This window comes from Allobrachymonas denitrificans DSM 15123, assembly GCF_900110225.1.
In the GTDB taxonomy this organism is placed as follows: Bacteria; Pseudomonadota; Gammaproteobacteria; order Burkholderiales; family Burkholderiaceae_C; genus Brachymonas; species Brachymonas denitrificans.
Map to the genome: position 1 here is coordinate 846,602 of NZ_FOCW01000001.1, position 57,497 is coordinate 904,098.

Annotated in this window: 45 protein-coding genes and 1 pseudogene (1 of these 46 cut by a window edge); 25 read left to right on the forward strand and 21 right to left on the reverse strand. The window is 64.0% G+C overall.

The features are described 5' to 3' along the window. On the reverse strand, positions 1–407 hold the 5' portion of the coding sequence (locus BMW28_RS03865) for a 5'-nucleotidase (RefSeq protein ID WP_091814070.1). 523 nt of this gene lie to the left of the window's left edge; only the first 407 of its 930 coding nucleotides appear in the window; the start codon lies at positions 405–407; its stop codon lies beyond the left edge, outside the window. 207 nt (positions 408–614) lie between these two features. Here BMW28_RS03865 and BMW28_RS03870 point away from each other — a divergent pair, with 207 nt between their 5' ends. After that, positions 615–1,247 (forward strand): hypothetical protein, encoded by a 633-nt coding sequence (locus tag BMW28_RS03870; protein WP_143280540.1) that lies wholly within the window; start codon positions 615–617, stop codon positions 1,245–1,247. Between the two features lie 130 nt (positions 1,248–1,377). Continuing rightward, entirely contained in the window at positions 1,378–1,878 is a 501-nt protein-coding gene (locus BMW28_RS03875; RefSeq protein WP_143280541.1) for a hypothetical protein, read from the forward strand. Here BMW28_RS03875 and BMW28_RS03880 read toward each other — a convergent pair. Further along, positions 1,875–2,516, reverse strand: coding sequence for a histidine phosphatase family protein (locus BMW28_RS03880; protein ID WP_091814078.1), 642 nt, complete (start codon positions 2,514–2,516; stop codon positions 1,875–1,877). The two genes, BMW28_RS03875 and BMW28_RS03880, sit on opposite strands and share 4 nt — an antisense overlap. Beyond that, entirely contained in the window at positions 2,513–3,364 is an 852-nt protein-coding gene (locus BMW28_RS03885; protein ID WP_091815460.1) for an adenosylcobinamide-GDP ribazoletransferase, read from the reverse strand. Before BMW28_RS03885 ends, BMW28_RS03880 begins: the two co-directional genes overlap by 4 nt. A gap of 189 nt (positions 3,365–3,553) precedes the next feature. Here BMW28_RS03885 and BMW28_RS03890 point away from each other — a divergent pair, with 189 nt between their 5' ends. Together BMW28_RS03890 and BMW28_RS03895 are read left to right on the forward strand one after the other, a co-directional pair. Beyond that, positions 3,554–3,808 carry a hypothetical protein gene (locus tag BMW28_RS03890; protein ID WP_091814081.1) on the forward strand — a complete coding sequence of 85 codons (255 nt, stop codon included), beginning with the start codon at positions 3,554–3,556 and terminating at the stop codon, positions 3,806–3,808. Positions 3,809–3,849: 41 nt separating this feature from the next. Next, a complete protein-coding gene (locus tag BMW28_RS03895) occupies positions 3,850–4,167 on the forward strand; it encodes an NGK_0946 family protein (RefSeq protein WP_091814084.1) in 318 nt (105 codons plus the stop codon). Positions 4,168–4,290: 123 nt separating this feature from the next. On the opposite strand, the gene ilvA is transcribed toward BMW28_RS03895, so the two are convergent. From ilvA to BMW28_RS03915, 4 genes are all read right to left on the reverse strand, one after another. Next, positions 4,291–5,868 (reverse strand): threonine ammonia-lyase, biosynthetic, encoded by a 1,578-nt coding sequence (ilvA, locus tag BMW28_RS03900; protein ID WP_091814087.1) that lies wholly within the window; start codon positions 5,866–5,868, stop codon positions 4,291–4,293. Positions 5,869–5,959: 91 nt separating this feature from the next. Further along, positions 5,960–8,974 (reverse strand): valine--tRNA ligase, encoded by a 3,015-nt coding sequence (locus BMW28_RS03905; protein WP_091814090.1) that lies wholly within the window; start codon positions 8,972–8,974, stop codon positions 5,960–5,962. Between the two features lie 293 nt (positions 8,975–9,267). Next, the gene (locus BMW28_RS03910) at positions 9,268–10,152 is read right to left on the reverse strand and encodes an MBL fold metallo-hydrolase (protein WP_091814092.1); all 885 of its coding nucleotides are present in this window, start codon (positions 10,150–10,152) and stop codon (positions 9,268–9,270) included. A gap of 23 nt (positions 10,153–10,175) precedes the next feature. Then, the gene (locus BMW28_RS03915) at positions 10,176–10,994 is read right to left on the reverse strand and encodes a sulfite exporter TauE/SafE family protein (RefSeq protein WP_091814095.1); all 819 of its coding nucleotides are present in this window, start codon (positions 10,992–10,994) and stop codon (positions 10,176–10,178) included. Positions 10,995–11,392: 398 nt separating this feature from the next. Between BMW28_RS03915 and BMW28_RS03920 the strand changes: the two genes are divergently transcribed. The 6 genes from BMW28_RS03920 (at position 11,393) to BMW28_RS03945 (ending at position 16,522) form a co-directional block, all read left to right on the forward strand. Next, positions 11,393–11,638 (forward strand): hypothetical protein, encoded by a 246-nt coding sequence (locus BMW28_RS03920; RefSeq protein WP_091814098.1) that lies wholly within the window; start codon positions 11,393–11,395, stop codon positions 11,636–11,638. Positions 11,639–11,696: 58 nt separating this feature from the next. Beyond that, positions 11,697–12,476, forward strand: coding sequence for a peroxide stress protein YaaA (gene yaaA / locus BMW28_RS03925; RefSeq protein ID WP_091814100.1), 780 nt, complete (start codon positions 11,697–11,699; stop codon positions 12,474–12,476). 124 nt (positions 12,477–12,600) lie between these two features. After that, positions 12,601–13,449, forward strand: coding sequence for an NADPH-dependent 7-cyano-7-deazaguanine reductase QueF (gene queF, locus BMW28_RS03930; protein WP_091814103.1), 849 nt, complete (start codon positions 12,601–12,603; stop codon positions 13,447–13,449). Between the two features lie 198 nt (positions 13,450–13,647). Next, complete coding sequence (locus tag BMW28_RS03935; protein WP_091814105.1) at positions 13,648–14,778, forward strand: Re/Si-specific NAD(P)(+) transhydrogenase subunit alpha; 1,131 nt, start codon at positions 13,648–13,650, stop codon at positions 14,776–14,778. A 2-nt stretch (positions 14,779–14,780) separates the two neighbouring features. Beyond that, a complete protein-coding gene (locus BMW28_RS03940) occupies positions 14,781–15,104 on the forward strand; it encodes an NAD(P) transhydrogenase subunit alpha part 2 (RefSeq protein WP_091814108.1) in 324 nt (107 codons plus the stop codon). After that, positions 15,101–16,522: an NAD(P)(+) transhydrogenase (Re/Si-specific) subunit beta gene (locus BMW28_RS03945; protein ID WP_091814110.1), complete on the forward strand. Its 1,422-nt coding sequence runs from the start codon at positions 15,101–15,103 to the stop codon at positions 16,520–16,522. Before BMW28_RS03940 ends, BMW28_RS03945 begins: the two co-directional genes overlap by 4 nt. A 168-nt stretch (positions 16,523–16,690) precedes the next feature. Here the strand turns inward: BMW28_RS03945 and BMW28_RS03950 are convergent, their stop codons facing one another. Then, the gene (locus BMW28_RS03950) at positions 16,691–18,451 is read right to left on the reverse strand and encodes an alpha/beta fold hydrolase (RefSeq protein WP_091814113.1); all 1,761 of its coding nucleotides are present in this window, start codon (positions 18,449–18,451) and stop codon (positions 16,691–16,693) included. Between the two features lie 283 nt (positions 18,452–18,734). On the opposite strand from BMW28_RS03950, the gene BMW28_RS03955 reads away from it, so the two are divergent. From BMW28_RS03955 to BMW28_RS03980, 6 genes are all read left to right on the forward strand, one after another. After that, positions 18,735–19,277, forward strand: a complete 543-nt coding sequence (locus BMW28_RS03955; protein WP_091814115.1) for a carboxymuconolactone decarboxylase family protein — start codon at positions 18,735–18,737, stop codon at positions 19,275–19,277. A gap of 172 nt (positions 19,278–19,449) precedes the next feature. After that, positions 19,450–20,670 carry an acyl-CoA dehydrogenase family protein gene (locus BMW28_RS03960; protein ID WP_091815462.1) on the forward strand — a complete coding sequence of 407 codons (1,221 nt, stop codon included), beginning with the start codon at positions 19,450–19,452 and terminating at the stop codon, positions 20,668–20,670. Positions 20,671–20,681: 11 nt separating this feature from the next. Beyond that, the gene (locus BMW28_RS03965; RefSeq protein ID WP_091814117.1) at positions 20,682–20,846 is read left to right on the forward strand and encodes a rubredoxin; all 165 of its coding nucleotides are present in this window, start codon (positions 20,682–20,684) and stop codon (positions 20,844–20,846) included. Positions 20,847–20,865: 19 nt separating this feature from the next. Further along, a complete protein-coding gene (locus tag BMW28_RS03970; RefSeq protein WP_091814120.1) occupies positions 20,866–21,678 on the forward strand; it encodes an ABC transporter ATP-binding protein in 813 nt (270 codons plus the stop codon). Between the two features lie 11 nt (positions 21,679–21,689). Continuing rightward, entirely contained in the window at positions 21,690–22,859 is a 1,170-nt protein-coding gene (locus tag BMW28_RS03975; RefSeq protein WP_091814123.1) for an ABC transporter substrate-binding protein, read from the forward strand. A gap of 248 nt (positions 22,860–23,107) precedes the next feature. Then, positions 23,108–23,827 (forward strand): ABC transporter permease, encoded by a 720-nt coding sequence (locus BMW28_RS03980; protein ID WP_407640927.1) that lies wholly within the window; start codon positions 23,108–23,110, stop codon positions 23,825–23,827. A gap of 81 nt (positions 23,828–23,908) precedes the next feature. Here BMW28_RS03980 and BMW28_RS03985 read toward each other — a convergent pair whose 3' ends face one another. Then, entirely contained in the window at positions 23,909–24,961 is a 1,053-nt protein-coding gene (locus BMW28_RS03985) for an ABC transporter ATP-binding protein (RefSeq protein ID WP_091814129.1), read from the reverse strand. 146 nt (positions 24,962–25,107) lie between these two features. Between BMW28_RS03985 and BMW28_RS03990 the strand changes: the two genes are divergently transcribed. Further along, the gene (locus BMW28_RS03990) at positions 25,108–26,754 is read left to right on the forward strand and encodes an ABC transporter permease (protein WP_091814131.1); all 1,647 of its coding nucleotides are present in this window, start codon (positions 25,108–25,110) and stop codon (positions 26,752–26,754) included. 212 nt (positions 26,755–26,966) lie between these two features. Here BMW28_RS03990 and BMW28_RS03995 read toward each other — a convergent pair whose 3' ends face one another. Beyond that, complete coding sequence (locus BMW28_RS03995) at positions 26,967–28,007, reverse strand: FAD:protein FMN transferase (RefSeq protein WP_159430708.1); 1,041 nt, start codon at positions 28,005–28,007, stop codon at positions 26,967–26,969. A gap of 313 nt (positions 28,008–28,320) precedes the next feature. On the opposite strand from BMW28_RS03995, the gene nosZ reads away from it, so the two are divergent. From nosZ to BMW28_RS04035, 8 genes are all read left to right on the forward strand, one after another. Continuing rightward, a complete protein-coding gene (gene nosZ / locus BMW28_RS04000; RefSeq protein ID WP_091814133.1) occupies positions 28,321–30,285 on the forward strand; it encodes a TAT-dependent nitrous-oxide reductase in 1,965 nt (654 codons plus the stop codon). Between the two features lie 81 nt (positions 30,286–30,366). Beyond that, on the forward strand, positions 30,367–33,027 hold the full coding sequence (locus tag BMW28_RS04005) for a NosR/NirI family protein (RefSeq protein ID WP_091814134.1): 2,661 nt from the start codon (positions 30,367–30,369) through the stop codon (positions 33,025–33,027). Positions 33,028–33,029: 2 nt separating this feature from the next. After that, positions 33,030–34,349, forward strand: coding sequence for a nitrous oxide reductase family maturation protein NosD (locus tag BMW28_RS04010; RefSeq protein ID WP_091814136.1), 1,320 nt, complete (start codon positions 33,030–33,032; stop codon positions 34,347–34,349). Continuing rightward, positions 34,333–35,331, forward strand: a complete 999-nt coding sequence (locus BMW28_RS04015) for an ABC transporter ATP-binding protein (RefSeq protein ID WP_091814138.1) — start codon at positions 34,333–34,335, stop codon at positions 35,329–35,331. The genes BMW28_RS04010 and BMW28_RS04015 overlap by 17 nt, the downstream gene beginning before the upstream one ends. Further along, the gene (locus BMW28_RS04020; protein ID WP_091815466.1) at positions 35,331–36,146 is read left to right on the forward strand and encodes an ABC transporter permease; all 816 of its coding nucleotides are present in this window, start codon (positions 35,331–35,333) and stop codon (positions 36,144–36,146) included. The genes BMW28_RS04015 and BMW28_RS04020 overlap by 1 nt, the downstream gene beginning before the upstream one ends. Continuing rightward, complete coding sequence (locus tag BMW28_RS04025) at positions 36,143–36,739, forward strand: nitrous oxide reductase accessory protein NosL (protein ID WP_091814139.1); 597 nt, start codon at positions 36,143–36,145, stop codon at positions 36,737–36,739. Before BMW28_RS04020 ends, BMW28_RS04025 begins: the two co-directional genes overlap by 4 nt. 36 nt (positions 36,740–36,775) lie before the next feature. Next, a complete protein-coding gene (locus BMW28_RS04030) occupies positions 36,776–37,438 on the forward strand; it encodes a nitrous oxide reductase accessory protein NosL (RefSeq protein WP_091814140.1) in 663 nt (220 codons plus the stop codon). Between the two features lie 19 nt (positions 37,439–37,457). Further along, positions 37,458–38,303, forward strand: coding sequence for a pirin family protein (locus tag BMW28_RS04035; protein WP_091814141.1), 846 nt, complete (start codon positions 37,458–37,460; stop codon positions 38,301–38,303). 105 nt (positions 38,304–38,408) lie between these two features. Here BMW28_RS04035 and BMW28_RS04040 read toward each other — a convergent pair whose 3' ends face one another. The 11 genes and pseudogenes from BMW28_RS04040 to BMW28_RS04095 all read right to left on the reverse strand — a co-directional run bounded on the left by BMW28_RS04040 (position 38,409) and on the right by BMW28_RS04095 (position 57,201). Continuing rightward, positions 38,409–39,485, reverse strand: a complete 1,077-nt coding sequence (locus tag BMW28_RS04040; protein ID WP_091815467.1) for an extracellular solute-binding protein — start codon at positions 39,483–39,485, stop codon at positions 38,409–38,411. Between the two features lie 506 nt (positions 39,486–39,991). Beyond that, positions 39,992–41,206 carry a DNA polymerase IV gene (gene dinB, locus BMW28_RS04045; RefSeq protein WP_091814143.1) on the reverse strand — a complete coding sequence of 405 codons (1,215 nt, stop codon included), beginning with the start codon at positions 41,204–41,206 and terminating at the stop codon, positions 39,992–39,994. A 67-nt stretch (positions 41,207–41,273) separates the two neighbouring features. Next, positions 41,274–41,723, reverse strand: a complete 450-nt coding sequence (locus tag BMW28_RS04050) for an SPOR domain-containing protein (protein WP_091814145.1) — start codon at positions 41,721–41,723, stop codon at positions 41,274–41,276. A gap of 394 nt (positions 41,724–42,117) precedes the next feature. After that, a complete protein-coding gene (locus BMW28_RS04055; RefSeq protein WP_091814147.1) occupies positions 42,118–43,275 on the reverse strand; it encodes an alpha-hydroxy acid oxidase in 1,158 nt (385 codons plus the stop codon). Positions 43,276–43,738: 463 nt separating this feature from the next. Further along, positions 43,739–45,931: a penicillin-binding protein 1C gene (gene pbpC / locus BMW28_RS04065; RefSeq protein WP_091815470.1), complete on the reverse strand. Its 2,193-nt coding sequence runs from the start codon at positions 45,929–45,931 to the stop codon at positions 43,739–43,741. 136 nt (positions 45,932–46,067) lie between these two features. Then, positions 46,068–52,115 carry an alpha-2-macroglobulin family protein gene (locus BMW28_RS04070; protein ID WP_091814151.1) on the reverse strand — a complete coding sequence of 2,016 codons (6,048 nt, stop codon included), beginning with the start codon at positions 52,113–52,115 and terminating at the stop codon, positions 46,068–46,070. A gap of 213 nt (positions 52,116–52,328) precedes the next feature. Then, positions 52,329–53,321: a branched-chain amino acid ABC transporter permease gene (locus BMW28_RS04075; protein ID WP_091814153.1), complete on the reverse strand. Its 993-nt coding sequence runs from the start codon at positions 53,319–53,321 to the stop codon at positions 52,329–52,331. A 22-nt stretch (positions 53,322–53,343) separates the two neighbouring features. Further along, positions 53,344–54,228 (reverse strand): branched-chain amino acid ABC transporter permease, encoded by an 885-nt coding sequence (locus tag BMW28_RS04080; RefSeq protein ID WP_091814156.1) that lies wholly within the window; start codon positions 54,226–54,228, stop codon positions 53,344–53,346. Positions 54,229–54,321: 93 nt separating this feature from the next. Beyond that, positions 54,322–55,560: pseudogene (locus BMW28_RS04085) on the reverse strand (ABC transporter substrate-binding protein). A gap of 112 nt (positions 55,561–55,672) precedes the next feature. Further along, the gene (locus BMW28_RS04090; protein ID WP_091814158.1) at positions 55,673–56,431 is read right to left on the reverse strand and encodes an ABC transporter ATP-binding protein; all 759 of its coding nucleotides are present in this window, start codon (positions 56,429–56,431) and stop codon (positions 55,673–55,675) included. Beyond that, the gene (locus tag BMW28_RS04095; RefSeq protein ID WP_091814161.1) at positions 56,431–57,201 is read right to left on the reverse strand and encodes an ABC transporter ATP-binding protein; all 771 of its coding nucleotides are present in this window, start codon (positions 57,199–57,201) and stop codon (positions 56,431–56,433) included. Before BMW28_RS04095 ends, BMW28_RS04090 begins: the two co-directional genes overlap by 1 nt. Between the last annotated feature and the right edge of the window lie 296 nt (positions 57,202–57,497).

Consider the following 57,497-nt stretch of genomic DNA (forward strand, 5'->3'; position numbering starts at 1 on the left):
AGCGCCAGTGCCTGACGCACATCGGCCTCGTTGGCAGACAGGAACAGATGTGCGCCGAGCGGGCGCAGGTAGCGGAAGGGGTCGCTACCCTGGGTGAATACGCCGCGCTCGATCAGGTTCAGCCCATGCGCGGCGGCGGAGCGGAATACGCGCATGCCGCTGACCGGATCGTTGCGCGACAGCACCACCACTTCCACCCGGCGCTGGCCGTCGCCGTTGAAGGCCAGCAGCTTCTTGACCAGCGAAAACGCCACGCCGGGGGCGGCCGGCTGATCCAGCTTGTGCAGTTGCGCCTGCATGTAGCCATGGGTGTCACCGCTTTCGAACAGGCGGTTCTCTTCCTCGAAGTCGAACAGCGCGCGGGAAGAGATGGCAACGACGAGTTGGCCTTCGAGGGTAGCAGGCATGGCGGAACGGGTCAGGAATGGGTGCTGCGGCACGGAAGTTGTTAGCCTGGGATGATAGCGCGATTGCGTCTGTCGGAGGCGAGCAGCACGGCATGCCGCGTGCGGCTGGCGCGGCGGTGCGATCCAGTCTGACAGCAAGCCCTGCCGCATCCTTGTATGCTCGGGTCATGGCCGGCCGGAAAGCGGGTTGGCGCGAGGAGATCCACCATGAACACACCATTACACTCTGCGTCGCAATGGCAGTCTTTGCCAGACACGGGGGCTGATGCACCAGACGAGGTGCAGGACAGCCGGGTGCGTTTCTGGCTATGGCTGGTTCTCGGGGCATGCGTTCTGGCTCTGGTTGCCATCATCGGGGGGTATGCATTCGGCAATGACATGCTGCGTGGCAGCCATTTGCGTGAACAGTTCTCGATGGGGCAGTCCGAAGATGCCTCTCAACCGATGCAGTTGGGCACGTACGAGCAGGGGAGCACCCTGCTGGGCCGGCAGCCGGGACAGGCGCGCTATTATTCCGGGCCGTCGGAACTGGCGATGGCGGCTGCCCGCGGCGAAGTGGTGATTGACGAGGATGGCGTGATCCATGAGGTGGAACTGGAGCGCCAGGCCGCGATGGATCTGGCCCTGGAGGATGCAGCGCTGGCTCTCGAAATGGGTCCCGACACCTTGCCGCCGATGGCATCTGCCCGGGAGGGCCTGCGCCCTTCCGACGTAACGGCTGTTCCTGCGGCGCTGCCAGGTGACGATGCGGTTGCCATGATCGCGCATCCGATCGACGACACTCCGAGGCGCCCGGTTCGCATCGAAGCTGCGGGCGAGGATATTTTCTTCGGCCAGTGAGCGCCAGGCGGCTTCATTGACATACGGCAACAAAGCTTGCCGACTGTCGATAGCCAGCCAGGCATATTCCTGTTACAAAGCAGGGTGTTCCGTTTTTGCCATGCGCGCCATGGGTGCGTATCGTGTTGCCATGCCTCGTCCGTCTTCTTCTCCTTCTTCGCGCCGCACCGCCACGACCACCATTGCCGGCGTAGAAGTGCCTGTCGACAAGCGCCTGCTACTGGCCATCGTGGCCGCACTGGTGCTGTTTGCCGTGGTGGGCGGGGTCTATCTGGGCCTTGGGGCGGGGCAGGGCAGCCCGGTCAAGCAGGATGCCGCATCTGACGCGGCCAGTGCCGGGGCGCCGGATTTGGGAGCATCCTCCCAGATGGAACTGATGACCGGCAAATCCGCACTGGGGGGCTCGTCTGCCGTGGCTCCGACCGAGCCGGGTGCCATCGTGGCGCCGGGTGGTGTTGAACTGCAGCGTCAGGATCCGGTCGAGACCGCCGCGCCTGTTGCCGACCCCATGGCCTCCGATGCGTCTGCCGCCGAGGGTGAAGCGCCAGTCGACGGTGGCGCTACCCCTGCCGATGAAAACCCTGCTTCTGCCCCGCTGGCGGAACCTGCCGCCGAGCCTGCTTCGCACTAGACGGATGCCGAGCCCAGCGAAAGCGGGGCGGCCAGCCACTGCCCGTACGTGCAGGAGGCTTGTGGCCACTGGCGTGGCGAGGTGATGTCGCTGGCGGACAGGCCCTGACCCAGCAGTTCAAGCGCCTTGATCACGCCCGCATGGGTTACCCAGACGATCCATTCCCCTGGTTCTGCGGGAGCCTGTTCCTGCCGGGCCTGCTGTACGCGGGCAATCATCTGCGCCAGCGATTCGCCGCGGCGGCCGACCTCGTAGCCGGCGAAGTCCGCCATCCAGTCGTCCCACTCCTTGCGCGAGACATTGTCCCAGGGCTGGCCTTCCCAATCGCCGAAGTCCATCTCCATCAGGCGCTCATCGGTCTGCAGCTGGCAGTGCAGGCCTTTCTGCAGCAGCTGGCGCTCTACCGTGCGTGCCAGTTGCAGGCAGCGCTGCAGGGGCGAGGCCAGCAACCGGATGCGGGTGCCGCCCTGGGCAGCGTGGCGCGACTGCACGAAGCGGCTGAAATTGAGCGCGGCGTGGTGCGTGCCCTCGATATCCGCGGAGACGTCGAGCTGCCCGTAGCAGACACCCTCCTGCACCAGCGGTGCGGCATGGCGCAGCAGCCACCAATGGGGCGTGATCGGCGTGTGCGGCATCATGGCTGCCCCATGGCGCTGAGAGTGGCGCTGAGTGCGGCGCCGTAGAACACCAGTTCGCACACCTGCTGGGTGGCACCCAGGCAATCCCCGGTCACGCCGCCCAGACGGCGCCGGAACCACCAGCCCATCAGCAGCATGGCCAAGGCTGCTGCAACCGTGGCCGTTCCGATGATGGCCAGCAGCCCCGGACCCTGGTCCAGCAGAGACAGGCCGGCCAGCGGGGTGCACCACAGCGCGGCAGTCCAGATCGGCAGCTGCTGCATGCCGCCGGTAGCCTGCAGGGTTTTGGACTGGCCCTCCAGCCCCACGTGCGGCAGCATCTTCACCAGCAGCAGCGGCAGAAAGCGCGACAGCACATGCGCGGCCACCAGCACCCACAGCACGACCGTGGTCTGGAGAATGCCCAGGGCGGCCAGCAGCAGCACCTTCAGCAGCAGGGCCACGATCAGTGTGACGACCGCATAGCTGCCCACCCGGGAGTCCTTCATGATCGCCAGCGCGCGTTCGGGGCTGGTATGGCCACCCAGGGCGTCAGCCACATCGCCCAGGCCATCCTCGTGAAAGGCACCGGTGACCCAGATGGTGGCGATGGTGCTGATGAGGGCTGCCAGCGCCAGCAGCAGGGTGGAAGAGGCCATCAGCATGACCGGAGTGCCCCAGAGCCAGAGCGTGCCGGCGTAGGCCACCGCTGCCACACTGCCGACCAGCCAGCCCACCGCCGGCATGTGGCCCATGGCGTTGCGCATCAGCAAAGGGCTGAAACCCACCCATTGCATCACCGGACCGGGCAAGGGCAGGCGTGTGAAGAACTGGATGGCCAACAGCAGGTGGCGGATGGAATTTTCCATGCCAGAACTGTAAACCATCTGCATGGCAGCTTTCGTGACGCCCGGCAGCAGGGGGGATCACGTCTTCATGACGGGGATCAGAAAACATGGAGACATGAATATTTGGGTCCTAAATTTTCATGCTACCACGTGTATATAATCCCCCGGTAATTTTCGTCAGCAAATGTGACTGAACCCTCAAGGATACCCATGCGCCATCTTGTTACACCCCTGATGCTGTCCGCTGCCGCCCTGGCGACCGCATGTTCCAGCCCCGTGGTTGGCTATCGCACGTTCGAGGCAGACCCGGCGGCCGCCCGGGCCGCAGCCCGTGAAACCGCTGCCTTCGAGCGTGCCGAGCGCGCCGAACGCCGTCAGGAGCGCCGTGAGCGCCTGATGGACGAAGCCGATGCCGTGCGCCGTGCAACCGGTGGCTATGGTGCCGATGTGCTGATCGTCCGCTGATCCGTTTTACTGCCTGTTCAACCCCTTATCTCTTAACGACCATGAAAACCCGTTTTCCCCTGTTCCTGATTTCGACCGTATTCGTGCTCACCGGCTGCGCTGCTGGCGGTGGCGTGGGTGAGTACGGCATGGGCGATGAGTCCGCTGCCATCAAGTCGGCGCGCAATCGCGAATCTGCCCGTGTGAGCCGTGCCGAACTGGACCAGCATCGCCGCCAGCGTACCAACGCCTCGGAAGAAATCGACCTGGCCAACAAGCGTCGCCGCGCCAAGAGCGAGGAAATCAACGACACGCTGGGTACTGTCAACAATGCAACCAACGTGCTGCACAATCTGCGTTGGTTGGGCCGCAGCTGGTAAGCCCGGGATCCGGTCTGGCCATGCAAAAAGCGCACGTCCGTGAAGGAGGTGCGCTTTTTCTGTTTCGTGGGCAGTAGCGAAGCGGCTACAGTGCCGGGCTCAGGCCCGCACGCCCGGGGCGGCTTACAGGAACATCCGGTAGACCGGGTTGTCTGTTTCTTCCACGTAGGGATAGCCCAGCTGCTCCAGAAATTCGTGGAAGCGTGCATCGTCAGAGGCAGGGGCCTGAATGCCGACCAGCACCTCGCTGTAGTCGGCGCCCTGGTTGCGGTAATGGAACAGCGAGATGTTCCAGGCCGGGTTGAGCATGCTCAGGAAACGCATCAGCGCACCCGGGCGCTCGGGAAATTCGAAGCGCAGCAGGCGCTCGTCAGTGGCCACGCTGCTGCTGCCGCCAACCATGTAGCGCACGTGGGCCTTGGCCAGTTCGTTGTGGGTGAGGTCGATGGCATCGAAGCCCTGTCCCACCAGTTTTGCGGCAATTTCCTTGCTCTCGCCCTTGCCGTGCATGCTGATGCCGACGAACACGTGGGCACGCTCGCTGCTGTTCATGCGGTAGTTGAATTCGGTCACGCTGCGCGGGCCGCCGCCCAGGTTGTCGATCAGCGCGCACAGACGACGGAAGCTGCCGCGCTCCTCGGGGATGGTGATGGCGAACAGGCCTTCGTGCTCCTCGCCCACCTCGGCGCGCTCGGCGACGAAGCGCAGGCGGTCGAAGTTCATGTTGGCGCCGCAGAGGATGGCGGCGAAGGTCTTGCCCTCGCACTGGTGCTTGGCCACATACTGCTTGATGGCGGCCACGCCCATGGCGCCGGCGGGTTCCACGATGCTGCGCGTGTCCACGAAAATATCCTTGATGGAGGCGCAGACGGCGTCGGTGTCGACCTCCACATAGTCGTCCACCAGCTCGCGGGTAATGCGGAAAGTCTCCTCGCCCACCAGCTTGACGGCGGTGCCGTCGGAGAACAGGCCCACGTCATTGAGCGTGACGCGCTCGCCCTTCTGCACCGACTGGATCATGGCATTGGAATCATCCATCTGCACGCCGATCACCTTGATGCCCGGGCGCACAGCCTTGATGTAGTTGGCCACGCCGGAGATCAGCCCGCCGCCGCCGATGGCGACGAATACGGCATCCAGATGCTTGTGCGGCAGCGACTGCAGCTGCTGCAGGATTTCCATCGCAACCGTGCCCTGGCCGGCGATCACGTCCGGATCATCGAAGGGATGGATGAAGGTCAGGCCTTCCTCCTCCTGCAGCTTGACGGCGTGGTTGTAGGCATCGGTATAGCTCTCGCCGGCCAGCACCACTTCGCCGCCGAGGGCCTTGACGGCATCCACCTTGAGCTGCGGCGTGGTGATGGGCATCACGATCACGGTGCGTGTGTTCAGGGTGCGTCCACCCAGCGCCACGCCTTGCGCGTGGTTGCCAGCGGAGGCGCAGATCACGCCCTTGTGCAGTTGCCCGGGCGAGAGCTGCGCCATCTTGTTGTAGGCGCCGCGCAGCTTGAAGCTGAACACGGGCTGCTTGTCTTCGCGCTTGAGCAGCACGGTGTTGTTGAGGCGGCGGCTCAGGTTGCGCGCAAGATCGAGCGGGGTTTCCTTCGCCACGTCATAGACGCGGGCGTTGAGGATTTTCTTCAGATAGTCGTCCGGGGTGAGGGCGGCCGTGTTGTTCTTGCTTTCGGGCTGGGAGGACATGGTGGAATGCTTTGTCGTAACGGTTGCCGGTGACGAAGCCGGCAGGGGAAAAACGGCGCAGGCCGGGGAGCGCTGCGCCGTCGGGCAAGGATCAGCCCAGGCGGGCGAGTTGTTCCTTCACCTTGGCCAGCGTGGCACCGAACTCGGCCACGCGCTTCTGTTCCTGTTCGATCACCGCAGGCGGGGCCTTGGCGACGAAGTTCTGGTTGTTCAGCTTGCCGTTGGCCTTGGCGATCTCGCCTTCGAGGCGGGCGGCTTCCTTGGAGAGGCGGGCGCGTTCGGCGTCCTTGTCGATCTCCATGAACAGGGCCAGGCGGGCCTCGCCGACCACGGCCACCGGAGCGGCCTGGGCCGCGGCCTGCCAATCGGCTTCGTTGTCGAACACCTTCACTTCGCTCAGTTTGGCCAGCGCCTGCAGCGCGGGTGCCACTTCCTGCAGGAAGGCGGCATCGCCCAGCGCATACAGCGGCAGGCGTTGTGCCGGCGATACGCCCATTTCGCCGCGCAGGTTGCGGCAGGCATCGACCATCTGCTTGAGCTTGGCCACATGCGCCTCGGCCTGCTCGTCGAACTTCTCGGGGTTGCACACCGGATACTCGGCAATGCTGATCGAGTCGCCCGCGCGGCCGGCGATGGGGGCCACCTTCTGCCACAGTTCTTCGGTGATAAAGGGGATGATCGGGTGGGCAAGACGCAGGATCGTTTCCAGCACGCGGATCAGCGTGTAGCGCGTGCCGGTTTGGCGCGGCGCATCGCCGGTCTGGATCTGCACCTTGGCGATTTCCAGATACCAGTCGCAGAACTCGTTCCAGACGAAGTCGTAGAGCGTGTTGGCGACGTTGTCGAGGCGGTACTCGGCAAAGCCCTTGGCCACTTCCGCCTCCACACGCTGCAACTGGCTGACGATCCAGCGATCCGGCTGGGAGAAGGTCTTGTGGCTCTTGTCGCAGACCTTCGGCGCATTCGGATCCGCCACGATGCCGCAATCATGGCCTTCGCAGTTCATCAGCACGAAGCGGGTGGCGTTCCAGAGCTTGTTGCAGAAGTTGCGGTAGCCCTCGCAGCGCTTGCTGTCGAAGTTGATGCTGCGGCCCAGGCTGGCGAGCGCGGCGAAGGTGAAGCGCAGTGCGTCTGCGCCATAGGCGGGGATGCCGTTGGGGAATTCCTTCTCGGTGTCCTTGCGCACCTTGGGTGCGGTTTCGGGTTTGCGCAGGCCGGTGGTGCGCTTGTCCAGCAGCGGGGCGAGTTCGATGCCATCGATCAGGTCGACCGGATCCAGTACGTTGCCTTCGGACTTGCTCATCTTCTTGCCCTGCGCGTCACGCACCAGGCCGTGGATGTAGACGTGGCGGAACGGGACCTTGCCGGTGAAGTGGGTGGTCATCATGATCATCCGGGCGACCCAGAAGAAGATGATGTCGTAGCCGGTGACCAGCACCGTGCTCGGCAGATACAGGTCGTAGTCGTTCGAAGCGCCCCCCGAAACCGAATCAGGCCACCCCATGGTGCTGAACGGAACCAAAGCGGAGGAGTACCAGGTATCCAGCACGTCTTCATCCCGCGTCAGCTTGGGGCCCTGTGTCAATTTGAGCTGCAGGCTGTCCGTAATCGAGGTGTGGCAACGCACACGAGCGTGGGCCATGCCTTCCTGAATGCGCGCTTTCCATTGGGCCTTGGCCTCGTCCTCGTTGCGGGCGACGTAGACATTGCCTTCCTCGTCGTACCAGGCGGGAATCTGGTGGCCCCACCAGAGCTGGCGGCTGATGCACCAGTCCTGGATGTTGTTCATCCACTGGTTGTAGGTGTTGACCCAGTTCTCGGGCACGAAGCGCACCTGGCCGCTTTCGACGGCGTCGATGGCCTTCTGGGCGATGCTCTTGCCGGTGGGGTCGCCTTCGCCCACCTTGTTCATGGCGACGAACCACTGGTCGGTCAGCATCGGCTCGACGATCTGGCCGGTGCGGGCGCAGCGCGGCACCATCAACTTGTGCTTCTTCGTCTCGACCAGGGCGCCCAGCGCTTCCAGGTCCTTGACGATGGCCTTGCGCGCGGCAAAGCGGTCCATGCCACGGAAGATTTCGGGGGCGTTGTCGTTGATCGTGGCGTCGAGGTTGAGCACGCAGATCATCGGCAGCTTGTGGCGCTGGCCGACCAGGTAGTCGTTGGGGTCGTGCGCGGGCGTGACCTTGACCACGCCGGTGCCGAATGCGCGGTCCACGTAGTCATCGGCAATCACCGGAATCTCGCGGCCGACCAGCGGCAGGATCACGGTCTTGCCGATCAGGGCCTGGTAGCGCTCGTCTTCGGGGTGCACCATGACGGCGACGTCGCCCAGCATGGTTTCGGGGCGGGTGGTGGCCACGGTCAGGTGGCTCGGCGCACCGGCGGCCTGCAGGCTGCCGTCTTCGTCTTTCAGCGGGTAGGCGATGTGCCAGAGGAAGCCGTCTTCCTCTTCGCTTTCCACTTCGAGATCACTCACGGCGCTCTTGAGCACCGGGTCCCAGTTGACCAGACGCTTGCCGCGGTAGATGAGGCCTTGCTCGTACAGGCGAACGAAGGTTTCGGTGACGACCTTGCTCAGCTTGTCGTCCATGGTGAAATATTCGCGGCTCCAGTCCACGCTGTCGCCCATGCGGCGCATCTGCGTGGTGATGGTGTTGCCGCTCTGTTCCTTCCATTCCCAGACCTTGGCGACGAAGTTCTTGCGTGCCTCGGCCGGGGTGGGGCCCATGTCGTGGCGGCTGATGCCCTGGCCCTGCAACTGGCGCTCCACCACGATCTGGGTGGCGATGCCGGCGTGGTCGGTGCCGGGGATCCAGGCCGTGTTGTAGCCCATCATGCGGTGGTAGCGCGTCAGGCTGTCCATGATGGTCTGGTTGAAGGCGTGGCCCATGTGCAGCGTGCCGGTGACGTTGGGCGGCGGCAGCTGGATGGCGAAGTCATGGCCGGCGGCGTGTGCTGCCGCGCTGGGCGTGCCGGTGCCGCGGAAACCGGCCTGGCCGTAGCCGCGTTTTTCCCATTCCGGGCCCCAGTGGGCCTCGAGTGCGGCGGGTTCAAACGATTTGGTCAGGCTGTTCAGGCCAGGTTGCTGCAGGGCGTCGGTCATGATGGTGTGGGGTCGAATGGGCATCCATGGCTGCACGGCAGGGGGCCGCGGCCGGAAGCAGTTTGTCATGCAGGGGCGCCACGCCGCGCTGGCGCGGGCCAAACTTTCATTTTACGGCCTGTGGCAGCCTCATGCACGCGGATGGTGCAGTGCAGCGAGCTGCCTGGTGGCAGGTGTCGGTCTCCGGGTACAACGGGGCGTGCTTGCAGGGAGGCGTCATGCCTGTTCGGGCAGGGCGTGACGGGACTTGGCTGGCACTGCAAGCCTGCGGCCTTGTCCGGAGGCGTTCAGCCTTACAGGACGTCCAGCGGAATTTTCAGATAGCGCGTGCCGTTGTCCTCGGGTTCCGGCAGGGCGCCGGCGCGAATATTGACCTGCACCGCTGGGAGGATGAGTTGCGGCATGTCCAGCGTGGCGTCGCGGGCCGTGCGCATGGTGACGAACTCCTCTTCGCTGATGCCGTCGCGCACATGCTTGTTGCTGCGTCGCTGTTCGGCCACAGTGTGCTCGCAATAGGCCGCCGGGTTGTCGGCCACGCCATCGGCATAGTTGTGGCAGAGGAACAGACGGGTGTCGTCCGGCAGGGCCAGCAGGCGGTGCACCGAGTGGTACAGCTGCGAGGCGGAACCGCCGGGAAAGTCGCAGCGCGCCGTGCCCCCATCGGGCGCGAACAGGGTGTCGCCCACGAAGACCAGATCGGCTTCTCCTGCCGGCGCATGCACATGCCAGGCCGTGTCGGCGGGCGTGTGGCCGGGGACATGCATGGCCTCGATGCGCACGCCGCCCAGCTCGATTTGCTCGCCTTCGCCCAGCAGCACGTCGAACTGGCTGCCATCCGTGGGCAGCCCGGGCAAATGGTAGATGCCGGCAAAGGTGCGCTGCACGGTGGTGATGTGCTTGCCGATGACGGTCTTGCCGCCCAGCTGCTGCTGGATGAAGGGCGCGGCGGAGAGGTGGTCGGCGTGGGCATGGGTCTCGATGATCCAATGCAGTTGCAGGCGGTGACGCTGCACATGCGAGATCAGCTTGCGCGCGCTGTCGGTGCTGGTGCGGCCGGCCTTGGGGTCGTAATCGAGCACCGGGTCGATGATGGCGCACGGGGCGCCGTCGCCCAGGTCGAGCACGTAGCTCAGGGTGCTCGAGAAGCTGTCGAAGAAGGGAGTGATGCGGAGCGTCATGGCAAATCCTCGCGTCGGATGGGTCAGGCCAGGGGCAGCCAGTGCGGGGCAAAGGTCTTGAGCAGCAGCAACAGCATGGCCAGCAGCACCAGCAGGGCGAAGCCCCGGTGCAGCCAGTGCTGCGGCACCTTGTGGGCAAACAGCCGGCTGGCGAACATGCCCAGCGCCGTGGCGCCGACAAACCACCAGCCCGAGGGCTCGATGCGGGTGCCGTGCAGCACCATCTGCAGCACGGTGGAGCCGGATACCAGCGCAATCACGGCCAGGGAAGTGAGCACGATGCTCTGGTAGCTGAGGTTGGTGAAGCGCTGCAGCATGGGCACGATGAAGAAGCCGCCGCCCACGCCCAGCATGCCGGTCATCAGGCCGGTGACGGCGCCGATGCCGCCCAGGGTGAGGAAGCAGCGGGGCGTCCAGCTGAACTTGCCGGTGGCGGGGTTGAGCATGCAGGGGGTGACGCGCTCGACCAGGATGGCGCTGCGGGAGCGCGTGCCCTGCCGCCAGCCGCGCACGGCCACGAACAGCAGGATGCCGCTGAACAGCACGGCCAGCAGTTCGGGCGACACCTGATGGGCCAGCCACTGGCCTATGGGAGAGGTGATGGCGCCCAGCAGCACCATGAACAGCGCCGCCTTGTAGCGCACCAGCCCGCGCCGCAGGCCGTCTGCCGCGCCCAGCATGGCACCGGCCGTGGCGGCCAGCAAGGCAACCGGCTTGGCGGCCACCATGCTCATGCCGATGCCCAGCACCAGCGCCGGGATGGCCAGGATGCCGCCGCCGGCACCGGTCAGGCCCATGACGGTGCCGATGGAAAGGCCGAGCAGCAGGCTGTTCCAGATCATGGCCGGGAGAGAGTGAAGGGCATGGACATGGCAGACATCATACAAACACGTGAAATGTCCCCGAGGCGGAAATGTAAACCACAGAATTACATTTTTGCCTATGGAAAGACTTGAGTCTGGGGTTGATTCTTGCTAATATTACATTTTGCATTCGCGTGCCCATTAGATTTCACGATAAAAAGCACGCATGCAAGGGCAGTGTCCGGCCTTTCCCGGATGCCGCCATCTTCGCTGCAGTTTCGCTCATGGGGCTGCGGGTTTCTCCCGGATCGGGAGCGCCCAATTGACATTTTCCCGTCACAGTTTTCGGCCACAGTTGCCACTTGAAGTGCCACGTTTTGCGTGCGCACGCCGGCTGGCGCATGCCGACCGCGACGTTATCAGAAAGATTTTGAGACATGAACCATTCCATTAACCAGGCTCGCGCGCCGATTGCGCTGGGCCGCTACCACATCCAGGCATGCCCGCTGCGCATGCCCAGCGGCGGTTATGCGCCGCGCGTGTCCATCGCCAGCGGCAGCGGCTGCTCGCGTACCGACCGCATCGTGACTTTTGCCGGCGAGTTTGCCTGCGCGCTGGAGGCGGCCAGCTACGCCGAGCAACAGGGCCGTGACTGGGTGCAAGGCAGCACGCGCCTGCAGTAAGCAGAACCCTTGGTGATAATGGCAGGCATTCACAACGCCTGCCATTTTTGTTTCTGCCATGCTGTTTGTTCTCTCTCCCGCCAAGTCCCTGGATTACGACACCCCGCCTGCAGTGGCCACGCACAGCGCGCCGCTGTTTCCGGAACAATCCGCCGAGCTGATTGCCGTGTTGCGCGAGCAGTCGCCGCAGCAGATCGCCACCCTGATGAGCCTGAGCGACAAGCTCGCTGCCCTGAACGTGGGTCGTTACCAGGCCTGGAGCACCAAGGCCGATACGGACAATGCCAAGCAGGCGGTGCTGGCCTTCAATGGCGATGTGTACGATGGGCTGGATGCCAACTCGCTGGGCAAGGCGCAGCTGGACTGGCTGCAGCAGCACCTGTGCATCCTCAGTGGCCTGTATGGCGTGCTGCGCCCGCTGGACCTGATGCAGCCCTATCGCCTGGAAATGGGCACGAAGCTGGCCAATCCCGGTGGCAAGGATCTGTACCAGTTCTGGGGCAGCCGCATTGCCGAGTACCTGAATGCGCGTTTCGAGGAAGAGGGCGCGGCCGAACCGGTGCTGGTGAACCTGGCCTCGCAGGAATACTTCAAGGCGGTGGACCGCAAGGCGCTGAAGGCCCGCGTGGTCGAGTGCGTGTTCGAGGATGACAAGAACGGCGTCTACAAGATCATCAGCTTCCATGCCAAGCGGGCGCGTGGCCTGATGATGCGCTATGCGGTCGAGCACAAGATCAAGTCGGTCAAGGGGCTGCAGGGTTTCGCCACGGATGGCTATGCATTTGCGGCCGAGGCTTCCGGTCCGGATCGTCTGGTGTTTCGCCGCCGGCAGGAGTGAGGCGGCATCGGCGCGCAAAGGTGTGACGCGGGCGCCACGGCCAGGCCGCAGCGGGGCTGTGCTGCGTCACAATGAAAAGATGCATGCCGCCGCGCCATGGCGGCTTTTTTCCGGTTGAAAATCCATGCCCACTCCTGAGCAATCTCCCCTCGGCAAGGCCGTCAGCTACGCCGACCAGTACGATCCCACGCTGCTGTTTCCCCTGCCGCGCCAGCCCAAGCGCGATGAAATCGGCATTACCGGCCGCCTGCCCTTCATGGGCGCCGACCTGTGGACCGGCTATGAACTCAGTTGGCTCAATCTGCGCGGCAAACCGCAGGTGGCGCTGCTGCAGGTGAACATTCCCTGCGAGACGCCCAACATCATCGAAAGCAAATCCTTCAAGCTCTACCTGAACAGCTTCAACAACACGCGCATCGGCTTGATCGAGGAAGTGCGCGAGCGCATTTTTGCCGACCTGAACGAGGCGGCCTGGCGCGGGGCCGCCACCATGGATGCCAGCATCGGCGTGCGCCTGGTGCCGTCCGAACTGTTCGACCAGCAGCCGATCCACGAGCTGGACGGCCTCAGCCTGGATCGCCTGGACTGCGAGTGCACGCACTACCATCCCGCGCCCGAGCTGCTGACCACGATCCCGGAAGAGGGCATCGTGAGCGAGACACTGACCAGCAACCTGCTCAAGAGCAACTGCCTGATTACCGGGCAGCCGGACTGGGGCAGTGTGCAGATCAGCTACAGCGGCCCGCAAATCAGCCACGAAGGGTTGCTGCGCTATCTGGTGAGTTTCCGCAACCACAACGAGTTTCACGAGCAGTGCGTGGAGCGCATCTTCACCGACATCTGGAGCCGCTGCGCGCCCGTCAAACTCTCGGTTTATGCGCGATACACCCGTCGCGGCGGGCTGGACATCAACCCCTTCCGCACCAGCCACCCGCAGGCGCTGCCACCGGCCGTGCGCAACGCGCGGCAGTAATTCGGGTCGTTGCTGCCGCCGGCTTATTGGGTAATTACGCCGAAAGGCGTGCTTTTGACTGTTAATATCTGTTGCAATAGATCGGTCGGCATGGGATGCCTTCGTCCCGTGCCGTGAAACGGGGGCGCGACGATCGTCTGCCGAATGGCCCGCAGAGGCCAGACATACACAGGTTCCGTTTGATATTGGAGGAGTAACGTGCAAATTGGAGTCCCACTGGAAACAGTGCCCGGCGAGGCCCGCGTGGCCGCAACACCGGAAACTGTGAAAAAACTGGTCGGACAGGGACATACCCTGAAAGTCCAGGCAGGCGCCGGCATTCGTGCCGGCATTACCGATGCGGCCTATGAGGCAGCCGGCGCCAGCATCGTCGATGCGGCCACGGCGCTGGGCAGCGAACTGGTGCTGAAGGTGCGTGCGCCTTCCGAAGCCGAACTGGCCCAGATCAAGCCGTCTGCCACCCTGGTCGGCATGCTTGATCCGTTTGATCGCGCCAATCTGGAGCGCATGGCGGCTGCGGGTATCACCGCGTTTGCCCTCGAAGCCGCTCCGCGTACCACGCGGGCGCAGAGCATGGACGTGCTGTCCAGCCAGGCCAACATCGCCGGCTACAAGGCTGTGATGCTGGCTGCGGACAAGTACCCGCGCTTCTTCCCCATGCTGATGACCGCGGCCGGTACCGTCAAGGCCGCGCGTGTGGTGATCCTGGGTGTGGGTGTGGCCGGCCTGCAGGCCATTGCCACCGCCAAGCGTCTGGGCGCCGTGATCGAGGCTTCCGACGTGCGTCCGAGCGTGAAGGAGCAGGTCGAGTCGCTGGGCGCCAAGTTCATCGACGTACCCTACGAGACTGACGAAGAACGTGAAGCCGCCGAAGGCGTGGGCGGTTATGCCCGCCCCATGCCGCAAAGTTGGCTGGAGCGCCAGAAGGCCGAAGTGGCCAAGCGCGTGGCCGCTGCCGACGTGGTGATCAGCACCGCGCTGATTCCGGGCCGCGCTGCGCCCACGCTGGTGACCGAGGATATGGTCAAGGCCATGAAGCCCGGTTCCGTGATCGTGGACATGGCCGCCGGCAAGGGCCCGAACGGCACGGATGGCAACTGCCCGCTGACGCAGGCCGGCCAGACCGTGCGCGTGCACGACGTGACCATCGTGGGCGAGACCAACATCGCCGGCCTGGTGCCGGCCGATGCCAGTTCGCTCTATGCGCGCAACGTGATCGACTTCCTCAAGCTGGTGCTGCCGGCAGAAGGGGGCCTGAAGGTCGACATGGAAGACGACATCGTGGCGGCCTGCCTGATGACGCAGAACGGCGAAGTGAAGAGGAAGTAATCATGGACATCGTCTCTCCCACCATCATCAACCTCATCATCTTCGTGCTGGCCATCTATGTGGGCTACCACGTGGTGTGGAACGTCACGCCCGCGCTGCATACGCCGCTGATGGCCGTGACCAACGCGGTGTCCGCGATCGTGATCGTCGGTGCCATGCTGGCCGCCGGCCTGACCGAGGGCGCCCTGGCCAAGACCATGGGTGTGGCTGCCGTGGCGTTGGCCGCGGTCAACGTGTTCGGCGGCTTCCTGGTGACGCGCCGCATGCTGGAAATGTTCAAGAAGAAGGAGCGCAAGACGCCCGCCGCGAAGGGAGCTGAAAAATGAGCATGAACGTAGTTACTCTGCTCTATCTGGTTGCAAGCATCTGCTTCATCCAGGCGCTCAAGGGCCTGTCGCATCCGACCACCTCCATCCGCGGCAATATGTTTGGCATGGTCGGCATGACCATCGCCGTGCTGACCACGGCGGCGCTGATCGTCAAGCTGGCGGGTTCGCCCTTCGGCTTGACCTGGGTGCTGCTGGGCCTGCTGGTCGGCGGTTCCATCGGTGCCATCATGGCCAAGCGTGTCGAAATGACGAAGATGCCCGAGCTGGTGGCCTTCATGCACAGCATGATCGGTCTGGCTGCGGTGTTCATCGCCATTGCAGCCGTGGCCGAGCCGCATGCGCTGGGCATTGCCGCGCTGGGTGATCCGATTCCGGTCGGCAACCGCGTGGAACTGGCGCTGGGCTCCTTCATCGGTGCCATCACCTTCACCGGTTCCGTGATTGCCTTCGGCAAGCTGTCCGGCAAGTACAAGTTCCGCCTGTTCCAGGGCGCGCCGGTGACTTTCCCCGGCCAGCACTGGATTAACCTGGGCCTGGGCATTGCCGCGCTGTTCTTCATCGTGAGCTTTGCCATGACGCAGAGCTGGACCGCCTTCATCCTGGTGACGTTGATCGGCTTCCTGCTGGGCGTGCTGCTGATCATCCCGATCGGCGGCGCCGACATGCCGGTGGTGGTGTCCATGCTGAACAGCTACTCGGGCTGGGCGGCTGCAGGCATTGGTTTCAGCCTGAACAACAGCATGCTGATCATTGCCGGTTCGCTGGTGGGTTCGTCCGGTGCCATCCTGAGCTACATCATGTGCAAGGCGATGAACCGTTCGTTCTTCAACGTGATTCTGGGTGGCTTTGGCGGGGACGCCGGTGCGGCTGCCAGTGGCGACCAGCAGCAGCGTACCGTCAAGAGCGGCAGTGCGGACGATGCAGCCTACATGCTGAGCAACGCCGACAGCGTGATCATCGTGCCGGGTTACGGTCTGGCCGTGGCGCGTGCGCAGCACGCCGTGAACGAACTGGCGCAGAAGCTGACCGAGCATGGCGTGAGCGTGAAGTACGCGATCCACCCGGTGGCCGGCCGCATGCCTGGCCACATGAACGTGCTGCTGGCCGAGGCCGAAGTACCCTATGACCAGGTGTTCGAGATGGAGGACATCAACGGCGAGTTCGCACAAGCCGACGTGGCCATCATCCTGGGCGCCAACGACGTGGTGAACCCGGCTGCGCTGCAGAAGGGCAGCCCGATCTACGGCATGCCGATCCTGGAAGCCTACAAGGCCAAGACGGTGATCGTGAACAAGCGTTCCATGGCCGCCGGTTACGCCGGCCTGGACAACGAGCTGTTCTACATGGACAAGACCATGATGGTGTTTGGCGATGCCAAGAAAGTGGTCGAGGACATGGTGAAGGCGATCGAGTAAACGGCGATTGCCTGATGGGTCGGTTTGCGCCGGCCCGTGCCATCAGCCCCCTCTGTGCTTGCACGAGGGGGCCTTTTGCTGGGGCTCGGGTTTCTAGGTGAGGGGGCTGGCTCCGGAGCGAGCAGGCGCATGGTTGATCCAGCAGCGCGTGGCCCCGGATGGTTGCGCTTACTTGCGGTTTTCGGGCTTTCGTGCATCCAGGGGCAGGGGATGGGCCGGGCACACGGTTTCGCGCTGTGCGGGTGATTCGCCAAGCAGGTAGCGGGCGACGGTCTGGTCGACGCAGTTCTTGTCGCGGTAAGGAAAGACGCCATGCTCGAGTTCGCCGCGCACATAAACGCGGTAGGCACGAGGCAGTTGGTCAAAGAAGGCGTTGGCTCCTTCCAGGGGAGTGGCCACGTCATACTGGGATTGCACCAGCAGCAGATCCAGTGACCGCAGAGGGGACCAGTCGGGTTGTGTCACGCTTGGGCGTGTCCAAGTGGTGCATGGGTTACCGTACAGACCGAAAAAGAAGTGGGGTGTACGCTCGGCCGACTCCTTGATCCGCTTTTCCCACGCGTTCTCATCGACGGAGGCTGGCGCATCGTTGCAGCGGATCGCCGCGTAGGTGGATGCATTGAAGTCCAGATCTAGGCTTTCCCTCTTTGGGTTGCGCAATGACTCGAAATAACTCGCCAGAAGTCTTTGAGCGATGATCTGACGGTCTGCCTTGCGCGCGGGAATCCTGGTGATGAAGGGCAGGCGCTGCGCGGCTTTTTCAGCGGCAGCGAAGTTCAGCGGTTTGGGCATCGACTTGAACAGCCCGTCAAGTTCGCGTGCGATGGCGATGATTTCCAGAAAATCGTCGGCGCCATCGCGTCTGTAGCCCGTCAGCATCAGAGGAACAGCGACCGTATGCTGCATCCGTGCGCTTAAATCGGCCATGCTCCTGCGCACTGCAGCTTCGGAGGTTCCAAGCTGGAAGTGCCGGGCATGGCGCACGGCGTAGGGAATCAAAATGTCGTCCAGCGCTCGCTGGCGTGCCGGGATTTGCGGGGGGACGAAGTCCAGCGGCCTTGAAAAATCGATATAGCTATCCAGTACCATGCGACCAACCCGATCAGGGAACAGGCTGGCATACCAGGCACCCAGCCAGGTGCCGTATGAATAGCCGAGGTAATTGAGCTTTCCATCCCCCAGCAGACCGCGGATCAGGTCCATGTCGCGTGCTGTCGCATCGGTATTGATGAAAGGGGTGATGGGGTTCTTGAGGCAGGCCTCGGTTTCCTTGCGGTTGTTGTAACGGGCGTTAGCGATATTCTGGGGTGTCATGCCCGCGGCGCTGTAATCGAGCGTGTGAACCAGTTCGTTGCTGGCACAGCGCAGTTGGGTGCTGGCACCCGTGCCGCGTGGCGAAAAGCCGACCATGTCGTATTCATTTACCAGCTGCAGGTGCAGGGCGCGCTCAGGATGCTCGGCATCGCCTTTCTCGATCAGCAACTGTTCGATGTTGAAGGCCATGGGCAGGCCATCCGCGCCGGGCCCACCGGGATTGATCAGCAGCGAGCCACGCCGCTGATCCGGCTTCCTCGCAGCCAAACGTAGCAGACTGATGACGACGTCGCCGCGGTCGGGGTTAGCCCAATCCAGCGGTGCCCGAATGGATGCGCACCGTAGCCGATTGCCGTACTTGCGCTTGGCGCTGTCCATGGAGATGTCGATTTCCTCATCCTCGTCGGGATCATCTCCCCAGTCTTCCTCGTTGCCCAGAATGGTGGGGTCGCATGTCTTCCATTCCACCGCCTGCTTGCGATAGCGCTCAAGGGGGTCGACCTTGTCACTCGCGGCTTGGGTGCCGGAGCTGGCGCAACCCGTCAGGCTGGCGACGAGGAGGACACTGGCCAGCCAGATGGGGGTTGCAAGGGGCAGGGAGCGGGGTTTCTTCATGACTGATTCCTCTGTGGCTGCATGACTTCTGCGCAAGAGCAGGATGCGAGCATTGTGATTTAAGTCACGAAAGTTGCGATTGGATACGAGTGGGGGTCATGCATTTCCTCGGGTAAACCCCTGCGTCGACCTGGCGGATCGAGTCTGGTCTGGTGGGGCTGTGAAAGGTTCCTCCCTGAATATATATTCATTTTGGAATATGCAAACCAGGAAAAAGTATTTTTCAATTATGAAGAGCATCCCTACCATGCGAAGCATTGCCAAATTTTGAAGGATCCTCCGCATGAGCCGCCTGCCTATCCATACCGTTGATTCCGCCCATCCCGAAGCCCAGCCGCGTCTGCAGACAGCGCTGAAGAACAACGGCTTCCTGCCCAACCTGATCGGCGTGCTGGCCAATGCGCCCACTGCGCTGGAGATGTACCAGGAAGTCGGCGCCATCAATGGCCGTACCAGCCTGAGCGCGGGCGAGCGCGAGGTGGTGCAGATCACCGCTGCGGTGACGAATGGCTGCGGCTTTTGCGTGGCCGGCCATACCGCGCTGACGCGCAAGAAGAAGCTGCTGCCCGACGAGGTGGTGGAGGCGCTGCGTGGCACCAATGCCATCAACGATCCCAAGCTGCAGCAACTGGCCCAGTTCACGCTGGCCGTGATGGAGCACAAGGGCAATGTGCCGGATGCCGATCTGGCCGCCTTCCACGCCGCTGGCTACAGCGAGCAGCAGGCACTGGAAGTGGTGCTGGGTGTGGCGCTGGCCACGCTGTGCAACTACTCGAACAACCTGGCGCGCACGCCGATCAACCCCGAGCTGCAGCCTTACGCCTGATGCTGCGGGCCACTGCTCAGCCAATGGGCAGTCGGCACGCGAGGATCAGGCAGCCGCGACAGGAGTCGCGGCTACCCATTCCAAAGATTGAACTGATAGAGGGCGCCTGCCGATGCAGGTGCCGGGGGTGGTATTTGCCTGTGCAAGCCATCCGGTGATGAAGGAGACAACCATGTCCGAAACCGCTCAACTCCTGCTGGGACAAGTCCGCTCGCATGTGCGTACCGGTCTGCGCCCGCTGGTGGAACAGATTGACCGCCAGGGTTTCTATCCCGAAACCTGGCTGCGTGAACTCGGGGCGCTGGGCGGCTTCGCGTCGCTGGCGCAGCCGGAGCAAGGTGGTTCCGGCCTCGGTCTGGCGACGCAGATCGAAGTGATGGCGGCCGTGGGGGCCGAGTGCGGCGCGACGGCCTTCACCCTGTGGTGCCAGGGCACGTTTGCCTGGTATCTGCGTCAGAGCAGCAACGCTGCCGTGCGCGAGCGCTATCTGCCGCAAGTGCTGCGCGGCGAACTGCTGGCCGGAACCGGCATGTCCAACACGGTGAAGCACCTGAGCGGCATCGAGAAGCATCTGCTGCAGGCCGAGCCGGAAGAGGGCGGTTATGTGGTCAGCGGCAGTCTGCCCTGGGTGTCCAACCTGGGGGACGAGCATGTGTTTGCGGCCACGGCGCAGCTGGGTGAGGGCGGCTATGTGATGTTTGTGGTGCGCGGCAATGCGCCCGGCGTGACGCTCAAGCCCTGCCCCGAGTTCTGCGCGCTGGAGGGCACGCGCACGCTGAATGTGCGTTTCGACAAGGTGCACATTCCCTTTGCCGATGTGCTGGCGCAGCCGAACGAGTTCAACGCCTTTCTGGGCCGGGTGAAGCCGGGCTTCATCCTGCTGCAGATCGGCATGGCGCTGGGCGTGATCGAGGGCAGCCTGAAACTGATCCGCGAGAGCAATCTGACCCAGTGCGTGACCAACGCCTGGCTGGATGACCAGCATGACGACCTGCAGGAAGAGCTGGATGCGCTGCGCGTGAAGACGCGTCAGCTGGCGCAGCAGGCGGAGGCGGGCAGCGTGGAGATGCTTCCGGTGCTGCAGGCGCGTCTGCATGCGAGCGAGCTGTCGCTGCGTGCGGCCCAGTCTGCGGCGCTGCATGCCGGCGCGCGTGGCTACCTGATGCGCCATGCGGCACAGCGACGCAGCCGCGAGGCCCTGTTTGTGGCCATCGTGACGCCGGCGCTGAAGCAACTGCGCCATGACATTGCGGTGCTGACAGCAGCCAATCCGGCAGCGGTAGCGTCGCAGGCCGCTGCGGCCGTAACCGAGGCCGCGGGCAAGGAACGTGCTGGGGAGAGCCCGAACGCCGTGGCGCCCCAGGCCGCCGAGACCGAAACCCAGGCTGCCTGAAGGAGTATTTCATGAGCCAATGGATGTGCATTCCCTGCGGAATGATTTACGACGAAGCCGCCGGCATGCCCGAGCACGGCATCGCACCGGGTACCCGTTTTGCGGACATTCCGCACGACTGGACCTGCCCGGACTGCGGTGTCGGCAAGGATGATTTCGTTGAAATTCCGGACTGATCTGCAGGAGCGCTGACGCATGACACACGCTGCCACGGTGCTGGAAGCCCGCGACATCGCACTGGGATATGCCCAGGGCGATGGTTCGCACAAATGGGTGCTGCAGGATTTTTCGCTGGCGCTGCAGCCGGGCGAACTGGTGTCGTTGCTGGGCCCGAGTGGCGTGGGCAAGTCCTCGCTGCTGCGGGTGCTGGCCGGACTGCAGCAGGCGCAGCGCGGTGAGGTAGCCCTGTTTGGCCAGCCGTTGCGCCAGCCGCATCCGCGTGCGGCCTTCGTGTTTCAGCAGGCCTCGCTGTTTCCCTGGCTGAATGTGCGCGAGAACGTGGCCTTCGGGCTGGATTTCAGGCACCAGCCGCAGCTGGGCAAGGCCGAGTTGCAGCGTCGCGTGGATGCGGCGCTGGAGGAGGTGGGATTGAGCCATGCTGCTACGGCGTATCCGGCCGAACTTTCCGGGGGCATGGCGCAGCGCGTGGCACTGGCCCGTGCGCTGGCGCGCCAGCCGGAGGTGCTGCTGCTGGATGAGCCTTTCAGCGCGCTGGACGAAGTGACGCGCGCAGAAATGCAGGAGCTGCTGCGCGACATTGCGACCCACCACCAGACTGCGGCGGTGCTGGTGACGCACGACATCGACGAAGCCCTGACCGTGTCGGATCGTGTGCTGCTGATCGGCAATAGCCCCGGTCGCCTGATCGGGCAGTGGCGTCTGCAGGCACCGTATCCGCGTCAGGATGTGGGGCTGCAGATGAATGCCTTGCGGGTGGAGATCCTGCAGGCGCTGCGCGATTCGCGCCTGCAGCGTCAGCAGCTCGAAACCGTGGAATACGTGATCTGAGGGCTGCCGGCATGAACCGACGTGAATGGATGAAACTGGCGGCGCTGTTTACCGGCGCCGGCAGCCTGCCACTGCTGCAGGCCTGTGGCCAGCGCCATGCCATGCAGCCGGATGCGCCGCTGCGCATCGGCTATCTGCCGATCACCGATGCCACGCCGCTGCTGGTGGCGCACAGCCGCAAGCTGTTCGAGGCCGAGGGCGTGGTGGTGGAAAAGCCGGTGCTGTTCCGCAGCTGGGCGCAGTTGGTGGAAGCCTTCATCAGCGGGCAGGTGAACATGGTGCATGTGCTGTCGCCGATGACGGTGTGGGCACGCTATGGCAGCCAGTCGCCGCTGAAGGTGCTGATGTGGAACCACATGGCGGGTTCGGCGCTGACCGTGCAGCCGGGCATCAACAGCGTGGCTGAACTGGGCGGCAAGACGGTGGCGATTCCGTTCTGGTACTCCATCCACAACGTGGTGCTGCAGTATCTGCTGCGCAGCAACGGGCTGGAAGTGACCGAAAACGACGCGCCCGGCCCGCGCCAGGTGCGTCTGATCGTGATGGCGCCGTCCGACATGGTGGCGGCGCTGGCGGCGAAGAACATTGCCGGCTTCATCGTGGCCGAGCCCTTCAATGCGGTGGCCGAGAACAAGGGCGTGGGCAAGGTGCTGCGCTTTACCGGCGATGTCTGGCGCGACCATGCCTGCTGCGTGACGGTGGCGCATGCGCACGATGTGGAGCGTCGGCCGGAGTGGGTGCAGCGCGTGACCAACGCACTGGTGAAGGCCCAACTGTGGACGCTGGACCACCGTGTTGAAGCCGCGACCCTGCTGTCGAATGCAGGCGAGGGCAAATACACGCCGCATCTGCCCGCCGTGCTGGGCAAGGTGCTGGCGCCGCCGCAGGCCGACTGGCAGCGCTATGTGGATAGCGGGGCGATCCGCCATCCCGACTGGAAGCAGTCGCGCATCGATTTTCAGCCCTACCCGTTTGCCAGCTACACCGAAACAATGGTTGAACTGCTCAAGCAGACACACATCGCGGGTGAAAACCTGTTCCTGCGCGATCTCGATCCCGCGCGTGTGGCAGGCGAACTGGTGGACGAGCGCTTTGTGCGCAAGGCCATCGAATCCACCCAGAGCCAGGCCCGTTTTGCTTTGCCCGCCAGCTTTGCCCGGCAGGAAACCCTGCTGGCATGACACCGGAAGTTCAGTCCATGACAAGTACGACCTTGCCTCTTTCATCACCCCCGTTGACGCAGGACGCGGGTCGACTTACCGTAATCTCCGGAGAGGGGGGAGCACCCATGCATGTGGAGCGGACCGGCGTAGCTGATGCGTCTGCCGCAGCGGATTCATTTACAAGAGCATCGGGCACCGGTCTTTCCCAGGCTTCTGCCTCCTTCCGTGCTGAAAGCTTTCCTTCGGCCGCACGCGCGGCGCTGGGCTTGCTGGTGCTTCTGCTGCTGTGGCAGATCGGTGCCTGGCTGCTGCAGCAGACCATGCCGATTGCCAGCCTGCTGGCTCCCTGGCCTACCTTCAAGAGTCTGGGCTGGTTGCTGGGCAGCGGGCAACTGTGGGCGCATGTGCTGGCCAGCCTGCAGCGGGTGCTGGTAGGACTGGTGCTGGCCCTGGTGATCGGCGTGCCGCTGGGCTTGCTGATCGGCCGGTCGCGCGCCGTGGAGCAGGCTACTGGAGGTGCCTTCCAGCTGCTGCGCATGATTTCTCCGCTGTCCTGGATGCCGATCGTGGTGATGCTGTTCGGCGTGGGCGATGCCCCCATCTATTTCCTGCTGACCTTCGCGGCGGTGTGGCCCATCATGCTCAACACCAGTGCCGGCGTGCGTACCATTGATCCCAACTGGCTGCAGCTGGGTGCCTCGCTCAGTGCCACGCGGGTGGAGATGCTGGCGCGCGTCATCATTCCGGCCGTGCTGGGCCATGTGCTGACCGGCCTGCGTCTGGCCATCGGCATTGTCTGGATCGTGCTGGTACCGTGCGAAATGCTGGGCGTGAGCAAGGGGCTGGGCTATTTCATCCTGGATACGCGCGATCGTCTGGCGTATTCCGAACTGATGGCCGCGGTGCTGTTCATTGGCCTGCTGGGCTGGCTGCTGGACAGTGCGGCACGCCGGCTTCACAAGCGCTGGGCGCACGGCAAGGCGTGAGGCAGGGGTGCGGTTGGCCGATGCGCCAAGCACTTTCCGCCGGTGACAGGTTTCGGACCAGGCCCGAGCGGTCGAGCCGGCTCAGGCCGCCTTCTGTACCGGATCGCTGAAGGTCACCAGTTGCCCCGGCTGCGCGCGCAGGGCCACACGTTCGCCCACGGCATGCGTCATGTCGGTGGGCATTTCGGCCAGCACGGTTTCGCCAGTCGGCAGGCGCAGCGTGTACAGCCAGTGGCTGCCACGGAAGGCCTTGTGCAGCAGCTCGGCCTGCAGCGGGGATTGCGCATCGTGCACGATCTCGTGCGCACGCAGCAGCAGACAGGAATCTCCGGCAGCCAGCGGGCCGCTGATGGCGCCCAGGGGTGTCTGCATCCAGCCCGAGCGGGAAGGGTCCTGCAGGGCGGGCACCAGCATGCCCTGGCCGATGAATTGGGCCACAAAGGCCGTCGCCGGCTCGCGGTACAGCGTGGCGGCATCGGCCCATTGCTGCAGGCGCCCCTGATAGAGCACGCCGATGCGGTCGCCCATGGCAAAAGCCTCGTGCTGGTCGTGCGTGACCAGCAGCGCAGTCGTGCCGTGGCAGCGCAGGATGTCGCGCAGTTCCTGCGCCAGACGGTCGCGCAGGCCGGCATCGAGGTTGGAGAAGGGTTCGTCCAGCAACAGCAGTTGCGGACGCGGCGCCAGGGCACGCGCCAAGGCGACCCGTTGTTGCTGGCCACCGGAAAGCTCGTGCGGATAACGTCCCTCCAGGCCTCCCAGGCCGACCAGCTCCAGCACCTCGGCGACACGTTTCTGGCGCTCGCCCTTGGCCAGGGATTGCAGGCCGAAGGCCACGTTGCGGCCCACATCGAGATGGGGGAACAGGGCGTAATCCTGAAACACCATGCCCATGCGGCGCTGCTCGGGCGCCACGGCATAGCCCGGACGGCTGATGACTTCACCCGCCAGCGCGATGCTGCCAGCCGATACGGTTTCCAGCCCGGCCACGGCACGCAGCAGCGTGGTCTTGCCACAGCCGGACGGGCCGAGCAGCACGCCAATCTGCCCGGCAGGCAGTGACAGGCTGACATCCTGCACCGCAGGGGCAGTCTGTCCGGCGTAGTGCACGCTGAGGGAGTCGATGGTCAGTTGCATGGGGCGACGGGGCAAAATCAGAAACGGAGTCCGGGAATTATAGATTAAATGAATATAATTCTCATTAATTAACCATGCGTAATTCCACTGCCATCCCACTGTCTTCAGAGCCCAATGACCCGGATCCGGACACATCGTCCGCCCGGATGTCGGGTCACACACGTGCGCGTCTGGGCGGATGGATCGCGCGCTTCTGGCTGCTTCCGGTTGGTGTGATGCTGGTGCTGCCAGTGCTGGCCGTGCTGGCGGCAGCGTTGCAGTGGAATGCGGAAAGCGCGGACATCGTGCGCGAGATGGCGCTGACGGTGCTGCCGGAGTACGCCTGGACCTCGCTGCTGCTGTGTGTGCTGGTGGCTGTCGGCACGCTGTTTCTGGGGCTGGGCAGCGCCAGTCTGGTGACCCTGTTCGATTTCCGCGGCCGCCGGCAGTGGGAGTGGCTGTTGCTGTTGCCGCTGGCCATGCCGGCGTATGTGAGCGCCTACGCCTATACCGATTTCCTGCAGTTCAGCGGCCCGGCACAGACCTGGCTGCGTGAGGCGTTGCAGGCCGAAGGGCGCATGCTGCCCGAGGTGCGCACGGTGTGGGGTGCGGCCTTCCTGTTCATCGTCACGCTTTATCCCTACGTTTATCTGCTGGCGCGCACGGCGCTGCTGGAGCGTGCCACACATCTGATGGAAGCGGCGGCCATGCTGGGCACCGGCCTGCGGACCCGCATCTTGCGTGTGGCGCTGCCGCTGGTGCGGCCCTCGGTGGCTGCCGGCGTGGCGCTGGCGCTGATGGAGGTGCTGGCAGATTTTGGCGTTTCCAGCTATTTCGGCATCCAGACCTTTACCGCAGGCATCATCAAGGCCTGGGTGGTGATGGATGACCATATTGCCGCCACCCAGTTGGCGTTGGTGTTGCTGGCAACCGTGGCCCTGCTGCTGTGGCTGGAGCGCCGTGCGCGCCGTCGCATGCGCTTTGCCAGCAGCCGTGGCCAGCGTCAGGGTGGTACGCAGGGCAGGGTGCCCGTGCTGCAGGGCGGGCGGGCCATGGTGGCCCATCTGCTGTGCGCCGTGCCGGTGGTGCTCGGTTTTGCGGCACCGGTGCTGATGATGCTGCGCCCCTTGCTGCAGGGGCTGGAGCTGGATCAGGAAGTGATGTGGGCGCAGTTCCTGCCCTGGGCCTGGAACAGCATCCGTCTGGGGCTGTCTGCTGCCGTGCTGGCGACCTTGCTGGCGCTGGCCTTGGCGGGAAGCGCACGTCTTTTCCCCGGCCGCATGACCGGCGGGCTGATGCAACTGGCCTCGCTGGGCTATGCTGTGCCTGGCGCGGTGATTGTGGTGGGTTTGCTGCTGCCGGTGGCGGCGCTGCAGGCCTGGCAGCCGGAGTGGACGATTGGCGGACTGGTCACCACTACCGTGCTGGGGGTGCTGTGGGCCTATCTGGTGCGTTTCACTGCCGTGGCTCTGCAGAGCGTGCAGGGCGGCTATGCGCGCATTCCGGCCAGCCAGGACGAATCCGCACGCCTGCTGGGCATCGGCGGCTGGCGCCTGCTGGGGCAGGTGCACCTGCCCTTGCTGCGCGGGCCGGTGCTGGCGGGATTGCTGCTGGTGTTTGTCGACGTGATGAAGGAGCTGCCGGCCACCATGGTGCTGCGCCCCTTCAACATGGATACGCTGGCCGTATCGGCCTTCCAGCTGGCGCGGGATGAGCGCCTGACCGAAGCGGCACTGCCCAGTCTGGCGCTGGTGCTGGCGGGGCTGGTACCGGTGATTCTGCTGAGCCGATCGCTGCGACGCAGGAACGGGTAACACTGGCCGACTGCCGACTGCCGACTGCCGACTGCCGACTGCCGACTGCCGACTGCCGACTGCCGACTGCCGACTGCCGACTGCCGACTGCCGACTGCCGACTGCCGACAGGGAGCAGCAGACGGGAAGTGGTTCCTGACACGACCGCTCAAGCGCAAGAAAACTGGCCTCAAGCTTCCGCCTGAGCCCCGTCTGTCTGGCTTGCGCCCGAATCAGGCGCGGCGAATCGCCTTCTGCCCCGGTGGCGGCAGCAGCTTGCTCGCCAGTGCGCCGCCGATTTCCACCTGGCGGTCGGCATGCATCACGATGAACTCCGGTGCTCCCCAGGCCTGCAGGCTGCGCGAAGCCCCAGCCGGGCCGGCCACCATGGCAGCGGTTCCCAGACCATTCACCTGATCCACCGTTTCAGCCACCAGTGTCACGCCGTGGATGCCGGCGGTGGGGCGGCCGGTCTTCGGATCGATGATGTGGTGGTAGCGTGCGCCACCGATGGTGATGTAGCGCTCGTAGTCGCCTGACGAAGCCACGATGCCTTCCTTCAGCGGTACCACGGCCAGCAAGCGGTCCGGCTGTACGCCATCGCGCACGCCGATGCGCCAGGGCTGGCCATCGGCACGGCGGGAAGCGAGCACATCACCGCCCCCATTGATCATGCAGCCCTGCAGGCCGGCCTGCGTCAGCGTATCCAGACCTGCCTGCAGAATCGGCAGCTTGGCCACGCCACCCAGATCGATGCGTGCCAGCGGATCCGTCAGGCGCGCGCGACCGGCGCGCTTGTCGATCTGCAGGGCGCTGCTTCGAGCATGCGGCAGCAGGCGCTGGATCTGGGCGTTGTCCATTGGGCCCACATCACGATCGGCCTGCGCCGTGAGGCGGCCGAGCAGGGGTTCGAACGCACCCCTGGTCTTGCGCGACAGGGCCTGGCCCTGCTGCAGTACGTCCAGCATCTCGCGCGGAACAGCCATCGCCTGGGCACCGGCAGCCTGATTCATGCGGCTGAGCGGGCTGGCAGAATCGAAGCGGCTCATCATGGCCTCAAGACGCTGCATGGCATCGAACGCGGCATCCACTTTCTGCGCCACGCCCGCCTGCGCGCCATCGGCCACAGTGATGTCCACCACCGTTCCCATCAGTGTGCGCCGGGCCCGGTAGGGCACCGAAACACTGGCGGAAACCGGCAGAACCACCAGCGGCGCAACGGCACCTAGCGCGGCCAGAACGGCGCGCCGGGAGAAGCTTGGACTACCCATCATGCTTGTTCTCCATTCATCATGATTCCGGCCCGGACGCTGCTTTTGCGGGGTCGGGTTGCGGCGGGTTAACCCTGTAACGGGATCGTGTGTACCAACGCCAACATATGAACCGCATTCTAATGACGTCGTTTCGATCGGGGGAGTGGTTTGTCGCCAGATCGCGCAAGGGGTGGCCAAAGGCTTGACTGACATCAATCGATTGCGGTTTGTATCTGGTTGCAAGTGCGTGATCGTGCGTATTATGTAAATAGGTAAAGTGCTGGCCGGGCTGGGGAGTTCGGTTCCGACACTGAACTTTGTCAAGGAGCGTGTCATGACTGAGGAAACGAGCAAGGTATTGGGTGCCGCAAGCGGTTTGGGCCGTCGGCGGTTTTTGCACTCTGCGGCGGCCGTTGGCGTCAGCGCAGTAGGTGCCATGGGCCTGGCTGGCTGCAACGAGAACAAGGGACCTGCCGGCGGCGGTGCATCTGGTGCCGGCGCAGCTGCCAGCGGTGGTGGCAGCGGTGAACACAAGGTCGGCGGTGCCGGTTCGGTCGAGGTCAAGCCCGGCCAGCTGGATACCCACTACGGCCTGTGGAGCAGTGGCCACACGGGGGATGCCCGCGTGATCGGCATTCCTTCCGGCCGCGAGTTGCTGCGCATTCCGTGCTTTGTGCCTGATGCGCTGATCGGCTGGGGCCTGACCAATGAATCCAAGGCTGTCATGGGCACCAAGGCCGATGGCTCGCTCGAATACACGGTTGCGGACACGCACCACATCCATGCCTCCTACAAGGATGGCATCTACGACGGCAAGTACGCCTGGATCAACGACAAGATCAATGCCCGTCTGGCGCGTTTCCGCCTGGACTACATGGTCTGCGACAAGATCACCAAGATCCCGAACATCCAGGGCTTCCACGGCATCTTCCCGGACAAGCGCGATCCGGTCGATCCCGCCATCAACTACACCACCCGCGTGTTCTGCGGCCAGGAATTCCACGTGCCCATGCCCAACAAGGGCAAGGATCTGGAAGATCCCACCAAGTACCACTGCCTGTTCACCTGTGTGGACGCAGAGACCATGGATGTGCGCTGGCAAGCCCGCATCGACGGCAACTGCGACCTGGTGGCCACCTCGTTTGACGGCAAGCTGGCCGCAAGCAACCAGTACAACACCGAGAACGGCGTGCACTTTGCCGAGATGATGTCGGCCGAACGCGATGCCTGCCTGTTCTTCAACATCGCCCGCATCGAGCAGGCCATCAAGGACGGCAAGGCCACCACGATCGGTGACTCCAAGGTGCCGGTGGTGGATTGCACGGTCGAAGCCAACAAGGATCCGAAGACGGCACTGAGCGTGCGCGTCTCCGTGCCGAAGAACCCGCACGGCGTGAACGCCACGCCCGACGGCAAGTACTTCATCTGCTCCGGCAAGCTGTCTCCGACCGCTACCGTGATCGAACTGCAGAAAGTGCTCGACTGGTTCGACGGCAAGCTGGACGACATCGAGAAGGCCATCGTGGCCGAGCCCGAAATCGGTCTGGGCCCGCTGCACACGACCTTCGACGGCCGCGGCAACGCCTACACCACGCTGTTCCTGGACAGCCAGGTGGTGAAGTGGAACATCGATACCGCCATCAAGAAGCACGCTGGTGACAAGGCGCTGAACCCGGTGGTGGATCGTCTGGACGTGATGTACCAGCCCGGTCACATCAATGCCACCCAGGCCGAGACCATCGAAGCCGATGGCGTGTGGATGGCCGTGGGCAACAAGTTCTCCAAGGACCGTTTCCTGCCCGTGGGTCCGATGCACCCGGAAAACGACCAGCTGGTCGACATCACCGGTGACAAGATGATCCTGGCGCACGACAACGCCGTACGCCCCGAGCCGCACGACTTCGTGATCTTCAAGCGCGACTGGATCCACACCAAGCAGGTCTATGCGCTAGATGATTCCCCGATCGCCGTGAAGGAGCCCAAGGCAACCGGCGTGACCCGTGAAGGCAAGAAAGTCACCGTGCGCATGGCCTCCATCGCACCGACCTACTACCCGATCGAGTTCAACGTGAAGGTCGGCGACGAAGTGACGCTGATCCTGACCAACCTCGACAAGGTGGAAGACCTGACTCACGGTTTCGCCCTGCCCGAGTACAACGTGCAGTTCCTGGTCAACCCGCTGGAAACCAAATCGGTCACCTTCAAGATCGACAAGCCTGGCGTGTTCTGGTTCTATTGCACCAACTTCTGCCACGCACTGCACCTGGAGATGCGCGGCCGGATGATTGTCGAGGCCTGATAAGCCCCGCATGATGGAAGGCAGATCGGGGCCGGGTTCCGAAAGGCCCGGCCCCGATCTTTTTGCAAGCGTGGAGTAATCATGAACTGGTTGAGCATTGCGCGCAGGCTGGCCGTAGCGGTCGGGCTGGCTGTGGCGGTATCGTCACCTGCATTGGCGTCGACAAACAGCGGCACAGGCGCAGGCGGATCGCAGGCGTACGAAGCCGAGCTGCCGGCGGATCTGGCAACAGCGAAGGACATGTGTGCCTTGCTGCCCTGCAAGGATGTGTTCCCCGGAGCGGCGTCGTTTTCCGAGCGCAAGGGACAGCCACCGTACGTCGAGGCCTACGGCGCGGACGGCAAGACCAAACTCGGTTATGTGATGCTCTCCACCGACATCACCGACACGCCGGCGTATTCCGGCAAGCCGGTGGTGACGCTGATCGGCATGGACAACGAGGGCAAATTCGTGGGCGTGAAAGTGCTCAAGCACTCCGAGCCCATCCTGCTGCTCGGCATTCCCGAATCGGCGCTGATCAACTTCAACAACCAGTACATCGGCAAGTCGGTCAAGGACAAGATCGAGGTCGGCTCCTCGCATGCCGACAGCGAAGTGATTGGCGTGGATGCCATCTCGGGCGCCACCGTGACGGTGATTGCCCAGAACCAGGTGCTGATGACCTCGGGCGCGGCGATTGCCAAGCAGGTCGGCATCATGGAGCAGACCATCCGCCCGCAACCCCAGTACGTGCCGCTGGCCGAAGGCGCCCAGCTGCCTGACTGGAACACCCTGGTCAAGCAGGAAGCGGTGCGCCGCATCGTGGTGCAGCCGCAGCAGGTGGGGCTGGACAAGACTGGTGAGCCCTTCATCGAGCTGTGGTTCGGTTCGCTCAATTCGCCCATCGTGGGCCAAGCCGTGCTCGGCAAGAGCAACTGGCAGAACCTGATGAGCCAGCTCAAGCCGGAAGAGACGGCGATCTTCGTGATCCGCACGGCCGGCAAGGAATCCTTCAAGGGCTCCGGCTTTGTGCGTGGCGGCATCTATGACCGCGTGCAGGTGCGCCAGGACGGCGACACCTTCACCTTCCGCGATACCGATGCGCTCAACCTGTACAGTGTGGCGGCCAAGGGCGCGCCCACGTTCACGGAAGCCGCCATCTTCATGGTGCGCTCCAAGGCGTTCTCCGATGCCTATCCTTGGCAGCTCACCTTCCTGGGCAACAAGGTGGACCGCGAAACCGGTACCCGTACCTTTGCCAACTTCGATACGGCCTACTGGATGCCGGCGCAGTACCTGGAAGGCGGTCATCCCAAGATCATCAAGCCCGATCCGAGCTGGCTCAAGGTCTGGAAATCGCGCGCCCTCGAAATCAGCCTGTTTGCGCTGCTGCTGGTGGCCGTAACCGTGGTGTATGCCCTGCGTGATCCGCTCACGCGCCGCTCCACGCACAAGAACAAGTGGCCGGTGAATGCCTTCAAGTATTCGTTCTGGATGATTTTCATCGTCTGGGTCGGCTTCATCATGATGGCGCAGCCATCCATCACCCAGGTGCTGACCTGGCTGCACTCCCTGCTGTTCAAGTGGGAGTGGACGCTGTTCCTGAGCGACCCGTTCATCTTCCTGTTCTGGGTCTTCATCTTCATCACCATCTTCGTGTTCGGTCGCGGCCTGTTCTGCGGCTGGACCTGCCCGTTCGGCTCCATCCAGGAGATCATCCACAAGGTGGCCGGCGCCGTGGGTCTGAAACGCTTCCAGTTCCAGCTGCCGCAGGTCTGGCATGACCGCCTGAAGTGGGTGAAATACGCTGTCTTCTTCGGTCTGGTCGTGGTGTCGCTGTTCTCCATGGGCCTGGCCGAGAAACTCTCCGAAGTGGAGCCGTTCAAGACCACCTTCCTGGTGGGCCTGACCAACCGCAGCTGGCCGTACGTGACCTTTGTGGCGGTGATCTTCGGCATCTCCATCTTCATCGAGCGCCCGTACTGCAAGTACGTGTGCCCGCTGGGCGCCTCGCTGGCCATGCCGAGCACCTTCCGCTGGTTCGGCCTCAAGCGCAAGGCCGACTGCAACAGCTGCAAGGCCTGTGCCAAGGGCTGCGGCGCGCAGGCGATCGATGCCGATGGCCGCATCGACCACCGCGAGTGCCTGCACTGCCTGGACTGCATGATTCTGTACACCGACACGTCGGGGTGCCCGCCGCTGGCGAAAGAACGCAAGATGCGCGAACGCGAAGGCCAGCCGCTCACCGCCATCGGCAAGAACGGCTACTTCATCCCGATCGTGCCGATCAAGGATGACCGCCAGCTGCAGCATGCCGCCGCGCTGCTTGCCAAGAAGCCCGATCCGCGCCTGCCCACCGATGTGGCCGTGCCGCCCGTGGCCGAAGCCCGTGGCATCAAGCGCCTGTGGGTCGAGATCGTCGACCACCTGTGGCCCTTCAACCGCGACAGCTGGAAAGGCAGCCGCATCCTGACTGCCGTTGGCATCGCTCTGGCGCTGGCAGCTTCCCTGGTGTGGGTATTGGCTGCGCAGGGCAGTGCCTCGCCTATCATGGTGATCGGCTGGTGGTTTGGATGGAGTGTCTTTGAAGTGCTGATCCGTCTGCAAGGCAAGCGTTACGTGAAGGATGGTCCGTGGTGGGGCACCGTGTACCGGCGCGCCAATGTCATGGACATGCTGGCCTATGTCGGCTTCAAGAACCTGTTGATTGGTGCGGCGCTGTTCTGGGCGCTCCAGGCCGCAGGCCTGATGACGATGGGCTGACCATGGCACGGAGCAGTACCCACCGTGCCCCCCGCTACCGCCCGCTGACCCTGCCGGGCGCCATCCTGGCTGGACTGCTGGCATTGCCGGCAGCCCAGGCAGCGATCATCCCGGTCAAGCCGGGCGAGAGCATCCAGGCTGCCATCGACAAGGCGCAGCCGGGCGATGTGGTCGAAGTGCAGCGCGGCCGTTACGAAGAGAACCTGCGCATCGAAAAGACCATCACGCTGCGTGGCGTCAACCGCCCGCGCGTGAGCGGTGGCGACAAGGACGACACTATCCGCGTCACTGCGCCTGATGTGGTCATCGAAGGCATGATCGTCTCCGATTCCGGTGGCAGCTTGCTCAAGCAGAACGCCGGGATCTACATCCAGCCAGGGGCCCACCGCGCCAAGGTGCAGAACTGCTGGCTCAACTACAACCTGTTCGGCCTGTGGATCGAGAAGGCCGATGACGTGCTGGTGCTGAACAACAACATCACCGGCAAGCGCGACTACGACAGTGCGCAGCGCGGCAATGGCGTTCAGCTCTACAACACCAAGGGTGCGAAGATCATCGGCAACCAGGTGAGCTTCGTGCGCGATGCGCTCTATATCGACGTATCGCACCATGCGGAGTTCAAGCAGAACAACATGCACCACAGCCGTTACGGCACGCACTACATGAACTCCTACTACAACGTGTGGGAGGACAACGATACCTGGGCCAACCGCAGCGGCCTGGCGCTGATGGAAGTGCGCGACCAGGTGGTGCGCAACAACCGCGCCTGGGACAACCTGGACCACGGCATCATGCTGCGCACGCTGCAGGACGCGGTCGTCGAGAACAACGTGGTGATGCGCAACGGGCGTGGCTTCTTCGTCTATGACGTGGAATACACCAAGCTCACCGGCAACGTGGTGGCCGACAACAAGATCGGCGTGCATCTGTCCGGCTCGGCCCGCAACGAGGTGGACGGCAACGACTTCATCGGCAACCAGGAACAGATCAAGTACATCGGCACCCGCGATACGGAGTGGGGCGGCAAGCTGGGCAACTACTGGAGCAACTACCGCGGCTGGGATCGTGACAGCGACGGCCGCGGCGATGTCTCCTACGAAGCCAACGACGTGGTCGACCGCCTGAGCTGGCGCTATCCCATGGTGCGCCTGCTGCTGGCCAGCCCTGCGGTGCAAGTGCTGCGCATGGTGGGGCAACAGTTCCCCGTGCTGCGCGTGCCCAGTGTGGTAGAAAAGAATCCCCGTATGGAGCCGGCTACTCCCGATTGGGAAAAATGGCGCTATATGCTGACAAGGAAAATCACCCATGCCCCCAAGAGCTAATGCGGCGCTGCCCGACGGTGCAGAACCCGTCATTACCCTGCGCAACGTGACGCGGCGCTTTGCCGCCTTCACGGCCGTGGATGACGTGTCCATGGACATCGTGCGCGGCGAAGTGTTCGGCCTGATCGGGCACAACGGCGCCGGCAAGAGTACGCTGTTCAAGATGATGCTCGGCCTGCTGGCCGTGAGCAGCGGCGATATCCGTATCTCTGGCGCGCCGGTCGCCGGCAGCGGCGCACGGGCCGTACGCCGCCATATCGGTTACCTGCCCGAGAACGTCGCCCTGTGGGACAACCTGACCGGACTGGAAACCCTGCATTTCTTTGCCCGCCTCAAGCGCATCGACAAGGCCGAATGCCAGCCGCTGCTGGAACGCGTGGGCCTGGGTCACGCCGGCAAGCGCCCGGTGCGTGCCTATTCCAAGGGCATGCGCCAGCGCCTCGGATTTGCGCAGGCCCTGCTGGGCAAGCCGCAGGTGCTGTTCCTGGATGAACCCACCACCGGTCTGGATCCCCATGCCATCCACTTCTTCTGGGATACGCTGGCCGAACTGCGCGACCAGGGCCTGACCATCGTGCTGACCTCGCACATCCTGGCCGAACTGCAGAACCGCGTGGATCGCGTGGCCGTACTGACCAACGGTAAGGTGCAGGCGCTCGGCAGTGTCGAAGCGCTGCGCGACATGCACGATCTGCCCATCATTGTCCAGTTGCAGCTGTCTCCGCAGATGGCGCCCGCCCAGCGCGATGCGCTGCTCGCCAGCCTGCCTCCGCAACTGGCTGCGCTGCCGGTGGAACGTCAGGTCAATGGCCTGCAGTTCAGCGTTCCGCGTGCCAGCAAACTGCCGCTGCTGCAGCAGGTCATGGCCTGGAACGGTGCGGTGCAGGACATCCAGGTGAGTGAGCCTTCGCTTGAAGACATGTTCTTTGGCAAGTCGCAGGCGCCTGTCCGCCAGACTGCCGCAACCGGCAGGGAGGCATGATGGAACTGCGACAGATTGCCACCATTGCGTCCAAGGAATTCCGAGACCGCCTGCGCAACCGCTGGGTGCTCGCTGTTGCCCTCGTGTTTGCCGTGTTCTCCATCGTCATTGCCTACGCCGGTGGTGCGCAGCAGGGCACGGTGGGCATCCGCTCCATCGAGTTCACCATCACCAGTCTGGTGAGCCTGGTGATCTATCTGGTGCCGCTGATCGCGCTGCTGCTCGGTTTCGACGCCATCGTGGGCGAACGCGAACGCGGCTCGCTCGATCTGCTGCTGGCGCTGCCCATCACACGCGGTGAATTGCTGATCGGCAAGTACCTGGGCCTGGCGCTGGCGCTTTCGCTGGCCATGCTGGTGGGGCTGGCGCTGGTGGGCGGGGTGCTCACCCTGCAATTCGGCACGCGGGCGCTGTTCCACTATGGTGGCTTTGTTGGCAGTTCGCTCCTGATGGGGCTGGCCTTCCTCAGCATGGCCGTGCTGATGTCGGTGATCGCGCGTGACCGCACGCGCGCCTCCGGCGGCGCCGTCATCCTGTGGTTCCTGTTCGTGCTGGTGTTCGATCTGGTGCTGCTGGGCGTGCTGGTTGCCACCAGCGGACATTACGGCGGAGATGCATTTCCTTATCTGCTGTTAATGAATCCCACGGATATTTTCCGCATCATGAACGTATTCAGTACCGAAGACATCCGTAGCGCCTACGGCCTGATGAGTGTGGTGCCCCCGGTGTTGTCGAACATCTGGGTATTGACCGGCGCCATGCTGGTGTGGATTGCCGTGCCGCTGGCACTGGCCAACTGGAGATTCAAGCCATGAGCAAGAAAAACTACCTGTGCCGCTGCTGCAGCGAACCCCGTGTCGACCATGACGAGCGCTGCTCCGAGCGTCGCCTGTTCCTGGGCTTGATGGCGCTGGCCAGCATTGCACCGCTGGCCGCCTGCGGCTCGAAAGAGGGTGAAGGCAAGAGCGGCGCCATCCAGCCGGCCGAGATCACGCAGGGCACTTCCTGCGAGCTGGACGGCATGCTGCTGGTGGACTATCCCGGCCCCAAAGGCCAGATCCACTTTGCCGACTCCAAGGAACCTGCCTTCTTCTGCGACACCATGGAGTTGCTCAACACGCTCATCATCCCCGAGGTGGTGCGCAAGGTGGATGCGGCTTTTGTGCAGGACATGGGCCAGACCGACTGGGACAACCCCAAGGGCGCCTGGATCGACGCGCGCACCGCCATCTTCGTGCATGGCAGCAAGCGCAAGGGCTCCATGGGTCCGACCTTTGCCAGCTTCTCCAAGGAAGAGGACGCGAAGAAGTTCGTGCAGGAGTATGGCGGCACCATCGTGCGCATGGCCGACATCAAGCCTGAGATGGTCGATTTGCGCGGCGGTGCCAATACCGACGACCGCATGTAAGCGCCGGCTTGCACGCACCAGCTTGTGGAGAGCGCCATGTCAGCCTCACTTCCTCCTGATTCCTCCGGCTACCAGCGCCTGACGCGCCGCCGCTGGCTGTGGTGGGGCGGAGCCGCGCTGGTTGCGGGCGCAGGCGCTGCCGGTCTGTCGCGCAATTACTGGATGCCCCTGCTGGCGGGGGAGCAGGAGGAGGACTTGCTGCACGTCTGCGTGGTGGCGCCGCCGTACCCCTATGATGCGGCCAGCGGGCTGCCGATGGAGGCACCGCGTGCCATTCCCAAGGATGCGCGCTGCCCGGTGTGCGGCATGTATCCGGAGCGTTCGCCCGCCTGGGCGGCGCAGGTCATCTACCGCGATGGCGGTGTGCATTATTTCGATTCACCCATCGATCTGATGCAGTTCCTGAACAATGTACCGGGCTTCAGCCCCGGCTACACGCGTGCGGATATTCTCTCGGCCTGGGTCACGTATGGCCGTACCGGCCAGTGGCTGCCACACGACAAGGCCTGGTACGTGCACGGCTCGGATGCGCTCGGCCCCATGCGCATGGGCGATCTGCCGGCATTTCCCACACGAGAGGCTGCGCAGGAATTTGCCGGCCGTCGCGGTGGCAAGGTGCTGTCCTTCGAGGGCGTCACGCCGTCCATTCTGAAGAGCCTGTCGAGCGACCGCTCGCACGCCATGCACGAACACATGTAGTCAACAACACGGGAAGTTCATGAAAAAGAAAGTCATCGGGGTCAGCATGGCCCCTGCAGCGCGCCAGTACGGCAATGCCTATGCGGGTCATGTGTTCTTTGGCAGCCAGGGGCTGGGACGACAGATCAATCCCGTCGTGCAGCTGGACCATGTGTCTCCGGCACAGCCTTCGACGGCTGGTGGTGCCACTGAAGCTCAGGCGCTGCGCGGCTGCGAGATCGTGACCCTGCTAACGCGCGGCAGCGTGCAGGCGCGCGACTCTGCCGGCCATCAGGTGACGCTGCAGAAGGGCGATGTCCAATGGCTGACCGCCGGCAGCGGCCTGATACGCCAGGAAATAGTGCAGGGCGGCGAGCCGGTGGAACTGACCCATGTGCTGGTCAACCTGCCCGCCCAGTACAAGATGACACCGCCGCACAACCAGCATCTGGAAAGCGCAGCCATTCCCGAGGTGACCCTGCCCGAAGGCGCCGGCACCTTGCGCGTGATTGCCGGCGAATATGAGGGCAAGCTCGGCCCGGCCGAAACCGTTGGCCCGCTGCAGCTGTGGAGCATCGACCTGCGCAAGGGCCACAGCGCCAACCTGAACCTGCCTATGAGCTGGTATGCCGTGGCACTGGTGCTGGATGGCCGGCTCGAGGCCAACTACTGGCCGCATCCGATTACCGAGCGCCAGCTGGTCGTGATTGATCGCGTGGGCGATGAAGTGCTGCTGACGGCGTGGGAAGACACGCGCCTGATTCTGGTCAGTGCCGAGCCGCTGGAAGAAGCCGTGACCGGAGAGGATGGCCTGGTGCTGAACTCGCCCGAGGAGCTGGCGCAGACGCGGCTGGATCTGGAAGCAGGGCAGTTCGGCACACTCTGAGCTCGTGCTCAGGTTTGCATAGATGAAAAAAGACGCCGCAAGCGGCGTCAAAGGAACACATCGTCAGGCCCGGGTTGTTGCGCCCGGGCTTTGTCGGCAGCTCGATTACTTGTAGCCGACGCGGTCCAGCATCTGCTGCACCTTCACCTGATTCTTGCCCACCACGGAAACCGGAATGGTCTCGGATTTGAAGGCCTTGCCACCGGTCATGGCCTTCAGCGCGGCGTTGTCGATCTGCACGCCATTCGCTACCGGCCATTCGTTGTTGCCATCGGCAAAGTAGCGCTGGGCTTGCGGGCTGGCCAGATACTCCAGGAATTTCTGGGCCAGATCCTTGTTTTTGGAGTGCTTGGCAACGGCACCGCCGGCGATGTTCATATGCGTGCCCCAGCTGGACTGGTTGGGGAACACCACGCCCACTTTTTCGACCACGGCGCGGTCCGCCGGATTGCTGGAGCGCATCATGCGCGCTAGGTAGTAGGAGTTGGTCAGGGCCACGCCGCATTCACCGCTGGCCACGGCCTTGATCTGGTCGGTGTCACCGCCCTTGGGCGCGCGTGCCATATTGCCCACCATGCCCTGCAGCACGGCCTGCGTCTTGTCCGCACCGATGTGTTCGACCATGGTGCTGAACAGGCTCAGGTTGTAGGGGTGCGAACCGCTGCGGGTGCAGACCTTGCCCTTGTTGGCGGCGGAAGCCAGCTTTTCGTAGCTGTCCACATCGGCGGGCTTGACCTTGGCCTTGTTGTAGACGATAACGCGGGCACGGGTGGAGAAGCCGTACCAGGTGGTGCCGTTGGCGGTGCTGGCGTCACGGTACTGGGCGGGGATGGCCTTTTCCAGTACGGGCGACTTGATCGGGGCGAACAGGCCGTCGGCATCGGCCTTGGCCAGGCGGGAAGCATCCACCAGCAGCACCACGTCCGCAGGGGAGGCGCTGCCTTCGGCCTTCAGGCGCTGCAGCACGCCGGCATCATCGGTGTCCACGCGATTGATCTTGACGTTGTTGGCCTTGGCGAAAGCGTCGTACAGGGCCTGATCGGTCTGGTAGTGGCGGGCGGAGTAAATGTTGAGGACCTTCTGTTGGGCCAGCACGGACGGTGCAGCCAGAGTAGCTGCGAGGGCTGCAGCACCAATAGAGCCAAGGGTGAAGGTTTTGCGGTTCAGAAAACGCTGGGACATGATGCGGAAAAACTCCTGGTTGGTCGTCACGGCTCCGAGCCGCGTGGGTGCCAGTATACATAAAAGAATGCGAATCAATATCATTACTGATCGAAGTAGGGAAATTCCTGTTGTCGTGGTGCGACTGTGGAACACTGCAGCCGCGAGGTGTGAGTTGGTGATGTTCGTTTGCGTCGGCTTCGGTGCCGTTTTGGCTCGGGCCGGAAACGGACCGGCTCATGCTCGCTACGCTCACGAAATCGCCGATCCGTTTCCGGCCCGAGCCAAAGCTGCGGTGGTGGTGCGCGCACTCTCGCTTCGGCAGAGGAGCACCCCTCTCTCTGTCATTCGAGGCGGGCGGCACATTGCTTCGGCTCTCAGCGTCTCCGGGTTTGGCGATTTCGTGAGCGAAGCGAGCATGAACCAAGCCCGGAGACGCTGAGAACCGAAGTGCCCCCCGACCCCGAACCAGCCCACCCCAAGGTGCGGAGCGGAACTAGAACGAGGTGCTGCAGGCCGTGGCAAGCTCAGAAAAGCGGCAAAGTCGCGTCGTCGTGTGACAGCACCTGTGTCTCGTTATGGTGCAGTGCCTCGTCATTGGGCAGCAGATTACCCACACGCACCCCCAGCAGGCGGAAGGGCCGAGTCAGGTCCACCCGCTTGAGACACTGTCCGGCCGCATGACGAATCTCGCGCGGATCCGCCGTGTAGTGGTTGATGCTGTGATCCCGCGTGGCAATACGGAAATCCGGATAGCGCAGCTTGATGCCGATGGTGCGCCCCATATAGCCCTTGCGCTTCAGGTCGGCCGCCACCTGCTGGCACAGCCAGGTGAAAATCTGCCCCAACTCGGCCTTGTCATGCACGGCATGCAGGTCGCGCTCGAAGGTGGTTTCTCGGCTCATGCTCACGGGTTCGCTGTGCGTTTCCACCGGGCGGTCGTCCCGGCCCCAGGCCGCTTCGTGCAGCCAGCTGCCATAGGATTTGCCGAACTGTTCCATCAGCCAGAAGCGATCCCGCGCGGCCAGTTCGCCGATCGTGCGGATTTCAAGCCGCTCCAGCTTCGCGCCAGATTTTGGCCCGATGCCGTTGATCTTGCGGCAGGACAGCGGCCAGATCAGGGTCTCCAGATCTTCCGGTTGCACGATGCTGATGCCATTAGGCTTGTTGAATTCGCTTGCCATCTTGGCCAGCAGCTTGTTGGGTGCCACGCCCACCGAACAGGTGAGTTGCGTGGCGTCGAAGATCGCCTGCTGGATGCGCTGGGCCAATACCCGGCCACCATCTTCCTGGCCGCCGGGGACTTCGGTGAAGTCGATGTACACCTCATCCACCCCGCGGTTTTCCATCACCGGCGCGATGCTGGTGATGACGGACTTGAACAGGCGCGAATAGTGGCGATAACGGTCGAAGTTCACCGGCAGCAGAATCGCCTGCGGACACAGCCGCGCCGCCTTCATCATGCCCATGGCCGAGCCCACGCCAAAGGTGCGCGCCGGGTAAGTGGCGGTGGTGATCACACCGCGGCCGGTGTAGTCGCTGAGCCGGTCGAACGCCTCGACCGGAATCTCGGCGTAGCGCTCGCCGTACTGCTTACGCAACGCCAGATCGTTGCGGCTCGGGCTGCCGCCAATCACCACCGGCAGCCCCTTGAGCTGCGGATAGCGCAGCAGCTCGACGGACGCGAAAAAGGCATCCATATCGAGGTGGGCGATGCGGCGGGGCAGGGGCGGCGTACTCATGCGTGAAAAGAAGACAGCCACGGCCGCTGGACGCGGGCACGTGGCTGTGCAAGGGGAGGGGCCGGAATCAGGGAGCGGCGTTGACCACCTCGCTGCCCGTGCCGGTGCGGATGGTGCCGGCGGCGGCGGCGCGCTCCTGGTCATTGGCGAAGGGGCCGATCAGCACGCGGAAGTTGACGCCACGCGGTGCCACGAACACCTTGCCGGCCAGACTCGGTACCTTGGTGCGGATGTTGTCGGCTGCACGGTCGGCGTTGGCTTGGGCGGAGAAGGTGCCCGCCTGCAGATGCAGGCCATTCAGCGGCGCGCCGGCCAGGGGCTGGCCGTATACATCAGAACTGGCGACAGCGCTGGCGCTTGCGCCCGGGGTGGCTGCAGCGTCGGGACGGATGCTGGCATCGACCACCGGCACGTTGTTGTCGGTGCTCGGAGGCAGGTTGATGTTGGTGCAGGCCGCCAGCGACAGGGCGGAAATGGCCAGGGTCAGGCTGGCAGCGCGCGTGAAAGTCAGGGTCATGTGCTTGGATCCACGAAAAGGACTACATGAAACGTCTGACTGACCAACGCACCTCGGAGCGTGGACAGTCAGGCAACACCCTATTGTGCCCGATTCGCCGCCCCGCCCGCAGAGCGTGAGCTGGGGCAAATCGTGTGCGCTTGTGACATGTGGGCAGGTCTACGCGATGCAAGGAGTTGCGGCAGGGGCAGCGGCGAAATGGCTTGGACGTCGCACTGCAGAAACAGGGGGGTTCTGCAAGGCTGCCTGCCTGACTGACTGCCTGACTGCTTGAGGTTTCAGGCATCAGGCATCAGGCTTCAGGCTTCAGGCTTCAGGCTTCAGGCTTCAGGCTTCAGGCTTCAGGCTTCAGGCTTCAGGCTTCAGGCTTCGTCGTTGCGCCGCGACGCAGGTATCAGGCGACCGGATACGTTCCCGGCAGCAGGATGCCGCGGTCCACCTTGTTGATGTCGGTATGCCCGCAGAAGGCCATACTCACGTCCAGCTCGTTGTGGATGATCTTGAGCGCCTTGGTCACACCGGCTTCGCCCATGGCGCCCAGCCCGTACAGAAAGGCGCGGCCGATCCAGGCGCTGCGGGCGCCCAGGGCCCAGGCCTTGAGCACGTCCTGCCCGCTGCGGATGCCGCCGTCCATGTGCACCTCGATGTCATTGCCCACCGCATCGACAATCGCCGGCAGCGCGGTGATGGAGCTGGGCGCGCCGTCGAGCTGGCGGCCGCCGTGGTTGCTGACCACGATGGCATCTGCACCACTTTCAACAGCAAGGCGCGCATCTTCCTTGTCCATGATCCCTTTCAGGATGATTTTTCCGCCCCACAGCTTCTTGATCTCCTCGATATCGGCCCAGCTCAGCGCCGGATCGAACTGTTCGGCCGTCCAGGAGGCCAGCGAAGACATGTCGCTCACGCTTTTGGCGTGGCCAACGATGTTGCGGAAGGTGCGGCGCGATGTGCCCAGCATGCCCAGACACCAGCGTGGCTTGGTGGCCAGGTTGATCAGGTTGGCGATGGTGGGCTTGGGCGGGGTGGACAGGCCGTTTTTCAGGTCCTTGTGGCGCTGGCCCAGCACCTGCAGGTCGAGCGTCACCACCAGCGCCGAGCAGTTGGCGGCCTTGGCGCGGTCGATCAGGTTGCGCATGAAGTCCTTGTCCTTCATCACGTAGAGCTGGAACCAGAACGGATGGCCGCCTGTGGCTTCGCTCACGTCCTCGATGGAGCAGATGCTCATGGTGGACAGGGTGAAGGGAATGCCGAACTGCTTGGCGGCGCGTGCGGCCAGCATCTCGCCGTCAGCGTGCTGCATGCCGGTCAGTCCCGTGGGGGCGATGGCCACCGGCATGGCAACGCGCTCGCCCAGCATGGTGGTGGCGGTGCTCCGGTTGTCCATGTTCACGGCCACGCGCTGGCGGAACTTGATGCCCTGGAAATCCGCCTCGTTGGCGCGGTAGGTGGATTCGGTCCAGGAGCCGGCGTCGGCGTAGTCGTAGAACATGCGCGGCACGCGCTTCTCGGCCAGCACGCGCAGGTCTTCAATGCAGGTAATGACGGACATGGATGATCTCCTCTTTGCAGGCTCCGGCACAGCGGGCATGCTTATTGTTTAGCAGAAATGGTCGCACATCAGTCAGTGCGGCACAAGGCCTGTCATGGTAGTGCGGATGCAGCTGAAAAGGGGGAACTTTTGGATGAAATCCGCAGGGAACGCTTGAGGAAATTTTGAGGGGCTGCGGCGTAGTTGCGAGGCTTTCGTTTAGTTGCGACGGGGGCAAAGGGGCGCATGGTGACCACGGCCACGGCTAAAGCTACAGCTACAGCTACGACTACAACTGCAACTGCAACTGGAACTGGACCTGGAACTGGACCTGGAACTGGAACTGGAACTGGAACTGGAACTGGAACTGGAACTGGAACTGGAACTGGAACTGCCGCTGGGGCTAGGGCCAGGGCTACCGCCGAGTCTGGATTCGCGCTTTGAGGATGCTTGGCTCAGGTGCTGTGGGAGCTCGAGAAGGCCGTCATGGACGCCCGCTTCCCCTGGCAGCACCAGTGCGTACACCGGCACCACGCACCTCGATTTGCACCCGGTCCAGCACCTTGCCATCCCCCTGGCGGAGCTCCACACTGTGGCGGCCGGGCCAGGGCAGCCAGCCGACGGCACTCCCCTGGCCGACGCGCTTGCCGCCGATCCACCATTGCGCGCTGGGCAGTCGGGTGCGCAGCATCAGGCGCTGGCGATCCGGCGGAATATCGGGGTCGATCGCCAGGATGGTCCCGTCGGTCGGGCTGTCGATGCCGGCCATGGTTGCACCGGCGCTGCGTTCGGACGAAGGTGCGACGGCAAATACGGCCTGTTCGGTGCCGGTGATGAACCACTCGGTGCGTGGAGGTTCCTGCAGCGAAGCGCCGGCGCTGGCCGGAATGTCGAAGCGCACGCTGCGGCTCACCACGCCCGGAGGTGGTGTTGGTGAGCGGCTGGGCGTGCCGGCATGCAGATGCTGCATCAAGGCTGCCCAGATCGGCGTGGCGCCGCTGGTGCCGCTGACATCCCACATGGCATCGCCGCGGGCATTACCGACCCAGACGCCGATCGTATAGCGTTCGCTCCAGCCCACGACCCAGTTGTCGCGCATGTCCTTGCTGGTGCCGGTCTTGACGGCAGTCCAGAAACGGGTGTGCAGCAGGCTATTGGGGCCGAAGGTGACCAGGCGGGCGTTGTTGTCGGAGAGTATCTGGCCAATGATGAAGGCAGCGCGGCCGTCGATGGCCTGGCGGGTGCCAGAGGCGGTGCGGGCGCCGCCCACCCGGTTGGTGCCGGGGGCTTCTTTCGCAGTCAGCCGCGTTTGCACCTCGCTCCAGCGCCCGCGATTTGCGAGCGCACGGTAGGCGTTGGTGAGCTGCAGCAGGTTCATCTCGGGGCTGCCCAGCGCGAGGCTGTAGCCGTAGTAGTCCCCGGTGCGTGGCAGCGCGATGCCGAACTGGCGCAGCTGGCGCGCAAACGGGTTGACACCCACCATGCCGATGGTGCGTACGGCCGGCACGTTGAGCGAGTTGCCCAGCGAGGAGCGCACCGAGGCCCAGCCCTTGAAATGCCGGTCGTAGTTCTGCGGGATGTAAAGTCCGCTCTGCGTCGGTATGGCGGCAGGCGAATCGTGCAGCAGCGAGGCAGCGGTGAGGCGACGCTCGGCAATGGCCTGCGCATACAGCAGCGGCTTGAGGGTGGAGCCCGGCTGGCGTGGCGCCAGCACGGCGTCCACCTCGGGGCTGTGGCTGGTACGTACCGAGGCACCGACCCAGGCCAGCACCTCGCCGCTGGCGTTGTCCAGTACCAGCACGGCGCCGTCCTGCACGTTGCGGCCTGCCAGCTCATGCATCTGGCGCTGCAGTTGCTGCACGGCCAGGCGCTGCAAGGGGGCGGAGAGGGTGCTGCGCAGCTGCGTACCGGCAGGTTGGCCGGCCAGAAGGCGACGCGCCAGATGCGGCGCCATCCCGTCGCTGGGTGACCAGGCCTTGCGCTGCATCACGCCCGCTGCGTACAGGCCCAGGCTGTCGCACAGCACGGCGCTGCGCGGGGTTTTCTGCATGATGGCCAGCACGCCGCAGGCGCGCCGTCCGACTGCTTCAGGTCCGGCATTGGGCGCGCGCACCAGTGCCGCCGTGATGGCCGCTTCGCGCGCATCCAGACCGTGCGCGGCCTTGCCGAACAGCGTGCGGCTCAGTGCATCAATGCCCACGATTTCGCCACGGAAGGGCACCAGATTGAGGTAGGCCTCGAGGATTTCATCCTTGCGCCAGCGCCCGTCCAGCATGCGGGCCGACGCTGCCTGGCCAAACTTCTGCAACAGTGTGCGACCACCCTGACCGCGCTTCAGATCATCGTCGATGAGGCCGACCAGCTGCATGGTGATGGTGGAGGCCCCACGCGTGCGCGTGTTCCACAGATTGCCCCAGGCCGCGGCACCGGCGGCCTGCCAGTCCACGCCGCTGTGCTCGTAGAAACGCTTGTCCTCGCTCAGCAGCAGGGCGGTGCGCAGGGCGGGGGACACATCGGGCAGTGCCACCCACTGCCCGCGCCGCACCTGCGGGTTGGTGCGCAGGCGGTGGATGACTTCGCCGTTGCGGTCCAGCAGCAGCGATTCGGAAGACACGAAATCCTGCCGCACTTGGGCAAAGCTGGGCAGGGCGTAGACGTCAGGAGCGTGGATCCCCATGCCGCCGGCCAGCAGCAGTCCCAACCCGACGCGCTGGAGGCGTGTGCCCTGCCACGTTTGCCGCGCCAGGGAGGCAAGGCCCGCTTGAGGCAGCCGCACTCGCGCGGGGATCCCAGCGTTCAGACTGTCGGACAACTCAGCGCGCCTCCACTTTCACCGCGGCGTTGGGCGTTACGCCAAACACCTCGGGTGCATACAGGGCCTCGACACGCGTGGCCGGTTGCGCAAACTGGCCGACGTTGTTCAGGCGGACCGTGTATTCGATGCTGGTCGCCCCCTGCGGCAGGTATTCGTAGTAGGCGCGGTAGGCCTCGAAGCTGCGCTCGACAAAGGCCAGCCAGCCTCGGCCACGCTCACGTTCACCTTCGGTGGCGATGGCCGAGTCACGGCCGAGGCCGCTGCCCAGCACGGTGGCGCCGGCCGGAATCGGGTCGCTCACCACCACCCAAGTCATGTCGGTAGCGGCGTTGATATCCAGGCGGATGCGCCAGATGTCGCCACGGCTGGTCTTGCCGGGCACAGCCTGCTGGATGGGCGTGACTGTCTTCTTCACACTGTAGCCGGCCGACAGCGGTGCTTTGACCGGCACTGCCGCCAGGGCCTGTACCGTGGCCCAGGGCTTGCCGCTGCCTTGCTGCTGCAGGGTCAGCGTCTGCGCTGCAGCGCCGGGAGCACCCTGCCAGGGCAGGAAGGCCGTGTTGTTGGTGTACATGCGCTCCGTGGCCGGCGCGCCGAACCAGTGGCTGCCGCGGGCCTGGGCACTGGCCGGCAGGCGTGCAACCTTGCTCCAGTCGATGGGTTGCTCGCTGCCACCCATGCGCAGCAGCGTCTTGCCGCTTACCGGGCCAGCTTCCGCCTTGGCGGCAAAGCGTTCCAGCGCCAGGCCGCCCCACAGGTTGGCATTGGTGGTTTGCCAGGCGCCGTTCTTCTGGCGGGCGATGAAGCCGTTGACCAGAAGAGGCAACTCGTCCTTCCACGCAGGGTCATTCACCACCGCCAGGATCAGGCGGGCGCTGTTCACGTCACCGTTCTGCATCAGCCACCACCAGTAATCGTCCTGATCGTTGCTGAACTGCAGGCGGGTGCCCTGGTAGCTCAGGCGTGCACGCAGGATCTGGTTGGCTTCGGCCAGCAGCGTATCGCGGTCCGGAATGGCGGGCATGCGCTGCAGGATGCTCAGCCAGTCGATCACGGCATGCGTGGGCCACTGGTTGGGTGCCAGCGTGATGCTGGTTAGCATGCGCGGCTGCGCCTTGCCGTAGCGTGCCAGCGCCTCAATGGCAGCGATCTTGCGCACGTCGCGGTCGGCACGCGGGCTCCAGAAGTCGCGCTCGATGCGGCCTTCGACGAATTTCGTCAGCCCGGTCAGCATGGTGTCGCGCGCAGCGGCAGAGAGCTGCCAGCGCGGATTCAGGCTGCCAGCCTCATGCGAGCTGGCGAGCAGGTGGGCGGTCAGCGTATCGCTGCCGCGTGCGCGGCCGCCCTCCTGCGGGGGGAAGTAGCTGGCCAGGCCGTCCGCGTCCAGATAGGTGGGCAGCTCGTTCAGGATGCCTTGCCACATGGTGTTGTCACGCAGGCCGATCGCCTTGCTGGCCTTCTGCTCCAGACAGACATAGGGGTAGTTGGCAAACCAGTCGCGCACGCCCGGCAGGCTTTCTGCCAGCGAGGGCTGCAGTGCGATCTTCACGCCGCCCTGGGCGGCCTTGCCATCCGGCAGGGCTAGGCTTTGCGGCGGCGGCGCCAGACTGATGCTCTTGTCATCCACCTGCACCAGCATGGCCTGCTGCACCGTCAGTGGCACAGCGGGGATGATGCGCTGGCTCATCTTCAGCGCATCGGCGGCCTTGCTGCCGGCGGTGTCACGAGCGCTCACTTCCCACATGATCTCCTGCGAGCGGGTGGTGGCCAGTTGCGGCGGCGCCGTCACATCCCAGGCGATCTCGTGCGCGCCGCCGGCGGGAATGGACACCGTCTGCGGCTTCAGGTCGAGCAGGGTGGCCTTGGGCGTCACTTCGACCTGCATGTCCTTCTTGGTCGTGTTGCGCAGCGTGATCTGGGCGCGGTACTGGTCGCCTTCGCGCACCAGCGGCGGCAGGCCGCTGATGATCTGCAGGTCCTGCGTGGTACGGATGCTGGCTTCGCCAGTGCCGAACAGGTCCTGGCCGCTGTCAGCCACCGCCACCACCTTGAAGCGGGTGAGGGCGTCATTCAGCGGCACGGTGATGCGTGCCTGGCCGTTGGCATCGAGTTGCACGCGCGGGCTCCAGAGCAGCAGGGTGTCCAGCAGCTCGCGTGTGGCAGCACCGTTGCCGCCGTCACCGCCGGCCGGCACGGCCTTGCGGCCATAGTGGCGGCGTCCGATGATCTCCATCTGCGCCGTGGCCGTTTCCACGCCCCAGGCACGTTGCTGGAACATGGCATGCAGCAGGTCCCATGTGGTGTTGGGCTTGAGCTCCAGCAGAGCCTGGTCGACGGCAGCAACCGCCACTTCGGCATGGGCGGCTGGCTTGCCATCTGGCAGTTTGGCACTGATCAGCACCTGTGCCTGCTGGCGCACCTGGTAGGCTTCCTTGTCGGGCTCCACACTCACCTGCAGTGCGTGGCCTTCTACACCCACATTCAGCGCGGCCATGCCCAGGCGGAAGGCGGGTTTGCTCAGGTCGACCAGCGGCGTGGGCGCCACGTATTCCTTGCCGTCATGCCAGAACGCACGCCACCATTCACGCGGGGCCTTGTAGCCCCAGGTGAAGAAGCTGTACCACGGCACATCGCGCAGGCGGCCGCGCAGGGCCAGCACGCTCACGTATACGTTCGGTCCCCACTCGGGTTGGATCTTCAGCTTGATGGTCGGATCCTTGCCGTTCAGATCCAGCACTTCGCTGTGCAGAATGCCTTCGCGCTCCACGCTGAGCAGGGCAGTGGCGTAGCGGAAGGGCATGCGCACCTGCAGCTGGGCCGTCTCGCCGGGCTGGTAATCGCGCTTCTCGGGCAGCACGTCCATGCGGTCGTGGTCTTCGCCGCCAAACCAGATTTCACCCTGGCGCGTGACGGTGACGCTGGTGCTTGCTTCGGTGCTGCGGCCTTCGCTGTCGGTAGCGCTGGCGATCAGTTCCACTTCGCCCGGTTCCTTCACCTGCGCGTTGCAGACCAGCAGGCCGCGGTTGTCGCTCTTGCCGCTGCACAGCGTGCCGAGTTCCTTGCTGCTGTCCTGGTTGTCATAGGTGTAGAAGCCACCGACCAGACGCTTGCGGCTGGTCACGGTGCTGTGCGCCACGCCGCGCACGGCCAGCTTCACGCCTTTGAGCGGCTTGCCATGCACATCGAGTGCGATGGCCTGGAATTTCAGTTCCTTGTCGACAGAGACCCAGTTTTCGGTCTTGATGCCCGCCACCACGGCTGCCGGCCAGATACGCTGGCGGCTTTGCAGGGTCTGGATTTCGCCGTTGGGGTCGCTGTAGCTGGCTTCCAGCGTCAGGTCCTGCGGCTGGCCTTTTTTGGGAATGTTGGGGATGCTGACCTGCCCGGCACCGTCCTTGCCCAGGGTGAGTGCCAGACGGTCGGCCAGCAGCTGCGCCTTGCTGGCCGGGGCGTCCTCGTCCTCGCTGTCGTCCTCGGTCTGGCGCGTCCAGCGTTCGCTTCGGTTGAAGCTGAAGCCGCCGTAGTCATCGAACCAGGCATAGGCTGGCTTGATGCTGGCGGAAACCTGTACCGGCAAGCCGCTGGCGGCGCCGCCGTTCAAATAGGACAATTGCACCTGCACCGGCAGTTCGGTGCTGCCGACCAGCGTTTCCTTCTGCACGGGGGCAATGCTGCCGTGCATGGTGGGCAGGCGGAACTCCTCCACGCGGAACTCGCTGCTGTACAGCTCATAGGGCTCGCCCTTGCGGTCCTTGCCGATCTGCGCCACGCGGTAGTAGCCGAGCTTGGCCGCCTTGGGAATTTCCCAGGTGCTTTCTGCCGTCTGGCCGCCGGTAGCGGTGGTGCGCCACACCAGGGGCAATTCGATGCTCTCATCGCTGCCCACGTGGGTGATGCGCAACTGCGTCGGCATCTGCCCTGCTGCGGCCAGCCCGCGCAGCGTCTCGGTGCGCAGGTAGTGTTTCATGGATACGGTTTCGCCGGCGCGCAGCAGGGTGCGGTCCAGCACGCTGTGTGCGCGCAGGTCGGGCTTGGGATCGCTGCTGGTCGGCACGTCGAAGCGCCAGCTTTCGATGCCGCGGTTCCAGTCGCTCCAGACGAAGGCCATATCGGTGCTGCCCTTGTCGTCAGCCGCGCGGGCGCTGACGAACAGGGCGCTGTCCTGCTCCCACTCGCCGCACCTGGGCGCCTCGATGGCCTGCGGATGGCGCCAGAGGCCCTTGTCGTCGGTCTTGCCGGAAGCCAGCAGCTTGCCGTTGCAGCCGCTGACCGCCACGCTGGCATTGGGCACGGGCTTGCCATTGTCCAGGCGTGTCACCCAAGCCAGCGAGCCGGCACGGCCGTGCTTGAAGTGCACGCCCAGATTGGTCACCAGTGCACTGGTACGCACATACATGGTGCGCTGCTTGAAGCGCGGATCGAGCAGGTTCTGGCCGAGCACGGGCGAAGCGATTTCCAGCACATGGAAGCCCGGTTGCAGCGGAATGCCGACCACTTCGAACGGGCGGGGATCGCCGCCTTCGGGCTTGGGAAGCTCGGTGGCCTTGGCACCACCAGCAGAAGCCAGCAGCGAGACCATGCGGGACTGCACCATGTCCTGGGGAATGCCAGTGTCGGGCTCGTCGTCGCGGGGCTTGGGCAGGGCGGGTGGCAAGGACTGGATACCGTCCTTGCGCGCCTGGGTGCGCTGCACCAGTTCACTGTCATAGTCGCGCACCAGCTGGTACCAGCGGATGATTTCGGCATCGCTCTCGGGTGTGAGGGTGCGCACGGTGCCACCGGGCTGCAGGGTCTTCACGGCGGGCGAAGCTTCCACCTTGCGCAGGGTGATGGGCAGCAGTGCCGGGCCGTCCGGGCCTTCGGCAAAGCGCTCGACGACGCCAAACGGCGCGGCAGCAAACTTGGCCAGCGGCGGCATCGGGCCGGTGCGCACGGTCAGCGGGAAGCTGTCGGCGTTCTGCAGCGGGCGGCCGGCATCGTCCTTGAGGCCTGCAGGCAAGACCAGTTGCGCGGTGCTTCGTTCGGGCAGGGCGGCCTTGAAAAGGATCTCTTCCACGCTGCTGGCACGCGCCTCATCGGGGCTGAAATCCGGTTCCAGTGTAGTGTTGCCGCTGCGCAGCACAACCTGCTTCGCCCAGTTCATGGGCACGGGTGCGTTGAAATTCAGCTGTACCGGCCGGATCGGCAGGCAGGCCGCTTGCGCGTTGGGGCGCTCGCAACTAAAGGTGGCCTCGAACGGCGGGCGTACCTTGAACTTCCAGCTCTGCGGCTGGGAGCTGGTCAGTCCGCCTGGGCTGCGGTAGTTGCCCAGCGTCAGCGTGACAGTAGCGTTCTGTGGCAGGGTGCGATTGCATTGCAGCACCACGTAGTGATCCGGCTGCTTCTCGGCCTGCCGGGCAAACCAGCGCGATTTCAGTATGGCGGCGCGGTCATCGCCGCTGATCAGGCGGGCAGGCACGGCTTCGCCAATGCCCTCCACCTGGCAGGAGCTCGCTGCCTGCACGCTGGCGGCATCCACGGCGCCATTGAAGCGCAGCGCGAACGCCTGGCTCTCGTCGATATCGCCGCCGCCGGGACTGATGTTCTGCACGAACGGGGCACCCGTCTGGAACTGGGCAGTGCGGGCTTCCAGTGTTTCACCCGTCGGGGAGCGGAAGTTCGGGCTGCTCCTGGCGGTGCAGCGCACGTCGGCGGGCAGGTAGTCGTCAAAATCGGCGGCCCAGGAAGAGGGGTTGCGCCAGGCACCGTTGTAGCGCGGGATCTCGATTTGCTTGTTGGCGCTGGAGCAGCTGATGCTGAACGGGGCGGGCGCATCCGGGTTGCCGGCAGTGACGGCAGGCTTGTCGAAGGTGACTACGAACTGGCGCACCTTGCTCACTTCGCCTTGTGGCGTGATGCTCAGTGGCTTGAGGGCCAGTGCCGAGCCGCCGGCGGCCAGCGCCAGGGCCGGCAGGGCCAGGCGCCAGAGGATGCGCCGGGCGGTGTTGGGGGTGTTTTCAGGAGCCGAAAGAGGCCGGGTGGATCGGATTCCGAGGTGGGAAGTCATGTGCCAGGTCTGCCGGTGGATCACGGGGCGATGCAGGAGCGGGTGCCTTGTGGGTCCTCTTGTCCTGCCCGAAAGTGCCTATCATGCCATGCGTAAGAAAGTATGCGTGTGTCTGCCGCATGAAAATTTACACGTGGGAGTGTTTGGCGGTCATGTGGCAGCAGCATGAAAAATGCCGGCGCTGTGGCCGGCATTGGATGGGAGAAGGTGTGTTCAGGTCTTCTTCTTGCCCACGGAGGCCATTTTGAGCCGCTGCACGAGGGCGATGTACTCGCCGACGATACCGCGGCGGAACAGCATCACGCAGATCACGAAGATGAAGCCGATGGCCAGGTTGACCTGCTCACCGAGGCTGTTGAACCAGTTCACTCCGGTCAGGCTGGCCAGGAAGTGGCCGATGTTGCCCAGACGGTTCTCCAGAATCACCACGATGGTGGCGCCGACCACAGGGCCCAACAGTGTGCCCATACCGCCAATCAGCGTCATCAGGATCACCAGCCCGGACATCGACCAGTGCACATCGGTCAGCGTGGCAAAGCCCAGCACCACGGTCTTGGTGGCCCCGGCCAGCCCGGCCAGCGCCGCCGACAGCGTGAATGCCAGCAGCTTGAAGCGGTCCACGTCATAGCCCAGCGAGATGGTGCGCGGCTCGTTCTCCTTGATGGCGGTGAGAATCTGGCCATAGGGCGAATGCACCGTGCGGTAGATCAGGATGAAGGACGCCACCACGATGGCCAGCACCACGTAGTACATGACGAAGTCGTTGCCCAGATCGAGAATGCCGGCGATCATGCCGCGTGGCACGCCCTGCAGGCCATCCTCGCCGCCGGTGAACTTGGCCTGCAGTGCGATGAAGAAGAACATCTGCGCCAGCGCCAGCGTGATCATGGCGAAGTAGATGCCCTGGCGGCGGATGGCGATGTAGCCCATGATGACCCCGATGACGGTGGCAAAGGCGGTACCGGCCAGAATGCCGATGACGGGGTCGGGGATCACCTGGGTCATGACCCAGCCGGTGATGTAGCCGGCGCCGCCCAGGAAGGCAGCATGGCCGAAGGAGAGCAGGCCGGTGTAGCCCAGCAGCAGGTTGAAGGCGCAGGCAAACAGGATGAAGCACAGCAGCTTCATCATGAAGACGGGATACACCACATAGGGGGCAGCCAGAGCCAGCAGCAGCAGGAGTCCGTAACCGATAGTCTTGTTCATTTTGATTGATCCCTTTGCAGCGTCACTTCTCTTTGCCGAACAGTCCGGCGGGGCGGAACATCAGCACCAGCACCATGATCACGAACACCACGGTGGTGGACGCCTCGGGATAGAACACCTTGGTCATGCCCTCGATCACGCCCAGGGCCAGGCCGGTGAGGATGGAGCCGAGGATGGAGCCCATGCCGCCGATGACGACGACGGCAAAGACGACGATGATCAGGTTGGAGCCCATCAGGGGGCTGACCTGCAGCACGGGGGCGGCGAGCACGCCGGCGACAGCGGCCAGGGCTACGCCCAGGCCGTAGGTGAGGGTGACCATGCGGGGCACGTTGATGCCGAAGGCCTCGACCAGCTTGGGGTTCTCGGTGCCGGCGCGCAGCAGGGCGCCGAGCTTGGTCTTCTCGATGATGAGCCAGGTGCCCAGGCAGACGGCCAGGGATGCGAAGACGACCCATGCGCGGTAGTTGGGCAGGACCATGAAGCCGAGGTCGGTGGAGCCACGCAGCAGCTCGGGCGGGCTGTAGGACAGGCCGGAGACGCCGTACTGGGTGCGCAGCAGGCCCTCGACGACGAGGGTGATGCCGAAGGTGAGCAGCAGGCCGTAGAGGTGGTCGAGCTTGTAGAGGTGCTTGAGGAAGAGTTTCTCGATGACCAGGCCGATGAGGAAGACGACCAGGGGGGAGAGGAAGAGCATGACCCAGTAGCTCAGGCCCAGGTATTGGCCGCCCATCCAGGCGATCATGGCGCCGAGCATGAACATGGCGCCGTGGGCGAAGTTGACGACGTTGAGCAGGCCGAAGATGACGGCCAGGCCGAGGCTGAGCATGGCGTAGAAGGAGCCGTTGACCAGACCGATCAGCAACTGGCTCAGAACGCCCGCAAGTGGGATGCCAAAGATTTCCATGGGGGTGCTAGGAGTAACAGGTGAAAGATCTGAAATCAGCCGGAATCAGCGGTGGCTGCGCGCGCCAGGTCGCGCAGCCACCGTGGGGTTACATCAGGACTTCTTGACGAAGCTGCACTTGGACTCGGACAGCGGGGTGTAGGCCTGGTCGCCAGGAACGGACTTCACCTGCTGGTAGTAGTCCCAGGGTTCCTTGGACTCGTCGGGCTTCTTCACTTGCATCAGGTACATGGTCTGGGCCAGACGGCCGTCCTCACGCACCTTGCCATCCTTCACGAACATGTCGTTGATGGGCGTCTCCTTGATGACCTTCATCACGGCATCGCCATCGGTCGTGCCGGCGGCCTTCACGGCGTTCAGCCAGGTGGTGGTGGCGGAGTAGTCGGCTGCCTGCAGCATGCTGGGCATGCGGTTGAACTTCTCGAAGAAGCGCTTGGCGAACTTGCGGGAGTCGTCATCCTGGTTCCAGTACCAGCTGGTGGTTGCCAGCAGGCCCTGTGCGTCCTTCAGGCCCAGTGCGTGCACGTCGTTGATGAACACCAGCAGGCCGGCCAGCTTCATGTCCTTGGACAGACCGAATTCGTTGGCAGCCTTCACGCTGTTGATGAAGTCGCCGCCCGCGTTGGCCAGACCCAGCACCTGGGCCTTGGACTGCTTGGCCTGCAGCAGGAAGGAGGAGAAGTCGGAGTTGCCCAGCGGTACCTTGACGGAGCCCAGCACCTTGCCGCCGCCAGCCTCGACGATGGTCGTGGTGTCCTTCTCCAGCGAGTGGCCGAAGGCGTAGTCGGCAGTCAGGAAGTACCAGTTCTTGTCGCCGCGCTCGATCAGTGCCTTGCCGGCCACGCGGGCCAGAGCCACGGTGTCATAGGCGTAGTGCACGTTATAGGGAGTGCAGTCTTCGTTCGTCAGGCGGGCAGAGCCGGCACCGATGATGAAGTAGGGCTTCTTCTTCTCGGCCATGATCTTGGCCGTGGCCGTGGCCAGGGCGGTGGCGGAGTTGGTGCCACCCACCATCATCTGCACGTTCTGCTGGTCCAGTCATTCGCGTGCCTTGGAGGCAGCGATGTCGGCCTTGTTCTGGTGGTCAGCGCTGACCAGCTCGACCTTCTTGCCCAGCACCGAGCCGCCGAAGTCGTCGATCGCCATCTGAATCGCCTCGGCACCAGCCTTGCCGTCCACGTCGGAGTACACACCAGACATGTCGGTGGTGAAGCCGATGCGGATCACATCGCCACCACCGCCCGCGGCAGGAGCGGCAGCGGTTGCGCCGCTGGCGCCCGAAGCGGCTGCAGGCGCCGAGCTGCTGCCCTGCTTGCCGCAGGCCACCAGCATCAGCACGGAAGCCGCAATCGCGGTCAGGCTTGCTGCTTTGTTCAGTTTCATGGTTTGTCTCCTGGTTTCTTCTAGAGGAAGGGTGTGGGTAAAAGGAAAGGAAAGAGGGGAATCAGACGCCCAGCAGCTCGTTGAGCACCGGCATCTTCTCCTGCAACTGGTCGGCCGAGAACTGCTCGACAATCTCGCCGTGCTCCATCACGTACAGCCGGTCGGCCAGCGGCGCGGCAAAGTGGAAGTTCTGCTCCACCATCACCACCGTGTAGCCCTTGGCCTTGAGCATGGTGATCATGCGCGCGAGCGCCTGCACGATCACCGGGGCCAGACCTTCGGAGATCTCGTCGAGCAGCAGCAGGTTGGCACCGGTGTGCAGGATGCGCGCCACGGCCAGCATCTGCTGCTCGCCCCCCGAGAGCTTGGTGCCCGGGCTGTTCTTGCGACGCTCCAGGTTGGGGAACATCTCGTAGATTTCCCTGGTGTGCATGGGCGGCTGCGGCTGCTTGCTGCGCACACGCGGCGGCAGATACAGGTTCTCCTCGCAGCTCAGGCTGGAGAAGATGCCCCGCTCCTCGGGGCAGTAGCCCACGCCCATGTGGGCGATGCGGTAGGTGGGCATGCGGATGGTTTCCACCCCATTGATTTTGATCGATCCACGGCGCTTGCCGGCCATGCCCATGATGGCGCGCAGCGTGGTGGTGCGTCCGGCCCCGTTGCGGCCGAGCAGACTGACCACCTCGCCCTTGTTCACGGTGAGGTTCACGCCATGCAGGATGTGCGACTCGCCATACCAGGTATGCAGGTCGCTTATCTCGAGCACCGGGGTGGTGGAGCTGGCCTGCGCGCTCGTGCGCGGTTCGACGACGGCGTTCATCAGTGGGCTCCTTGCAGTTCGGTGGCATTGGTGCCCATGTAGGCCTCCATCACCTGCGGGTTCTGGGACACTTGGGCGTAGTTGCCCTCGGCGAGCACTTCGCCGTGGGAGAGCACGGTGATGGTGTCGGCGATGGTGGAGACGACCTTCATGTTGTGCTCGACCATCATGATGGTGCGCCCGGCCGAGACCTGCTTGATCAGGTCGGTGACGTGGCCCACATCCTCATGGCCCATGCCCTGGGTGGGCTCGTCGAGCAGCATCAGCTCGGGCTCCATGGCCAGGGTGGCGGCGATCTCGAGAGCGCGCTTGCGGCCGTAGGGGAGGTTGACGGCATACTCCTTGGCGAACTGTTCGAGCTTGACCTCGGAGAGCAGCTGCATGCAGCGCTCGTCGAGCTGGTCGAGGCTCTTCTCGTTGCGCCAGAAGTGAAAGGAATTGCCGAGCTTGCGCTGCATGCCCAGGCGCACGTTCTGCAGCACGGTCATGTGGGGGAAGACGGCGGAGATCTGGAAGGAGCGCACGATGCCCTTGCGCGCGATGTAGGCGGGCTCGTCGTGGGTGATGTCCTGCCCGTTGAAGAGGATCTGGCCCGAGGTGGGCTTGAGAAACTTGGTGAGCAGGTTGAAACAGGTGGTCTTGCCGGCGCCATTGGGGCCGATAAGCACATGGATATTGCCGCGCTTGACCTTGAGATTGACGTTGTTGACGGCAACGAATCCCTTGAATTCCTTGGTCAGGTTTTTGGCTTCAAGAATAATATCGCTCATGGCTGCATCGCTTGCGTAGGAGTGATGCAGTCTACGGGCAAAAACCGAACGGTCGGATCAAGGATTACCCTGACACGTAGCTTTCAGTGTGAATATCATGAATCCTGTTGAAAATCAAATGGATAGATGATTTTTGACAAGCTTCGCATCAAGGAAAAACCGTACATTCCTGACGGATTTGGGTAGCAAGTCAGCTTGTCATAAGGCAGGCTGAACAAGCATGATTACATGCCATGAATGGCGTATGAAAGCCATTAATACGGATGTGCAAATATTCGAAATATTGAATGTGTGAT

What these genes read in the sequence shown, in the direction of transcription:
- BMW28_RS03870 (WP_143280540.1), top strand. Translation starts at nt 615, where the DNA reads ATGAACACACCATTACACTCTGCGTCGCAATGGCAGTCTTTGCCAGAC.
- BMW28_RS03875 (WP_143280541.1), top strand. Translation starts at nt 1,378, where the DNA reads ATGCCTCGTCCGTCTTCTTCTCCTTCTTCGCGCCGCACCGCCACGACC.
- BMW28_RS03880 (WP_091814078.1), bottom strand. Translation starts at nt 2,516, where the DNA reads ATGATGCCGCACACGCCGATCACGCCCCATTGGTGGCTGCTGCGCCAT.
- BMW28_RS03885 (WP_091815460.1), bottom strand. Translation starts at nt 3,364, where the DNA reads ATGGAAAATTCCATCCGCCACCTGCTGTTGGCCATCCAGTTCTTCACA.
- BMW28_RS03890 (WP_091814081.1), top strand. Translation starts at nt 3,554, where the DNA reads ATGCGCCATCTTGTTACACCCCTGATGCTGTCCGCTGCCGCCCTGGCG.
- BMW28_RS03895 (WP_091814084.1), top strand. Translation starts at nt 3,850, where the DNA reads ATGAAAACCCGTTTTCCCCTGTTCCTGATTTCGACCGTATTCGTGCTC.
- ilvA (WP_091814087.1), bottom strand. Translation starts at nt 5,868, where the DNA reads ATGTCCTCCCAGCCCGAAAGCAAGAACAACACGGCCGCCCTCACCCCG.
- BMW28_RS03905 (WP_091814090.1), bottom strand. Translation starts at nt 8,974, where the DNA reads ATGACCGACGCCCTGCAGCAACCTGGCCTGAACAGCCTGACCAAATCG.
- BMW28_RS03910 (WP_091814092.1), bottom strand. Translation starts at nt 10,152, where the DNA reads ATGACGCTCCGCATCACTCCCTTCTTCGACAGCTTCTCGAGCACCCTG.
- BMW28_RS03915 (WP_091814095.1), bottom strand. Translation starts at nt 10,994, where the DNA reads ATGATCTGGAACAGCCTGCTGCTCGGCCTTTCCATCGGCACCGTCATG.
- BMW28_RS03920 (WP_091814098.1), top strand. Translation starts at nt 11,393, where the DNA reads ATGAACCATTCCATTAACCAGGCTCGCGCGCCGATTGCGCTGGGCCGC.
- yaaA (WP_091814100.1), top strand. Translation starts at nt 11,697, where the DNA reads ATGCTGTTTGTTCTCTCTCCCGCCAAGTCCCTGGATTACGACACCCCG.
- queF (WP_091814103.1), top strand. Translation starts at nt 12,601, where the DNA reads ATGCCCACTCCTGAGCAATCTCCCCTCGGCAAGGCCGTCAGCTACGCC.
- BMW28_RS03940 (WP_091814108.1), top strand. Translation starts at nt 14,781, where the DNA reads ATGGACATCGTCTCTCCCACCATCATCAACCTCATCATCTTCGTGCTG.
- BMW28_RS03945 (WP_091814110.1), top strand. Translation starts at nt 15,101, where the DNA reads ATGAGCATGAACGTAGTTACTCTGCTCTATCTGGTTGCAAGCATCTGC.
- BMW28_RS03950 (WP_091814113.1), bottom strand. Translation starts at nt 18,451, where the DNA reads ATGAAGAAACCCCGCTCCCTGCCCCTTGCAACCCCCATCTGGCTGGCC.
- BMW28_RS03955 (WP_091814115.1), top strand. Translation starts at nt 18,735, where the DNA reads ATGAGCCGCCTGCCTATCCATACCGTTGATTCCGCCCATCCCGAAGCC.
- BMW28_RS03960 (WP_091815462.1), top strand. Translation starts at nt 19,450, where the DNA reads ATGTCCGAAACCGCTCAACTCCTGCTGGGACAAGTCCGCTCGCATGTG.
- BMW28_RS03965 (WP_091814117.1), top strand. Translation starts at nt 20,682, where the DNA reads ATGAGCCAATGGATGTGCATTCCCTGCGGAATGATTTACGACGAAGCC.
- BMW28_RS03970 (WP_091814120.1), top strand. Translation starts at nt 20,866, where the DNA reads ATGACACACGCTGCCACGGTGCTGGAAGCCCGCGACATCGCACTGGGA.
- BMW28_RS03975 (WP_091814123.1), top strand. Translation starts at nt 21,690, where the DNA reads ATGAACCGACGTGAATGGATGAAACTGGCGGCGCTGTTTACCGGCGCC.
- BMW28_RS03985 (WP_091814129.1), bottom strand. Translation starts at nt 24,961, where the DNA reads ATGCAACTGACCATCGACTCCCTCAGCGTGCACTACGCCGGACAGACT.
- BMW28_RS03990 (WP_091814131.1), top strand. Translation starts at nt 25,108, where the DNA reads ATGTCGGGTCACACACGTGCGCGTCTGGGCGGATGGATCGCGCGCTTC.
- BMW28_RS03995 (WP_159430708.1), bottom strand. Translation starts at nt 28,007, where the DNA reads ATGATGGGTAGTCCAAGCTTCTCCCGGCGCGCCGTTCTGGCCGCGCTA.
- nosZ (WP_091814133.1), top strand. Translation starts at nt 28,321, where the DNA reads ATGACTGAGGAAACGAGCAAGGTATTGGGTGCCGCAAGCGGTTTGGGC.
- BMW28_RS04005 (WP_091814134.1), top strand. Translation starts at nt 30,367, where the DNA reads ATGAACTGGTTGAGCATTGCGCGCAGGCTGGCCGTAGCGGTCGGGCTG.
- BMW28_RS04010 (WP_091814136.1), top strand. Translation starts at nt 33,030, where the DNA reads ATGGCACGGAGCAGTACCCACCGTGCCCCCCGCTACCGCCCGCTGACC.
- BMW28_RS04015 (WP_091814138.1), top strand. Translation starts at nt 34,333, where the DNA reads ATGCCCCCAAGAGCTAATGCGGCGCTGCCCGACGGTGCAGAACCCGTC.
- BMW28_RS04020 (WP_091815466.1), top strand. Translation starts at nt 35,331, where the DNA reads ATGGAACTGCGACAGATTGCCACCATTGCGTCCAAGGAATTCCGAGAC.
- BMW28_RS04025 (WP_091814139.1), top strand. Translation starts at nt 36,143, where the DNA reads ATGAGCAAGAAAAACTACCTGTGCCGCTGCTGCAGCGAACCCCGTGTC.
- BMW28_RS04030 (WP_091814140.1), top strand. Translation starts at nt 36,776, where the DNA reads ATGTCAGCCTCACTTCCTCCTGATTCCTCCGGCTACCAGCGCCTGACG.
- BMW28_RS04035 (WP_091814141.1), top strand. Translation starts at nt 37,458, where the DNA reads ATGAAAAAGAAAGTCATCGGGGTCAGCATGGCCCCTGCAGCGCGCCAG.
- BMW28_RS04040 (WP_091815467.1), bottom strand. Translation starts at nt 39,485, where the DNA reads ATGTCCCAGCGTTTTCTGAACCGCAAAACCTTCACCCTTGGCTCTATT.
- dinB (WP_091814143.1), bottom strand. Translation starts at nt 41,206, where the DNA reads ATGAGTACGCCGCCCCTGCCCCGCCGCATCGCCCACCTCGATATGGAT.
- BMW28_RS04050 (WP_091814145.1), bottom strand. Translation starts at nt 41,723, where the DNA reads ATGACCCTGACTTTCACGCGCGCTGCCAGCCTGACCCTGGCCATTTCC.
- BMW28_RS04055 (WP_091814147.1), bottom strand. Translation starts at nt 43,275, where the DNA reads ATGTCCGTCATTACCTGCATTGAAGACCTGCGCGTGCTGGCCGAGAAG.
- pbpC (WP_091815470.1), bottom strand. Translation starts at nt 45,931, where the DNA reads ATGGGGATCCACGCTCCTGACGTCTACGCCCTGCCCAGCTTTGCCCAA.
- BMW28_RS04070 (WP_091814151.1), bottom strand. Translation starts at nt 52,115, where the DNA reads ATGACTTCCCACCTCGGAATCCGATCCACCCGGCCTCTTTCGGCTCCT.
- BMW28_RS04075 (WP_091814153.1), bottom strand. Translation starts at nt 53,321, where the DNA reads ATGAACAAGACTATCGGTTACGGACTCCTGCTGCTGCTGGCTCTGGCT.
- BMW28_RS04080 (WP_091814156.1), bottom strand. Translation starts at nt 54,228, where the DNA reads ATGGAAATCTTTGGCATCCCACTTGCGGGCGTTCTGAGCCAGTTGCTG.
- BMW28_RS04090 (WP_091814158.1), bottom strand. Translation starts at nt 56,431, where the DNA reads ATGAACGCCGTCGTCGAACCGCGCACGAGCGCGCAGGCCAGCTCCACC.
- BMW28_RS04095 (WP_091814161.1), bottom strand. Translation starts at nt 57,201, where the DNA reads ATGAGCGATATTATTCTTGAAGCCAAAAACCTGACCAAGGAATTCAAG.